The following is a 48,295-nucleotide window of genomic DNA, read 5'->3' on the forward strand; positions in this document are numbered from 1 at the left end:
GTCATGCGACGCGTCGTGTGCGAGGCCGTGGGGGACCTGGGCGGGCTGAAGGTGGTCGACGAGGACCCGCCGGTGCCGCGGGCCGGGCAGGTGCTGGTCGACGTGGCGGCGGCGGGTGTGAACTTCGTCGACGGGCTGTTCGTGCAGGGGCTGTACCAGATCAAGCCGCCGACGCCGTTCACGCCGGGCAGCGAGGTGGCGGGGGTGGTCGCGGCGCTGGGGGAGGGCACCGACGCCGACGCCGCCGGGGTGGCCGTGGGCGACCGGGTGATGGTGCAGCTGGGCCTGGGCGGCTACGCCGAGCAGGTGGTGGCGGGCGTGGCGTCGTTGGTGTCGCTGCCCGACGGCCTGTCGTTCGGGCAGGCGGCGACGCTGGTGCAGTCCTACGCCACGATGCTCTTCGCCTTCACCCGGCGTACGGTCGTCGAGCCCGGTGAGACGGTCCTGGTGCTGGGCGCCGGGGGCGGCATCGGGCTGGCGGCGATCGACGTGGCCCGGGCCCTGGGCCTGCGGGCGATCGCGGCGGCGTCGTCGGCCGACAAGCTCGACCGGGCGCTCGCGGCGGGCGCCGAGGCCGGCATCGACACCCGCAGCGAGGACGTGAAGGTCCGGGCCCGTGAGCTGTCGGGCGGTGGCATCGATCTGGTGGTCGACCCCGTCGGCGGGCCGCTGGCCGAGTCGGCGTTGCGGGCGCTGCGGGTGGGCGGTCGCTACCTGGTGATCGGGTTCGCCAGCGGTGAGATCCCCCGGCTGCCCGCCAACCAGGTGCTGCTCAACAACCGTACGGTCGTCGGCGTCGACTGGGGCGCCTGGACGATGCAGCAGCCCGAGGCCCACGACGAGCTGCTGGCCGACCTGCTCGCGGTGGTCGCCGCCGGCCGCCTCCACCCGGTCGAGCCCACGGCGTACCCCCTCGACCAGGCCGCCCAGGCCCTCACCGACCTTGCCGAACGCCGGGTGTCCGGCAAGGTCGTCCTCGTCCCGTGAGCGACCCCGGCCTGGCGGCGTCGATCGACCGCGTCGCCCGGGAGACCGGCTTCTCGGGCGTCGTGCGGGTCGACCTCCCCGGGCGGCCGCCGCTGGCCGCCGCCCTCGGGTGGGCCCACCGCGGCCACGGCATCGCCAACACCGTCGACACGCGGTTCGGCATCGCCAGCGGCGGCAAGGGCCTCACCGCGCTCACCGTGATGAGCCTCGTCGAGGACAGTCACCTCGGGCTCGACACCACCGCCCGCTCCCTGCTCGGCCCGGACCTGCCGCTGATCGACGACGCCGTCACCGTGGAGCACCTGCTGGCCCACCGGTCCGGGATCGGCGACTACCTCCCCGAGGGCGACGGCGGCGACATCGCCGACCACGTGCTGCCCGTCCCCGTCCACGAGCTGGCCGACACCGAGCAGTACCTGCCCGTGCTCGACGGCCACCCCCAGGTCACGACGCCCGGCGAGCGCTTCGCCTACTGCAACGGGGGCTACGTCGTGCTGGCGCTGCTCGCCGAGCGGGCCACCGGCGTCGGCTTCCACGACCTGGTGCGGCGACGGGTGTGCGAGCCCGCCGGCCTCGGCGACACGGCGTTCCTGCGCTCCGACGAGCCCGACCGGTGCATCGCCCTCGGCTACCTCACCCCCGACGGCCTGCGCACGAACGTCCTCCACCTGCCGGTGCGGGGGAGCGGCGACGGCGGCATCCACTCCACTGCCGCCGACGTCGCCGCCCTGTGGCGGGCCTTGTCCACCGGGGGCGTGGTGGCCCCGGCGACCGCCGCCGAGATGGTGCGCCCCCGCAGCGACGTCCCCGAGGCGAAGATGCGCTACGGCCTGGGCTTCTGGTTGCACCCCCAGGCCGACCGGGTGATGCTCGAGGGCTACGACGCCGGCGTGTCGTTCCGCACGGTGCACGACCCGGCCGACGGCACGACCCACACGGTCGTCGCCAACACCTCCGACGGCGCCTGGCCCCTCACCCGCCACCTCGACGAGGCGCTGTGGGGGTGAGGGCCCAGGGCTGAGGAGCTACTGCTCGGCCTGGTAGATCCGCATCGTCAGCGGGGCGAAGATCAGCACCAGCGCGGCGCTCCAGGCGAGCACCCACACGATCTCCATGCCGTCGACGTTCGCGTGCATCAGGTCGCGGGAGGCGCTGGTGAGGTGGGTGATCGGGTTGGCCTTCACGAACGCCTGCAGCCAGCCCGGCATGGTGGCGGGGTCGACGAAGACGTTGCTCGCGAAGGTCAGCGGGAACAGCACCATCATGCTGGTCTGCATCACGTTCTCCGGGGTCTGCAGCTTCATCCCCATCGACGTCCAGACCCACGACAGGCTGAACGAGAACACCAGGATCAGCCCCACCGCAAGCAGCACGCCCAGCGGCCCGCCGTCGGGGCGGAAGCCCAACGCCACGCCGAGCACGATCACCACCAGCGACGCCATCGCGTAGCGGGCCGCGTCGGCCAGCAGCATCCCCACCAGCACCGCGGGCCGCCAGATCGGCAGCGAGCGGAACCGGTCGAACACGCCCTTCGTGATGTCGGTGTTGATCGCCATGCCGGTGTACACGGTGATCATCGTGACGGTCATCACGAGGATGCCGGGCAGCAGGTCCTGCAGGTACTCCCGCGGCGACCCGGCCAGCGCGCCGCCGAAGAGGTACGTGAACATCAGCGTGAACATGATCGGGAACATCGTCACGTCGAACAGCTGCATGGGGACGTGCTTGATCTTGAGCAGCGCCCGCCAGCCGAAGGTGACGGACGCGGAGAGGGCCGAGGGGCGGGGCGGCCGGGCGCGGGTCGACAGGGCCGCCCGTAGCGTCGTCTCGCTGATCGCCGGCTCGGCGCCGTTGGTCGTGGTGGTGGGGACGGACGTGGTGCTCACGCCACCTTCTCCTCTTCGTTCTTCGTGTCGGCCTCGGACTCGGACTCGGCCTCGGCGGGATGGCCGGTGAGGGCCAGGAACACCTCGTCCAGGCTGGGCTGGCCGAGGGAGAACTCGTTGACGGTGATGCCTGCCCTGGTCAGCTCGGCCAGGCCGGCGGCGATCCGCTCGGTCTCGGCGCCGCGGGCCAGCAGCGCCACCGGGTCGGACGCCAGCTCGATCGGCACGGCCAGCACGCCGGCCAGGAGGCGCTCGGCGGCGGGCCGCTGCTCGGCGTCGTGCAGGCGCACGTGCAGCGCCCCGGCACCCAGCGACGCCTTCAGCTCGCCGCTGGTGCCCTCGGCGATGAGCTTGCCGTGGTCGACGATGGCGATGCGGTCGGCGAGCTGGTCGGCCTCGTCGAGGTACTGGGTGGTCAGCAGCACGGTCGTGCCGGCGGCCACCAGGACCCGGATGATCTCCCACACCTGGTTGCGGCTGCGGGGGTCGAGGCCGGTGGTCGGCTCGTCGAGGAACAGCAGGTCGGGCGTGACGACGATGCTGGCCGCGATGTCGAGTCGCCGGCGCATGCCGCCGGAGTAGTTCTTCACGTCGCGGTCGGCGGCGTCGGTGAGCCCGAAGGCGTCGAGCAGCTCGTCGGCCCGCTCGGCGGCGTGCGCCTTGGTGAAGCCGAGCAGCCGGGCGAGCAGCACCAGGTTCTCGCGGCCGGTCAGCTCGTCGTCGACCGAGGCGAACTGGCCGGTGAGGCTGACGCGGCCGCGCACCGCGTCGGCCTCGGTGACCACGTCGTGGCCCAGCACCCGGGCCCGGCCGGCGGTGGGCCGGAGCAGGGTGGCGAGCATGCGGATGATGGTGGTCTTGCCGGCGCCGTTGGGGCCGAGCACGCCGTAGACGGTGCCGGCGGCGACCTGGAGGTCGATCCCGTCGACCGCCCGGGTGTCGCCGAACGTCTTGACGAGCCCCTCGGTCTCGATGGCGGCGGTCGAAGTGGATGTCGTGGAGCTCATGTCGGGGCCACCTCCAGGCCCTGCAGCCAGGTGACCCAGGCGTCTTGCTCGCGGGCGACGTAGGCGGGCGCCTCGTCGGAGAACAGGTAGCCCGACACCAAGGCGATGGACACGCCGTCGCCCTTGTCGTAGGCACCGAGGGTCAGGTAGCCGGGCACACGGTCGTCGAGGCGCAGCAGCACCTGGCGCTCGCCCAGCGTCTCGACCCGCCCGGCGAGCCCACGGACCTCGACCTCCTGGGCCGGGCGCTCGACGCCGAGCGCGTCGCGGATGGCGGCGGTGACGGCCAGGGCGTCGCCCTTGACGTCGATCTCGGCCCTGAGGGTGGTGGCCGTCTGGCCGGGGAAGAGGGTGAGGTAGAGGCGCAGGTGGTCGAGGAACGGCGTCCAGCCCTCCTCCATCTGGTCGAAGAACTCCTGCTCCCAGTCGGCCCCCGAGCCGAAGGCGCTGCTCACCATCCGCACGACGCAGGTGCCACCGGAGCGGGCTTCCACCAGGAACTCCGTGGCGAGCGGCGTGACCGTCGACGGGTCGTGGCTGGCGAGCAGGGCCCAGTCGGGCTCCTCGTAGGCGAGGCGGGCCGGCGGCTCCCAGCCGGTGATGGTCCCGGGCGAGTCGTCCTCGCCCATGTGGAAGAGGATCGACCCGCCGTCGTGCTCCTCCACGTCGGTGGGGATGAACCACGAGCTGATGCCCGTGGCCGTGGCGATGGCGTCCCACACCTGTTCAGCGGTGCCGGGCAGCTCGAAGGTGAGCTCGAGCCGGAGGGGGACGGCGGGGGTGGTCATGACGGAGGGGACTCCTCGGATCGGGGTTGGGCGGCGATGGCTCGGGGAGGGGTCGCCTCGGGCCGGGGATGAGAGGCGACGACCAGGCGGTGCGGCCGCCCGTCGTCGTGGTGGTAGCGGGCGACGAGGTCGACCACCGAGGCGGTCAGCTCGTCGGCGAAGGCGGCCCGGTCGGCAGCGTTGCGGAAGCGGATCTCGGTGTCGATGGCCAGGGTTGGCAGGCGCTTGCCGGCGGCAGTGGCCCGGCGGGCGAGGCTGCCGACCTCGCGCACGATGCGACCGGCGACGGCCACGAGGTAGCCGGCGGAGAGGTGGTCGGCGTTGCGGGCGGGGTCGGCGCCGGTGTCGCCGAGGGCGGCGGGGGAGACGATGTAGCCGGCGGCGGTGGCTTGCAGCAGGCGTTCGGTGATGCCGCCACGCTTGCGCTCCTCGGTGAGGCGGACCAGGCCGTGGGCCTCGAGCGAGCGGAGGTGGTAGTTGACCTTCTGGCGGGCGATGCCGACGCGGCTGGCGAGCGACGCGGCGGAGCTCGGCTCGGTCAGCTCGGCGAGCAGCCGGGCGCGGACGGGGTCGAGCGCGACGGCCGCAGCCGCTGGGTCTTCGATCACCTCGACGTCGAGCACGGCTACACCATGCCTGCTGACAACATTTGTTGTCAAGGCTTGCACGGTGTGGGAGGCTGTTCGCCTATGGCAGCTACCAAGGACTTCACGGACCTGGAGCCCCGGCTGGCCGAGCACCGCTCCGAGATCCGGGGCTACTGCTACCGGATGCTCGGCTCGTCGTTCGAGGCCGAGGACGCCGTGCAGGAGACGTTCGTGCGGGCGTGGAAGGGCTACGACCGCTTCGAGGGCCGCTCGGCGCTGCGGTCCTGGCTCTACCGGATCGCCACCAACGTGTGCCTCGACATGCTCAACGGCCGCAACCGGCGGGCCCGTCCCGTCGACATGGGGCCGAGGTCGACGGTCGACGACCACGACCTGCGGACGCTGCCCGAGGAGTCGTGGGTCGAGCCGATCCCCGACGGCGCCGTCACCCCCGTGGGCGCCGACCCGGCCGACCTGGCCCTGTCGCGGGAGAGCATCCGGCTGGCGTTCGTCGCCGCCCTGCAGCACCTGCCACCCCGGCAGCGGGCGGTGCTGATCCTGCGCGAGGTCCTGCGCTGGAAGGCCGACGAGGTGGCCGACCTGCTGGGCACGTCGGTGCCCTCGGTCAACAGCGCCCTGCAGCGGGCCCGGGCGACGCTGGCGTCCCGCGACCTGGGGTCGGCGTCGGAGCCGGAGCTGGCGTCGGAGGCGATGGACGACGCCCACGAGGAGCTGCTGGCCCGCTACGTCGAGGCCTTCGAGCGCTACGACATCGAGTCGCTGGTGACGCTGCTCCACGACGACGCGGTGCAGTCGATGCCGCCCTTCGCCCTGTGGCTGCAGGGGTCCGACGAGATCGCCGGGTGGATGCTGGGCCCGGGCAGCGAGTGCCGGGGTTCCCGGCTGGTGTCGACGGCGGCCAACGGCTGCCCGGCGTTCGGCCAGTACCGGCCGGCCGAGTCGGGATCGGGCCACGACGCCTGGGCGCTGCAGGTGCTCGACGTGGTCGACGGGCGCATCGCCGCCATCAACTCCTTCCTCGACACCGCCCGCATGTTCCCGCTCTTCGATCTGCCGTTGCATCTCGACTGATCACTCCTCCGGGTCGCGGCCGTGGCCGTCTTGGTCGCGGCCGTGGCCGTCCAGGCCGACGACGTGGGCCAGGCCCATGAAGGTGAGCAGGCGGCGCAGGTCGTGGGAGGCGTGGCGCAGCTGCACGGGCCGACCGAGGCGGCGGGCGGTGAGTGCGACGCGGGCGATCACGTCGACGGTCATGGCGTCGGCGGCGGCGAGGGCGCTGACGTCGCACACGACCAGGCAGGAGTCGCCGCCTTCCAGCAGGAGGCGCAGCTCGGAGCAGCAGCCGCTGACGTCGTCCGCCGTGGCCCGCCCGATGACGGCGACCACCACCGTCCCGGGCGCGTCGTGAGGCCGGTGCACACGGATCGCTGCCATTGCCGAGGAAGACCGGCCCGAGCCCCGAAACTCATCGTTCTGCGGGGATCACGGCAACGCCGCGACGGCGTCGACCTCCACGAGCTGGTCCGGATACCCGAGGACGCTCACGCCCAGCAGCGTCGACGGCGGCCGCGCCGGTGCGAGCCCCGCCGCCACGACGTCCCACACGGCGACGAGGTCGTCCCGTCCCCCGACCACGTACACGGTCGTCCGCACGATGTCCCCGACGCCGGCCCCGTGCTCCTCCAGCACCGCCAGCAGGTTCTCCACCACCCGCCTCGCCTGCCCGGTGTGATCTCCAGGCGAGACGACCACGCCTTCCTCGTCCAACGGACTGGCCCCCGCCGTGAACACCAGGGCCCCCTCCCGCACAACCCGCGCGTACTCGTACGCCACCCCGGGATACAGCCCCATCCACTCGCTCCTGTTCGTCGCCGTCAGATCGGCAGCCGGCGCACCCGCGCCCGCTCCTGGGTGAGGACGACGATGGCACCGGCGGCGATGTCGGCCTCGAGCTGGTCGAGCGCCGCGACGAGCAGGGCCGCCTGCTCGTCGGGTCGATGAGGCGCCCGCCGGAGCAGGATGACGCTCGGTGCCGGAAGTCGCCCTATTGCGAGGAGCTCGCCGAAGTCGGTGTCGACCGACACGACGCACCGGTCCGCCTCCCGTGCCACCGCCATGATGTCGCTGTCGGCAGCGCCCAGGAGCTTGAGGTCGCCGACGTGGATCGCGTCGTGACCTGCGTCTTCGAGCAGGCGAGCGACCCTCGCCGACAGGGACTCGTCGATGAGGAGCTTCAACCGGCGGGACGCAGGGGGATCTCGCGCTCGTCGACCACGGCGGCGGCGTAGCGGAGCGCGTCTCGGATGTCTTCGAGGGTGAGCTGGGGGAACTCGGCGAGGATCTCGTCGGTCCCCATGCCTTCGGCGACCATCCCCACGACCGTGGCCACCGGGATGCGGGTGCCGCGGATGCAGGGCACCCCACCCATGATCCGGTGATCGACGGAGATCCGCTCGAAGGTCACCTCACCATTTTAGGTGGCCGGTGGGCGGCGACGCGGTCGTAGTTCAGGCGGACGAGGGCGATGCAGGTGTCGGCGTCGGTGTCGGAGGTCAGGTAGAGGGTGGTCCAGCCCGAGTCGGGATGGAGGTGGTGGGGGCCGGTGCGGCCGGCGGCGACGAGCTCGTCGCGGAGCGGGCGGGGGAACGGGATGTCGGCCTGGTGGTCGCCGTGGACATGGCCGAGCATCCGTCCCCGCAGGTAGAACTCCGTCTCACCGAAGCGGCCGATCTTGGTGCTGATGCCCGGCCAGCTGGTCACCGTGTCGACGATCCGGTCGCCTCGTCCGCTCATCGGGTCACGCTACCGGCCCCCGGATGTCAGCGGCCGGGAGCTCGGCTGCGGACCTCCTGGAGGAGCCAGCCGTTGCCGTCGGGGTCGCTGAAGGCGGCGAACGTGCCGTAGTCGCGGTGCTCGGGGTCGACCCCGGGCGTCTGGCCCTCGGGCCCGAAGTGGAACGGCTCGCTCACCTCGATGCCCTCGTCGACCAGCCCCTGGCGGGCCTTCTCGATGTCGGTGACCACCAGGTGCAGACCCTGCGCCGACCCGGGTGCCGACGGGGTCAGCCCCTTGCCGATGCTGATCGAGCACTCCGACCCCGGTGGCGTCAGCTGCACCACACGGAAGTCCTCGCCTGCCTGGTGGTCGACGTCCACCTTGAAGCCGGCGGTCTCGTAGAAGGCCTTGGCGCGGTCGACGTCGGTCACGGGCAGCACGATGAGCTCGAGCTTCAGGTCCATGATCAGGTTCCTTTCATCGGGTGTCTCTGTGTGCAACGTCGGCGCCCGCGACAACTCATCGGTGGATCGATGAGCCGCGGATTGTTGCACCGGCGACAGCGGGGGTAGTCAGAGGGCGATGCCTGACACCGATGCCAAGAAGGTCGCGACCGCCTGCCTGGAGGCCTGGACCAGCGGCGACTTCGCCACCGCCCGATCGCTGATGCACGACGACATCACGTTCACCGGACCGCTCGGCGTCACCACAGGAGCCGACGCCTACATCGAGGGCGTGCAGGGCTTCGCCGCCATGGTCGACCGGGTCGACATCCACGAGGTGATCGCCGAGGGGGACGACGTGTGCGTGCAGTACGACCTGGTCGCCGGGGCGGCCGGGGCGATGCCGACGGTCGGCTGGTACGAGGTGCACGACGGGCTGATCCGGTCGGTCCGGGCCTTCTTCGACCCCCGCCCGATGCTGTCCCCGTAGCCCTCCGGCAGCCCTGCCCACTCCCCGCTCAGGTCGGGTCAGGTCAGGTCGGGTCAGGTCGGGTCGGCGAGGCGGGACAGGACGGTCTTCAGCGGGAGCGAGGCGTCGTCCTTGTCGTCGTGCCAGCGGAACAGGATGGCGGCGGCGGCCAGCGCCAGGTCGCGGGGCAGCTCCTCGGCCTCGAGGGCGTCGGCCACCTCGTGGAGCTCCGGCGTCCAGCGCCAGGCCTGGGCGGCGACCTCCGGCAGCTGCCCCGGCTCGGCCAGCGGCGACCGGGGGCTCAGCCGGGCCTCGGCGATCAGCGGCCGGGTGACGCCGTAGCGGGCCGCGTACGCCAGCGCCACGGCGGCCAGCACCGCGGTGGTCTTCTGGTAGCTGGAGTGCGCCATCTTGAGGGCGCTGGCGCTGCCGATCCCGCCGTCGAGCCGCACCGGCTCCACCGCCGTCCCGTCGAACAGCGACACCACGGTCTCGATGTCGGCATTGCGTCCGGCCAGGTACAGGGCCGTCTTCGCCGGGCTGTCCGACTCGGGCGGCGTGCCGAAGATGGCGGCGTCGAGCACCTCGGTGCCGCCGTGCATCAGCCGCTGGGCGATGCGGATGCAGCGTTGCGGGCTGGTGGCGTTGGCCTCGACGTAGAGGCCCTGGTAGCGCAGCTGGGCCACCTGCGTCGCCACCTGGACCGCGGCCCCCGGGGGGCAGATCGCGAACACCACCTCGGCCCGGTCGAGCAGCTCGCCCAGGTCGGCGACCTGTTCGAGCCCGCCGCGGTCGGCCCGCTGCAGGGTGGCCTGGCTGCGACCGATCGGGCACCACAGGACGCGCGCCCCCTTGCGATGTGCCTGCGCGGCTATGGCCGCGCCCATCGCACCCGGGTGGAGCACTCCGATGGTGGTCCCCATGCTCATCTGCTTTCCTCGCCACCAGACTCGCGCGTCACGCTAACCACCGTCGCGGGCAGGCTGAGCCAATGACCGACGCGCACGGCGGCCCCTTCACCCGCGACGACCTCGACCAGGTGATGGCGGTCGCCGTCGACGCCTGGCGCTCGGGCGCCGACCGCGACTGGTCGGTGCCCGCCGGCACGCTGGAGTGGTCCTGCACCCGCACGGCCGACCACACGGTCGATGCGGTCCTGGCGGTGGCGCTGTTCCTGGCCTCCGGGCGACAGGACGCCTACCCCGACTGGGGCTGGGGCGAGCTGACGATGGGCGCCGCGGCGACGCCGTCCAACCTGGTGGAGGCGCTGGGCGCGGTGGGGCGGGTGCTGTCGGGCGTGGTGGCGGTGGCCGACCCCGCGGTGCGAGCGGTGATCTGGGACGGGCGGGTGACCGGGACCGGCACGCCGCCCGACTTCGCCGCCCGCGGTGCTCTCGAGGCGGTCCTCCACGCCCACGACGTCTGCGCCGGCCTCGGAGTGCCGTTCGAGCCTCCGGCCGACGTCTGCGCCCGCCTCCGTGACCACACCGGCGGCTGGCCCCACTGGTCGGCCCCCGGTTGGAGCCCGCCTCCCGTCACCGGCGACCCCTGGTCCGACCTCCTCACCGGCTCCGGCCGCGCCCGCCCCGTCGCCTGACCTCACCCCGTCCCGTCCCGGGCCGCCCGCTCGGCGTGACCCACCCCGGGCCGTCGTTGCCCGCCCGCCCAGCGTGACCACGGGCGCTTGTTCGTGGACAGGAGATCGCCAGGTCGGCGCCATCTGCCTGCCAAGCGCACAGCAGATCCTCTTAGGCATGAGGACCTACACGCATCCCACCTGGCGGCCGCAGCCTGCTGCGCGCCGCAGCGGTTGGTCGTGCCCAGCCCTCGTGCCCCTCGGCTACGCCGCCACCCGGGGTGTCCTGCACGTGAGCCCTGACGCACGAGTCGCCGCTCTGACCCTGGTCGCGATCCTGCTCGCCGGCATCCACCGCCTGGTTCCCGGGCTCGTCGAGCTGGGGGCCGGAGCCGCCGGCCTCGTGGCGAGCGTCTTCGCCGCCACCGAGGCCACCGGCTGCGGCGACGTGCTCGGCGGCGCCGGCACCGGCGTGGTGCTGGTGTACGGCGGCGTGATGTCGGCGTCGGCCTTCGTGCGGCTGCTCGGCTCCGTCAACGCCCGGGAGATGGCCCGACACCTGCTGGTGGCCGCCGCCGTCCTCGAGCTGGGCCTCCTGCTCGTGAGCCCCGCCGCCCGGGATGTCGTCGGCGCCGAGGACGACCTCACCGTCGCGATGATCCTGGCCGGCGCCCTCCTGGTCGCCACGCTCGTCGGCGTCCGGTCCCGGCGTGGCTTCCCCCTGCTCGGCGCCGGGCTGATCGTGACGCAGGGCGTGCACGCCCTCTCGAGCAACGCCTGCGCCGTCAGCCCGGCGCTGAGCCTGGTCGGCTCCCTCGTGTTCGTCGCCGTCGCCACGGCCATCGTCGCCCGAGGCGGCGGCGGCGACCTCCCCGACGACGACCCCGACGACGTCGTCTTCGAGACCGCCTGACCCGGAGGACCCGCACAACCAGCCCACCCGCCATCCCCACCGCCGCTCGAACCCCCAGCCCAGCCCGCTCCCCGGCCGCGACGTCCCCAACGCGCCGGGGAGCTAGGCGGTGACGCCGGGTAATCTTGGGAGTCGTTGCCAGGGCGGTGCCAAGACTTCGCGACTTGGTAGCCAACTCGATGGCGGAGGCGAGCGGAGCGATGTCGACAAGCCATGCCCTCGACCGCCACACCGACGGCTCGGTCGGCCGGTACTGCGTCCGGTTCCTCCGGGGGAGTCTCGAGCTCGACTTCCCCGGGCACACGATCGATACGCCCACCGCGCCGGCGATGGTCGGGCCGCTGGTCGTCCTGGCGCTGAACCCCCGGCGCCCCCTGGCGCTGGAGACGCTCAAGACCTCGCTGTTCGACTACGACCCGTCCGACGTCACCACGGCCCAGATCCAGACGCCGATCTCGCGGCTGCGGCTGGCGGGCCTGCCCATCCCGTCGCGCCAGTACCTCCTCGACGTGGCCCCGTCCGACGTCGACGTCGTGGACTTCGACTACCGGGCCAAGGGCTTCATCGACCGTTGCGTCCGTCCGGACCGGGTGCCCGAAGCCGACGTCGAGGCGTTGATCGACGAGGGCTACGGGCTGCACCAGCTCTGGCAGGAGGATCCGGCGGTTGCCGTGGGCCACCAGCCGCGGCTGTTCGCCCTGTTCGAGCGGCACCGGCGTCGCAACCGGCGCTTCGGCGAGGTGCTGGTGCGCCTGCTGGTGCGGGCGGGGGAGCGCGACTGGGCTGGTGACATCCTCGACGAGTACGTCGACCGCTACGGCACCGACGAGATCCTCCAGGATCTGGAGCTGGCGGTCCGCCAACTGCCCCGACCGGCCGACCGCGACACGCCTGCACACGGTGTCGTGTTGCTGCCCGGTCCCGCGGCGCAGGGCGCGGCGCTCGCCGAGCTGTGGGACCGCGTCGCCGCGTCGACCCGGCTCGAGTTCGCCGAGCTGGCCATCAGCGCCCACAACCTCGACCGCATCTACGCCGTCGACATCGTCGCCGTCGACCACGAGAGTCGGGTGAGCCGCGTGCCGGTCGAGGCAGCAGGAGGCGCCGGCGCCAACACGGCGTTCGCCCTGGGGCGGCTCGGCCACCGCGTCGCCGTCACCGGGATGATCGCCGACGACCGCTACGGAGCCCTCCTGCGCCAGAGCCTCGACCAGGAGGACGTCGACTGCTCGAACCTCCTCGTCGTCCCCAGCTCGGTCGACCACTACACCGGGCACACGCTGATCTTCAGCGATCCCTACGGCCGGCGACAGGACATGGTCGTCCCGGGCGTCAACGAGCGGCTCGCCCAGACGCTGCGCGACGACAACGACGCCCGTGGCCGTCTCGGCGAGATGGCCGGGCAGAGCCGCCTGTTGAACCTCTCCTCGTTCACGGGTGATGCCGAGCGCCAGCTCCAGGAGGACCTGGTGGGACAGCTCCCCGAGGAGACCGTCGTGGCGTTCGAGCCCGGGCAGTTCTACGCGCACCTCGGCCTCGACCGGCTCGCTGCCTTCATCCTCCGCTGCGACGTGCTCAACGTGTACGAGCCCCGGCTGCGCCAGCTCGTCGACAACTCGTCGGCCGACACGGGCACAGGTCCGTACGTCTTCCGGGCCACGCTCGAGTCGCTGTTCCGCTGGCGGGCAATGCGGGTAAGCCGGCCATTGGTGGTAGTGGTGAAGAGAGAAGGTCACCGGCAACGGGCCGGTGAGGGAGCGTCCGAGGGCTACGAGATGATCACGATCGCAGTGGGCCGTAGCTCGGTGGAGGACCTCGTGTCGGCGCACGCCCGGGCCTCCGCAGAGCCTCTGGTGGCCGAGATCACCGGTCAGAGCGAAGCGATCGCAGCGGGCATCCACCTGGGCCTGCTCAGCGGGGCTCCGCTCGACGAGTGCGCCGATCTCGCCTTCGTGTGCGCCAACGAGGCCAACTCGGAGATCGGCGCCCGGGTCGGGCTGCCGCGGCGTTCGACGGTGGCGAACTCCTGGGACAAGTACTTCCCCGGCATGGACCTGCCCGCGTGGGTGCCGAGGGACTGAGCGTGCCGGCTCCGGCGTGCCGACCGGCGCGGGCCCCCTAGGGCTCTCGGACAACGGCGAGCTGTGGGCGCGGACATGCAGGACTTGGATGTGATCGGGCTGGGGGCCCTCAACGTCGATCTCATCGCGCCCCGGCGCGACTCCGTGGCCGGCCCCGTCGACGACGACGAGACCGTGGCCACGATGCAGGAGGTGCTGGACCGCTGCACGATCGAGAGCGTGGTTCCGGCGATGTTCCTGGGCGGATCGGCCTTCAACGCGATCGTGATGCTGGCCCAGCTGCGGACGGGGCTCCGCCTGGGGATGGTGGGCATCAGCGCCGACGCCGACTACGGCCTGGTGGAGGCGCACGGCGACCGGCTCGGGGGTCTCGGGATCGCCGACCTCACGCGCCGGTCGGACGACCGTCCCGGGCTGTGCCTCTCGCTCCTGGAGGAGCACCGGCGACGGCTCTACACGTCACCGGAGGCCAACGTCGAGATCGCCGACTACCTGCGGGAGGACGACCGGCCCCGGAAGGCGGTGGCCCTCGCCCGGGTGCTGCACCTGACCTCCCTGCTGGAGGACCCGCTGATCCCCGGGTCGAACGACGTGGTCAGGGCGGTCGCCGGGTTCGTCGAAGCGGCCAAGAGCGACAACCCCGACCTGGTGCTGTCGTTCGACCCGGGCAGCACGTGGGTGGCCGGTCTCGGGCGCCTCCCGGACCTCCGCCGCATCTACGCCCTGGCCGACGTGCTGTACGTGAACCCGGTGGAGTACAGGGCCCTCAGCGGCTCGCCGTACCCGGGCGGTGGCCGGGCGGCGTCGCTGTCGGACCTGTGCCCGGCGGGGACGCAGGTGGTGGTGAAGCCTGCTCACCAGATCGTGGTCCACGGCGCCGACGGCCAGGAGCTGGCCCGGGTACCCCGTGTCGACAACGACGCCGCGGTCGATCCGACGGGCGCCGGAGATGCGGTCGCCGCCGGCGTGCTCGCTGCCCTCAGCGAGGACCGCAGCGTGGTCGACGGCTGCCGGCTAGGGCTGCGCATCGCCACGCAGCGCGTGTCCGACCTCGGCGACCGCGGGCACGTCGACCTGCGCCGGGCGCTCGGCGACCTGTGGCCCGACGGAACGTCGGCGTCGCGCTGAGAGGCCGAGTTGGCGGGTTGGCCAGCGGAGGGTCCCTATGCCGCATCGGCGCTGGTCGTAATGTCCGCTGTCAGACCGGCAGCAGGCTCCAGCGCGGGTGGCCGGGATGGTGTTGAATGTGTCTTTTACCCGCCGCGGATGAACAACGGAGTTCTTCTTGCCTGTCCGGCTCATAGTCTTCGACCTCGACGGCACGCTCCTCGGCGGGGACAACCGACTTTCTGAGTACACGATCTCCGTGCTGAACGACGCGAGCCGGATCGAGGGCCTCACCCTGATGGCGGCGTCGGGGCGCAGTCGCTGGGCCGCTGAGCTGGTCCTCGACGGAACCGACGCCATCGACTACGTGATCTGCTCGAACGGGGCGTCGTTGTACCGCCGCTCGACCGGCACCATCGTCAACCGCCGGTCGATCACCCCCGAGCGGGTCTCCGGTCTCTACGCCCGGGTGCGCGAACTGCTGCCGAGCGCCTGCTGGGCGTGGGAGACCCAGCGCGGGATCGTCCCTGACGACGAGTTCCGGGTGCTCGGCACCCAGCCCGGGAAGGAGCTCGACGAGCTGCTGGCGTCGCCGGACCTGGAGCTGCAGGGTGATCCGGGGTTGCCGGTGGAGGAGCGTCTGGCCGCCTACGGGTACATCGTGCGGGGACTGCTGACCCACCCGGAGCTGTCGTGCCAGCAGGTCGTCGAGCGGCTGAAGAAGCACGTGCCGGCGCGGCTGTCGTCGTCGTCGGCGATGTTCATCGAGGTCACGGCGCCGAAGATCCACAAGGGTCTCATGCTCCGGGAGTTCTGCGCCCGCCGCGGGATCGACGCCAGCGAGGTCGTCGCCTTCGGTGATCACCTCAACGACCTCACGATGCTGCAGTGGGCCGGTCGGGGCATCGCCATGAACGGCGCCAACCGCGAGGTGGCCCGCCTCATCCCCGAGCAGACCGAACACCCCCACGACCAGGACGGCGCCGCCTACGCGACCGCCAAGCTCATCGCCGACATGTAGCTCACTCGTGCGCCGGCGGCGCCATGGTCACGTCGGCGGGTGACGGGACGGTCAGTCTGGCGGCTCGAAGTCGGCGCGGACTCCCAGCAGGCGTATCGGGCGGGTGAGGTCGAAGCGGGCGAGGGCCTCGGCGGCGGCTCGCTCGAGGGTGTCGGAGTCGCTCGTGGGGGTCGGGAGGGGCACGCTGCGGGACTGGGTGAAGAACGGGGCGAAGCGCACCTTCACCGCCACCCGGACGACCAGGCGACCCTCGTCATCGACGTCCTTCGCCACCCGCCGGGCCAGCTCCACCAGGTGGTCGTCCAGCTCGGCCCGGTCGACGACGTTGCGCTGGAAGGTGACCTCCCGGCTGCGGGAGCGGGGGAGGTACGGCTCGTCGCTCACCTTGGCATCGCCACCGCCGTAGGCGAGCACCCGGTAGTACGGGCCCATGGTGGGGCCGAAGCGCCGGGCGAGGGCGGCCGGGTCGGCCCGGGCCAGCTCGGCGACGGTGCGGATCCCCATCGCCTCCAGCTTCCGGGCGGTCTTGCCACCGATGCCCCACAGCGCCTCGGTGGGCCGGTCGGCCATCACCTCGACCCAGTTGTGCCGGGTCAGCCGGAAGATGCCGGCCGGCTTGGCGAACCCGGTGGCGATCTTGGCCCGCAGGCGGGTGTCGCCGATGCCCACCGCGCACGACAGCCCGGTCTCCTCCCGCACGGTGTGCCGGACGACGGCCGCGAGCGTCTCGGGGTCGCGGGTGCGGGCGCCGAGGAACGCCTCGTCCCAGCCGAGCACCTCCACGACGAGGTCGGGCAGGGTCCGCAGGGCCTCCATGACCTGGGCCGACACCTCGTCGTAGGCGGGCGGGTCCGAGGGCAGGAACACGGCGTCGGGGCAGAGGCGGGCGGCGGTCCGCAGCGGCATGCCCGAGTGGACGCCGTAGGCCCGGGCCTCGTACGACGCCGTCGCCACCACCGCCCGCTGCGTCGGGTCGCCGGCGCCGCCCACGACCACCGGTTTCCCCTGCAGCTCCGGCCGCCGCGCCACCTCGACCGCCGCCAGGAACTGGTCGAGGTCGACGTGCAGCACCCACCCCGGTTCGGACGCCATCGACACCCCGTCAGTATGCGGGCGTGCGCAGGGACCGGGTCAGGGCTCGCTTGAACTGCTGGTCGTGGTGCTCGTAGGCGTGGCGGAGGGCGGGGCCGGGCCAGTCGTGGGGGAGGAGCTCGTCGGGGAGGAGGGGGTCGGCCTGCAGGTGGCGGACCACGGCGATGGAGAGGCGGAAGCCCGACACCAGGTCGTCGAAGCCGCCCTCCATGGCCTCCCGCAAGCGGGCAGCGGTGGTGGACCAGGCGGCGAGGCCGAAGGAGTCGGCGGCCAGGTGGGTCGGGGTGGTGGCGCCGAAGAAGCGGACGCACTGGCGGTCGACGGTGGCCTGCTGGTGGGGCAGGCGGGCGTGGTCGAGGTTGTCGGGCCGGGCCCACACGCCCTCCCGGAGCGACGCCAGGCGCAGGGCGCTCGTGGCCCAGCGGAGCTCCTGGCGATCGGCCGGCGGGCGGCGCTCGGCCCGCACGACCGCCAGCTCCCAGGTGCCGTCCCAGGGGCGCCGGGGCGCGGCGTAGCTCTCGTCCACCCGCTGCTCCCGGTCCCGCAGCCGCCCGGCCAGGCGGTAGGTGCCGCCGTCCACGGCCAGCTCACTCGCCGCCACCATGCGCGACAGTGCCGTGCGGATGGCGCTCTCGCCGATCCCGAACAGCGACCCGGCATGCACCAGCTGCCCGACGGGGAGCCGCGACGGCCGGGCGGCGCCCAGCAGCGTGGTGGCGATCACCGACCGGGCGGTGAGGGGGACCTCGTCGACCATCTGTCACAGAATACTCGACACGTGTTCTGCAAGATGTGAGGATATCTCCATGCTGAAGGACGACCAGACGCTGGCACAGGCGGTGCTCGACCACATCACCGCCGGGTCGACCGACACGGGCACCGCATCCTGGCGCGAGCCCGTGGCGAACTACCGGGACCGCCACCGGTTCGACGCCGAGCTGCGAGCCTTGCGACACGCACCAGCGGTCCTCTGCCCCACGGCGTCCCTCGCGGAGCCCGGGGCCTACCTCGCCCGGGAAGCGTTGGGCGTCTCCCTGCTGGCGGTGCGCGACCGGGACGGCCGGGTGCGGGCCTTCCGCAACGCCTGCCGGCACCGGGGCATGGAGGTCGCCCGCGGCACCGGGTGCGCCAAGGCTCTGACCTGCCCCTACCACGGCTGGACCTACGGGCTCGACGGCGGCCTGCGCCACGTCCCCCACGCCGCGGGCTTCCCCGACGTCGACCGGGCCACCCGCGGGCTGGTCGAGGTGGCGACCGTCGAGCGCCACGGCCTGGTCTTCGCCAGCCAGGACGGCACCGAGGCCGAGCCGCCCGAGATCGACGAGATCGCCGGCCTGCTCACCGGGCACACCCTGGCGGGGGTGAACGAGCAGACCGAGCCCGCCAACTGGAAGATCGTCACCGAGACGTTCCTCGAGGGCCTGCACATCCGCTTCCTGCACCGCGACACGTTCTTCCCGGTGCAGTACGACAACACGAACGTGGTCGAGCACTTCGGCCCGCACAGCCGGGTCACCTTCCCCTACCGGGCCGTCGCCCGCCTGGCCGACCGGCCACCCGCCGAGCGCCGCGTCGACGGCAAGGTCACCCTCGTCCACCACCTGTTCCCGAACGCCGTCGTCGCCACCTTCCCGGGCCTGCGGCTGCTGTTCGTCCTGGAGCCCATGACCCCCGCCGAGACCCGGATCGTCACCTACTCCTTCACGCCTCCCGCGGCGCTGCCCACGCCACCCACGCCACCCACCTCGACCGACGCCGAGCCGCCGCCGGGGGAGCGCCCGCTGCTCCTCGACGGCGGTGACGAGGACTTCGCCGCCGCCCGGTCCGTCCAGCGAGGCCTCGCCACCGGGGCCAACGAGTACCTCGAGTTCGGCCTCTACGAGTCGGCCATCGCCCACTTCCACCGCCACCTCGACCGGGCCGTCACGGAGGTGTCGGCATGACCGTCCACATCGAAGCCGACGGGCCGGTCACGATCGTCACCATCGACCGGCCCGAGGTCGCCAACGCCGTCGACCGCCCCACGGCCGATGCCCTGGCCGACGCCTTCCGGGCCTTCGACGCCGACGCCCGAGCCCACGTGGCCGTCCTCACCGGCGCCGGGGGCACCTTCTGCGCCGGCGCCGACCTGAAGGCCATGCGGGACGACCGTGAGCGCATCAACCGGGTGGCGCCCGAGGGCGACGGCCCGCTCGGCCCCACCCGCATGCTCCTGGGCAAGCCCGTGATCGCCGCGGTCGAGGGCCACGCCGTGGCCGGCGGGCTGGAGCTCGCCGCCTGGTGCGACCTGCGGGTGGCCGCCGAGGACGCGGTGTTCGGGGTCTACTGCCGGCGCTGGGACGTCCCGCTGGTCGACGGCGGCACCATCCGGCTCACCCGCCTGCTCGGCCACAGCCACGCGCTCGACCTGATCCTCACCGGGCGCGGCGTCTCGGGCGACGAGGCCCAGCGCATGGGCCTGGCGAACCGGCTGGTCCCCAAGGACCGGGCCCGGGACGAGGCGGTGGCGCTGGCCCACGAGCTCGCCGTGCTCCCGCAGGCCGCCCTCCGCGGCGACCGCATGTCGTCCTACGAGCAGTGGTCGCAGGACCTCGACGCCGCCCTGCAGACCGAGCTCCAGCACGGCCTCCACACCCTGCGTACCGGCCAGATGTCCTCCGGCCTCGACCGCTTCGCCTCCGGCACCTGGCGTCGACCACCAGAATGAGGTGATGGGCCCCGATCTCGATCGCCTCGCCCGCGCCTCGTCGCTGGCGATGGGCGCCGACGAGTACGCCGACGTCCCGGCCGATCTCCTCGCTCGGGTGCAGGCTGTCTGCGAGTCGCTGCCGGAGACCACCGAGCGCCAGGCCTGGGCGGGCACGCAGTGGCGGATCCGCAACCGGATGTTCGCCCACGTCGTCACCGTCGACTTCCCCGACGCCCCGGTCACGGCGCTGGTCTTCCGGGCCTCCGGCGACGAGCTCGACGCCCTCCGTCGCACGGGCCACCCGTTCTTCCGCCCCGCCTGGGGCACCGACGCGGTCGGGATGGCGCTCGACGCCGGCTCCGACTGGGGCGACGTCGCCCAGCTCCTCACCGAGAGCTACTGCGTGGTGGCGCCCAAGAAGCTCGTCGCGCAGGTCGACCGCCCCCGCTGACCCGGGTGACGGCGCGAACTACCCGGCGGGGTCAGGGCAGCGGGCCCCGGGTGATCGGGGTGGCGGGCAAGGGGTAGCGGTCGAGGTAGCCGACCACGGCTTCGATGGTCCGCCAGCCGTGGCCCTCGGTGGCCAGGTAGCCCCGGACGTCGAGCGTCCCCGGGGCGGTGTCACGGGCGGCCAGCACCTCGGCCACGACGTCGGCCAGCGTCAGCTCCGGGAAGTCCGCGATGTGCTCGTCGAGCAACCGGGCCTCCCGTTTGCGGCGCTGTCGGGCGAGATCGTCGTCGCCCTCCCGACGCTCCGTCGAGCTGGTCATGGACGCCATCCCCTCGTTCGGCTCAGAAGAGAGTGACGCCCAGGTCGGGCCCTCGCGCCGAGGGCCCGAGTCGACTTCCAAGAGTGAGGTCACGGTATCGGTCGCACCCCCCGAGCGCACCGGCCCCGGCCAGCACACGCAGCGGCGCCGACGAACCGAAACGGTCGCTCGACACGGCAGCGATGGCGACAGCCCGAGCACGGGCTCCGGTTGCGGATCGCCGGTGGTCGCCCACCAGCCTGTCGCCACGCCGGCCGGGTTGAGCACGTGGACCCGCACGCCTGTGCCCTCCAGTTCGTGCCGCAGAGCGAGGGAGAACCCCTGCACGCCCCACTTCGCTGCGCAGTAGGCGGTCCGGTTCGCCTCTGCGGCCTTCCCCGCGATCGAGGACACGTTCACGATGCGGCCGCCGCTTGCCGCCAGCATCGTGGGGAGCACGGCTCGGGTCGTCAGGTAGACGCCGGTGAGGCAGCTGTCGAGCCACACCCATCGAGCCCTGATCGACGGCCCGGGTAGCCTCTTTGTGAAGCTGTTCACGAGGAGGCGAGATGACCGAGCGCAAGCCTCCCGGCGTGAGCTGGGAGACATGGATCGACCGCCAGATCCGCGAAGGCATGGAGCGCGGCGAGTTCGACGGCCTCCCCGGCTACGGCAAGCCCATCCGGGACCTGGATCAGCCGCGTGACGAGCTGTGGTGGGTGCGGGACAAGCTGCGGCGGGAGGACGCCCAGTTCCTGCCGCCCACCCTGGCGCTGCGCAAGGAGGTGGAGGACGCCCGGGAGCGCATCGCCGCCGCCACAGAGGAGAGCGATGTCCGCGCCATCGTGGCCGACATCAACGAGCGCATCGTCGAGGTCAACTCCCGCGCCACCGCCGGTCCCCCGTCGACGGTGGTGAAGCTCGACGAGGAGCACGTGGTCCGCCAGTGGCGGGAAGCCCGCCCGGGGTGACCGTCGCGTCCCGAGTCGTCTGTGGTCACCGATCCACAGTGGAGTCGTTCGTCGTCGGAGACCGACTACAGACGACTCGAGGACAACCGAACGACCACAAACGACTCGCCAACCCCTTGGAACTCCTGATCGACTTCTTCCGGAAGGACTAGGCGCCGTCGTGGCGCAGCGCGGCCAGGAGGTCGGTGAGCCGGACCGTCGCGATGCCGATCGACGCGTCGGCGATGCCGTAGGGGATCACGAGCGTGCCGGCGTGGAGAAGGGCGCCGCAGGAGTAGACGACGTTGGGCACGTAGCCGTCCTGCTCGTCGGCGGCGGGGGAGAGCAGCGGCGCCGCGAGGCGGCCGACCATCCGGGTCGGGTCGTCGAGGTCGAGGAGGACGGCGCCGATGCAGTAGGTGCGCACGGGGCCGACCCCGTGGGTGAGCACGAGCCAGCCCTCGTCGGTCTCGATCGGCGCCCCGCAGTTGCCGAGCTGGATCGTCTCCCAGGGCTGCCGGGGCAGCTGGTACGACACCGCCTCGTCCCAGCGGCGGGGATCGTCCGAGAAGGCGACGGCGTTCGTCTCCTCGTCGTAGCGGGACAGCGCCGCGAAGCGCCCGTCGACGCGCCGGGGGAACAGGGCGAGCCCCTTGTTGGCGGCCGCCGGCCCCACCAGCGGCGACGATGTGAACGAGGTGAGGTCGGGGCTCTCCATCAGGTGCTGGGTGATCCCGACGCCGTCGTAGGCGGTGTAGGTGGCGAGGTAGGTGACGCTGCCGTCGTCGTCGGTGAAGCGGACGAAGCGGGCGTCCTCGATGCCGTGCGACTCGGTGGCGGTCGCGGGCCACAGCACCCGCTCGGACAGGTCGGTCGTGGCCGGGAACGCCGTGGTGTAGCCGCGCTCGGTCGTGTCCGGGCCGTCCGGGCCGTCCGCGGCGACCGGGTCGACCGGGTCGACCGTGCCGACGACGGAGAACGGTCCCGGCTCGTCGAGGCTCACGAGGCCGTCGGCGGTGACGTGACCGGTCCGGAAGCCGACCGACGACCGGTGGCCCTCGCCGATGCCGCGGACGCTCATGACGAACCGGAGGCCGCCCGCCTCGGCGCCGGCCTGGTCGGGGTGGGCGACGAGCGACGGGTTGCACAGCGCCGCCGCCTCGATCGCGGCCTCCTGCGTGAACGTGGCGCCGAGCAGCTGCGACCGGGCGTCGGACCGCCCGACCGGGGCGTCGACGAGCTCGGCGATCCGCTCGGCGTGCCGGGCGAACGTGGCGGGCAGGTCCGGATGGCGGTGGCCGAAGCGGGCCATGACGTCGGCCATGGTCCGTTCCACCTGGTCGTCGTCGAGGGCGAGGATGCGTCCGGCCACCCCCGCGGCCCGCAACGGGCGACCGGCGACGAGCTCCGCACCCGGGACGAACAGCCGTGCGATCACCCGGGAGGGATCGGGCCGGAGTCGGGGCGCGGCGCGGACCACGGCCACGGCCGGGGCCCCCGCCGTGGTCACGGCGCGACCGGTGCGAGGTCGCGTGCGTGCTGGAGCGTCGAGATCAGCGCCAGCGTCGACTCGGTGCCCTGGTTCAGGTTGGGGCCGTCGGCCCGCAGCCCGTCGTAGCCGCCGCCGGTCTCGGCGTCCCACATGACGGCGTGCCCGTCGTTGTCGCCGAGGAACCACGCCACGGCCCGGTCGACCCCGGCCAGGAACGTGCGCGGGTCGATCAGCTCCAGCGGGTCGTCCGTGGGCCACATGTCGCTGCGGGTGAGCCGCGAGGCCCGGACGCAGGCGTCGGCCAGCGCCGCGACCTCGATCGGCTGCTGGTCGAAGGCGGGGCGGGGGTCGCCGGAACCCAGGCCGCCCACCGGCGTGACCGAGAGGTGCCCGTCGGCGGTCTCGTGGTCGAGGAGCCACGTGAGCAGGGTGAGCCCGTCGTCCCGCACGCGCTCGCGGCCCAGGGCGGCGCCGATGGCGATCATGGCGTCGGGCAGGACGGCGTTGGCGTAGGTGAGGCGTGGCTCCGGCCACGGCCACGACGGGTCGGACCCGCACGCGCCGATCACGTCGGCCGCGGCGGCGAGCAGCCCCCGGGCCCGGATGTGGCCGGGACGCGCCGCGGCGACCTCGGCGGCGCCCAGCGCGGCGAAGGCCATCGCCCGCGGCCACGGCGAGCGCTGCTCGGTGCCCCGCTCGAAGTGGGCGAGTGCGGCCTTGCGCACCTCGTGGTCGGGGTTGCGGGCCGCGGCGGTGCCGAAGGCCCACAGGCTGCGTCCCCAGCAGTCGTCGGTGCCGTGGCCGTCCAGCCAGCGTCCCCGCACGTCCATCCGGTTGCGGCTGGCGCCGACACCGTCCTGGGCCTCGGCGAGGAACCGCAGCGCCGTCCGGGCCAGGCCCACGACCAGCGGGTCGGGTTCGGGCTCGCGGCTCGTCACGACCAGCACGCGGGCCATGTCGTCGGTGCAGTAGCCGTGCACCCGGCGCGGGTCGGCGTGGTCGGCGTGCTCGAACGTGCCGCGCTCGTCGCTCATGCGGCCCAGGTGCCGGAACGACGGCGACGGCGGGTGCGGGTGCGGCGGCCCGGTCGTGACCATCATGCGGGCACCGCCTCGTGCTCGTCGAGGATGTGGTCGGCGAGATCGGCGTACTGCCCGGCGACCGCGGGCCAGCCGAGTCCGGGAGCGAGCCGGGCGGCTTCGGCGGCCATGGCCAGGGCCAGGTCGGGGTCGGTCAGCACACGTCGGAGCGCCACGGCCAGGGCGCCGGCATCGCCGTGGGGGACGACGATGCCCGCCCCGCTCGACAGCAGCTCGACGGCGTGGGGGAAGGCGGTCGCCACGATCGGCCGGCCGGCGGCGACGGCGTCGACCAGCACCCCGGAGGTGACCTGGTCGCGGGAGTCGTAGGGCAGCACGACGACCGAGGCGTCCTGGATCAGCTGCGTGAGGGAGCGCACGTCGCGGTAGCTGGCGTCGAACTTCACCGAGGCCGCCAACCGTCGGGCCCAGGTCCGCTCGACGAGCATGTCCCGGTAGACGTCGCCCTCGAACGCCAGCACCTTCGGGTGGGTGCGCCCGGCGACGACGTAGCGGGGCCGCGGCTGCAGGTCCTGCAGGTCGCCCATGGCGTCGATCGCCCACTCGATGCCCTTGCCCCGGCCGATCAGCCCCCAGGTGAGGAGCATCGGGCGGGTCGGCGGCGCGGGGTTCCGGCGGGGTGCCGGCACCACGGCGCCGTGGGGGATCGTCGTGACCTTGGCGGCGTCGACGTCGAAGCGGTCGTACAACCGTTGCCGGGCGGCCTCGGTCATGACGACGACCGAGCTCGCCGCGTCGACCACCGCCTCCAGCACCATGCGCTGGTGGGGGGTCGGCTCCAGGAGCACGGTGTGCAGCACCACGATCGACGGGATCGTCAGCCCACGCAGGATGCCGACCACCTCGTCGCCGTCGGGCCCGCCATAGATGCCGTACTCGTGCTGCACGATCGCCACGTCGCAGCGGTCGAGGCAACCGGTCGCCTCCTCCACCGAGGCGGGGAGGCCGTTCTCGAGCTCGGCCATCACGCGGGGGTCCGGCGACCCGATGCCGTCGGCCACGCGCACGATGCCGACGTTGGCCCCGCTGTCGAGCAGGCTGTCCGTCAGCGCGGCCGTGAACGTCGCCAGCCCGCACGCGGTGGGCGGGAAGGTGCTCAGGACGCCGTACGAGCGGCCTGCCCCCGGGCGCGGGACAGACGGCGGGAACGACAAATGGTCAACGCGCACGCACGAGCTCCTCAGAGTGGGCTCAGTCGAGGCGTCGTACCTGCGTGGCGAGGCGACTCTTCCAAGAAGGTCTGCTGCAGACTACCGGTCCCCATCTCCGAGGAGCCGACAATGAACGCATCCTTCGCCCGCCGACCCGAGCGGTCGAACGGGTGCCTGCGCGTCGCCGTTCTCGCGCCCCTCGCGTGGCGGGTGCCGCCACGGCACTACGGCCCGTGGGAGCTGTTCGCGTCGCTGCTCACCGAGGGACTGGTGGCGGCCGGCCACGACGTCACCCTCTTCGCCAGCGGCGACTCCCGGACCGCGGCGGCGCTGTCGTCGGTCGTGGCCCACGGCTGGTCCGAGGACCCCGACGTCGACCCGAAGGTGGCGGAGTGCCTGCACATCGCGGCGGTGTTCGAGCGGGCGGACGAGTTCGACATCGTCCACAACAGCTTCGACTTCCTGCCGCTGACCTACAGCGGGCTGGTCGACACGCCGGTCGTGACCACGATCCACGGCTTCTCGTCGCCCCGGATCGTCCCCGTGTACGAGCGCTACAACGGTCGCGGGGCGTACGTCGCCATCAGCGACGCCGACCGGCACCCGGCGCTCGACTACGCGGCGACGATCCACCACGGCATCGACACCACGGCGTTCGGCCTCCATCCCGGCCCTGGCGGCTACCTGCTGTTCTTCGGCCGCATCCACCCGGAGAAGGGCACGGCCGAGGCGATCGAGGTGGCGGCGCGCGCCGGGGTGCCGCTGCTGATCGCCGGGATCGTCCAGGACCAGGGCTACTTCGACGCCGCGGTGGCCCCGCACGTCGACGGCGACCGCGTCCGGTTCCTGGGGCCGATCGGCACGGAGCGCCGGGCCGAACTGCTGGGCGGTGCCGACGCGCTGCTCCACCTGATCGACTTCGAGGAGCCGTTCGGCTTCAGCGTGGTCGAGGCGATGGCCTGCGGGACGCCGGTGGTCGCCTTCGACCGGGGCTCGATGCCCGAGCTGGTCGACCACGGGCGCACCGGTTTCGTGGTGGCCGACGTCGACGCAGCGGTGCGATCGGTCGCTGCCGCCGGCTCGCTCGACCGCGTGGCGATCCACGAGCACGCTGTCGCCCGCTTCGGCCGGCAGCGCATGGTCGACGAGTACGTCGCCGTCTACGACCACGTCCTCCGCTGACGGCGGGGCCGGCCCGCTCGAGTCAGCGGCGGCGGAGGTCGATCGTGTCGAACGGGCTCGGGCCCTTGCCCTGCTTCAGCTTCTTGGCTGCCCGCTTCTCCTTCAACGACTTGCCGGCCTTCTTGCCGTTCGACTTGTGGGGGGATTTGTCAGCCATGGTTGATCCTGTCCTTACGGTGCGGTTGGCGGTGGGCGTTGACGCCCACGAGGAGGTCGAGGAGCTCGCCGACGGTCCGTTCCCGGTCGATGGAGTCACCCAGCGGCACGTGCTCCTGGATGTTGTACCGGTTGCGGCGGCCGTCCTTGTCCTTCACGACGTAGCCGGCGTCGGCGAGGTCGGTGACGATGTCGTGGGCGCGGCGCTCGGTGATGCCGACCTGGGCGGCGATGTCTCGCAGCCGCACGCCCGGGTCGTGGGCGATGCAGAGGAGCGCACGAGCGTGGTTGGTGAGCAGGCTCCAACTTCCCATGCCGAAAACTGTACCCTAATTCTTGAACTACGTTGCATGTTTTCTGTTTCAGCTATATCGTTCTCGCTGAGGACTGGGGTGGTGGCCGCGAAGGTCATCGCCCTGGGCCAAAGAAAGGAACGATCATGGAGCTTCTGCTCCTCGTGATTGCCGTCGTCCTGGGCGTAGGCCTCTTCCGCTACCTGCGGACGCGCGCCGCTCACTGACGCCCTCGCTTGCGCCGCCGGGGACCAACCTCCCGGCGCGCAGGCCCGAGCCTTCGAAGGAGCGACGTGGAACGTGCCCAGATCGTCCTCGACCGCAGCCGCGCCCTGGCAGCGGCGACCGCCCGGCCCCCGGACATCACCGAGGCCGCGGTCGATCTCCTCCAGGCGGCAGGCGACGACACGACGCTGCGCCACGCGCTCCGCATCGGTCGCACCCGCCTCCGCCGTGACCCCGCCGACCCGGCGGTCCAGCACGCGGTCCACCTCCTCGAGTCCGTGATCACCTTCCTCGGCCAGAAGCCGAGCCAACACGAGCTCACCACCACCGCCTCGAGCTAGTGGGGGCCGACCGGCTCGCCTGGTGAGGCGGTGAGCCCGGTCCCCGCATGATCCTGCGGTGCCAGACGACCGTTTCGGTCACCACACACCGCAGCGAACGTGCCTGCCCACGGTCACACCGGCTGGTGACTGGCGTACGTCCCGAGTCGACTGTGGGTGTCATCTCTCCAGCCCCCTGCCCCTCCTGGTGGGGGCGCCGTCGCGTCAGCGTCAGGACGTCCCCGGGCCTCCTGTCGTCCGCAGGCGGAGAGCGGAAGGCGGAACATGAGGATCATCTACGTGGCCCTGGTGGCCTTAGTCGTGGCGTGCGGCGGCAGCGACGACGCCGAGCCCCCGATCCAACAGTCGGACGTCGGCCCCGACGACGTGGCAGCGGGGAACTATGACATCGCCTACACGGTGTGCGGCTACGTGTTGGACGGCACCGCCGACAAGGGCGACATCACCGCTGACCCTGAGAGCAACCCGGCGGCGTTCGCACACGAGTACGCCGAGGGCTACGGCGACGTCTACCGGCAGCCTGTCTACGACGGGTGCCTCGACGCCGTGGAGGGCCGGGCGAAGGACCCACCGGGCTGACCTGAGCCCTCGCGCACGTGGCCTCTTAGGCCGGCCGGTCGATGGCCAAACGTGCGGCCCGCGAGGCGATGGGGGCGTCGACGCGGCGTCTGCGGTCTCCCGGAAGGCGCCGCGTCCCCCGCCTTTGGCTCCACCTTCGGTGGGGGACGTGAGCGCCCAAAGCGCAGCGCTCCGACTAGACCCAAGAGACCTGGACGGGCCATCAACCGCCTCGGTGGTGCGTCCGGAGAGGCAGCAGCTCCCCTAGCGAGACCGGGGAGCTGCTGCGCGTCAGGCCTCGAGGTCGACGCCCAGACGGCGCGACAGGGTGGCGAGCACGTGCTCGACCTTCTGGTCGAAGTGCGAGTAGGCCGCCATCTTGCACGTGAAGGGCCGAACGAGTCGATGACGCTGGTGCCGCAGCGCGGGCACGCAGAGACGACGTCGGGCGGAGAGCGATGGAGACCGCTACCGTCGGCTCGTTGCGCACAGTGGGGGAGGGCGGAATGAGGCGGGTCTTTGCCTTTGGGGCGTCGGCATGTGTGATCGTCGGGCTGGCCGGTTGTTGGCCGGCGTCGGGTCAGGGCCCGGATCGTCGGGCGCACAACGAGGTCGAGACCGGGTTCGCGGTCGACACGGTGGATGGCTTCACCGAGCTGTGGACCGGCACGACCGACCAGCTGGGACCTCGGGGGGTCGGCCCTCCGGTCGTGTCCACCGACGGGGGCGTCTACGCGACAACGACGCGCTCGGTCTACGCCTTCGAGGCGACCACCGGTGCTCCCCGCTGGGTCTCCACCCCTCATGCGTCCACGCCGAACGCCGAGGTCGACACCGAGGTCATCGTCCTCGCCAGCCAGCTCTACGCGAGCGTGCGGCTGTCCGACGGCCGGTGGGAGATGGCCATCTGCCAGCTGAGCACCGGGTTCTGCGACACCTTGGCCGGTGAGCTCCAGGCCCGGATGGAGGCCATACGGGAGGGCCCCGACCGGCTGCAGGTGCTGGTGTCGCAGTTCGCATCGGTGGCCGGCGGCGGCACCGTCCAGCGGGGTTGGGCCTACCTCGGTGCACAGAACGTCCTGCTCACCGACCAGCCCAACGCCGCACGTCTGACGCTCGGCGTCACCCAGTTCTTCCATGCTGGCATCGGGGTCGGAACCGCCCCGGCCAACGGTGTCCGCGCGTTCCCCACGGCCGGCGGCTCGGGCTGGGCCACACCCATCGACGGTGCCGACGCGACGTCTCCAGTGCTCAGCGCCGACGGCACGACCGTCTACGTCGGCACCGACGCCGGGACCGTGTACGCGCTGGCCGCTGCCGACGGCGCCGTGCTCTGGTCGGCACCCGTGGGCAGTGCGGTCACGGCGGCGCCGGCCCTCGCCGGCGACACGCTCTACGTCCCGACCGCGTCGGGCTCGCTGGTCGCTCTCTCGGCGACCGGCTGCGGTGCGGCCACCTGCACCCCTTCGTGGTCGACCGCCGCAGGCAGCAAGATCACTGTCCAACCGGCCGTCGCCGCGGGCGTCGTCTTCACGGGCTCCGCCGACGGGGCGGTCCGTGCCTACGACGCCGCCGGTTGCGCGGCCGCCACCTGCACCCCGTCGTGGTCGGACGCCACCGGCAGCCGCATCACCGGCGCACCCGCGATCAGCCTCGGCAAGCTCTTCGTCGGCACCCAGGACGGCCGCCTGATCGCCTACGGCCTCCCACCCACTCCCTGATCCGGCGGACCCTGCGTCCGCTTCCTCCACGAGCGGCGACACCGGGTTGCGGTTGCGGCCGGAGGCGGTCTGGCCGTACATTGGCCGTACGCGAAGGAGGAGCGGTTCGATGCCTGCAACCGAGCCACGACGACGGAGCCGGCGCCTGGAGCTCCGTACGACCCCTGGCGAGCGTGAGTTGATCGATCGTGCGGTCGCTGTGAGCGATACCGACGTCACCGAGTTCGTGATCAGCAATGCTGTCGAGGCGGCTCGGCGGGTGTTGGCCGACCGTGATCGGTTCGATCTGGATGCCAAGGCAGTCGAGGGATGGGATGCCGTCAACTCCCGGCCGGCGCGAGATCTGCCCGGGCTCCGTCGCCTGATGGATCGTCCTTCACCCTTCACTGAATGACCGGGCGCTACCGAGCGCCCGAGCCGCTCGCCGATCACCACGAGCTCGACGGCTTCGAATGCCGGTCGTCGGAGCAGACCGAGTGGCTGCGGCGCTACGCCCGCCAGTCGGCCAGCACGGGAACGACGAAGGTGTTCGTGGTGACCGGGACGGAGAGCCCTGCGGTGGTCGCCTACTACGGCTGGTGCATGGCGCAGCTCTCCACGATCGCAGCACCGGCTCGGCTCCGTCGGGGTACCGGCCGCTATCCCCAGCCCGTGGCGCTGTTGGCCCGTCTCGGGGTCGGCGTCAGCCACGAGGGCCGTGGTCTGGGCGCCGGCCTGCTCCAGGACGTCTTCGCCCGCCTCGTCGAGCTGTCCGACGACATCGGTTGTCGTGGCCTTCTCGTCCATGCCGAGTCCACCGAAGCCAGAGACTTCTACCTCCACCTCGTCCCAGAGTTGGAGGAGAGCCCGACCGACCCGCTCCATCTCGTCTTGCTGATGAAGGACATCCGCCGGACCATCCGGCGATAGCGGGTGGCGGCCTACGGTGCCGGTGGTCGTCGTCGGCGATCGTGAGGTCTGTTCGGTGGAGGTGTGGTGATGGAGGTCGGCCTGGGGCTCGCGGCGTTGGGGCGGCCCGCGTACATCAACCTCGGCCGTGACCGGGCGCTGCCGGTCGACCGGACGGTGGAGGCGCTGCGGGAGGCGAGCTGGCAGGTCCTGGATGCCGCCTACGCCGCCGGCGTTCGCTGGGTGGATGTGGCGCGCTCGTACGGTCGGGCCGAGGAGTTCCTGGCGGGATGGCTGGCCGACCGGGGCGTGAGCGATCTGACCGTCTCCAGCAAGTGGGGCTACGCCTACGTCGGCGGTTGGCGCACCGATGCGGAGGTCCACGAGACCAAGGAGCACTCGCTCGCCCGGTTCTCCCAGCAGTGGGCGGAGAGCCAGGCGCTGCTGGGTGGGCAGATCGCCCACTACCAGGTGCACTCCCTGACCCCCGACAGCCCGGTGTTCGCCGACCGGCCGCTCCTGGAGGCGTTGGCCGGTCTGGCCGCTCAGGGGGTACGGGTGGGGTTCTCCACCTCCGGGCCGGCGCAGGCCGAGGTCGTCGAGCGCGCCTTGACCCTGCAGGTCGCCGGGCAGCCGGTCTTCACTGCCGTCCAGTCGACGTGGAACGTGTCGGAGCCGTCGGTCGGCCCCACGCTCGACCAGGCGCATCGCCACGGGGTTCTCGTCCTGGTCAAGGAGACGTTGGCCAACGGCCGGCTCGCAGAGCGACCGCCGGCCGGGTTGGTCGAGTTGGCGGAGCGGCACGGGGTCACCCCCGACGCCGTCGCGGTCGGAGCGGTGCTGTCCCAGCCCTGGGCCGACACCGTGCTGGTGGGGCCGGTCAGCCCCGGGCAGCTCGCCAGCAACCTGCACGCGTCGGCGCTGCGGCTGACCGATCACGACATGGAGCAGCTGGCGATGCTGGCCGAGCCGAGCGAGGACTACTGGTCACAGCGCAGCGCGCTGCGCTGGCATTGACCGACGGCGAGGGAGGGAGGTTCCTCACGGTGGGGGGATCTCACCGGAGCCGCGGGTCAGGAGACGGGTCTTCAGGACGACGGTGCGCGGGGGTGCGGTGTCGCCCTCGATGCGGGCGAGGAGCATCTGGGCGGCGGTGGCTCCCAGCGCGGCCGGATCCTGCTGCACCACCGTGACGGGGGGTGCGAGGCGGTCGGCGAGCGGGAAGTCGTCGAAGCCGACCAGGGCCGTGGCCCGCGGCCGGTCGTCCTGCGAGAACGCGGCGATCGCCCCGATCGTGATCATGTTGTTGCCGGTGAAGATGGCCGTCGGCGGGTGGCGTGCCGTCATCAGCTCCCGGGCCGCCTCGGTCGCCTGGGCCGCGGTCCTGACGCCTCGGCGCACATGGCTCGGTGTGGGCTCGATCCGGGCGTCGCCGAGCGCGTCGAGGTAGCCGGTGTAGCGCTCCTCGGCGGTCCAGATGTCGTCGCGGTCGCCCAGGAACCCGATGCGCTCGTGACCCTGACCGATCAGGTGGGCGATCGCATCACGTGTGCCGGGGCGATTGTCGACGACCACGGTGTCGACCTCGAGCCCGTCGCCGGGGCGGTCGACGCACACGACCCGGGTCCCCATGGCCATCTGGGTGCGGAGGAAGCGCTGGCTGCCGGCGACGGGCACCACCACCAGCCCGTCGACCCGCCGGGCGCAGAACGCGGCGACGACCTCCTGCTCGCGCCGGCGGTCGTCGTTGGTGCTGCCCACCAGCACGAGGAAGCCCCGGCGCATGGCGACGTCCTCCACCGCCCGGGCCAGCGCCGACCAGAAGGTGTTGGCGACATCGTCGACGACGAGCCCGATCGTCCCAGTGGTCTGGCCCTGACGGCGCAGCTGTCGGGCCATGTCGTTGCGCTGGTACCCCAGCTTGCGGATGGCCCGCTCCACTCGCGACACCTTGTCCGGGAGCACGCCCGTGTCGCCGTTCACGACGCGCGACACCGTCATGTGGCTCACCCCGGCGGCGCGGGCGACGTCCTTCATCGTGGGACGTTTCGGCATCGGTGCTTGGGAACGTTAACGGGCGGAAGAACCTTGACACATAGGGCCTCAGACTTCGACAATCGGCACGGAGGTGTGAACGTTCCCAGAGCGCGCGCACCCCGGATCAGATTGCGACAGCGACAGGGGGGCTCACCGATGAGGTTCGGTCGGAGGGGACGTGCGATCGCCGCCACCGCAGTGGTAGGAGTGCTCCTACTCGGAGCCTGCGGCGACGACGACGATGACAGCGGTGGCAGCGCCGCCATCAGCAACGAGTTCGAGTTCTTCTCCTGGTGGACGGGAGGCGGCGACTCCGAAGGCAAGGAGGCTCTGCTCGCCCTGTTCGCGGACCAGAACCCCGACGTCGAGATCGTCGACTCGGCCATCGCCGGCGGGGCGGGCACCAACGCCCAGGCCGAGCTGGCCAACCGGCTGCTCGCCGACAACCCGCCCGACTCCTACCAGCGCCACGCCGGCAAGGAGCTCGTCGCCGACATCGAGGCCGACGAGGTGGAGGACCTCGACTCCCTCTACGACGACGAGGGCTGGCGGGATGTGTTCCCCGAGCAGCTGCTCGACCTGATCACGTCCGACGGCAAGCTCTACTCGGTGCCGGTCAACATCCACCGGTCCAACGTGCTCTGGTACAACCCGGCCGTCCTCGACGAGGTCGGCATCGCCGCTCCCCCGACGACCTGGGACGAGTTCCTGACCCAGGCCACCACGCTCGAGGCCGCCGGCAAGATCCCGCTCACGGTGGGCCCCACGTGGACGCAGCAGCACCTCCTGGAGAACGTGCTCCTGGGTGAGCTGGGCCCCGACGTCTACAGCGGCCTGTGGGACGTGTCCACCGACTGGGAGTCCGCCGAGGTCGTCGACGCGCTGGACATGTTCACCGAGGTGCTCGGCCACTCCAACCTCGACTCGGCCGCGGCCGACTGGCAGCCCGCCATCGACCCGCTCATCGAGGGCGACGCCGCCTACAACGTGATGGGCGACTGGGCCGACACCTACTTCCGGGTCGAGAAGGAGCTCACCTGGGAGACCGACTACGGCGCCACCACGTCGCCCGGCACCGACGGCGTCTTCAACTTCCTGTCCGACACCTTCACCCTGCCGCAGGACGCCCCGCACCGCGAGACCGCCATCGAATGGCTCAAGCTGGCCGGCTCCAAGGAAGGGCAGGACACCTTCAACCCGGTGAAGGGCTCGATCCCGGCCCGGATCGACGGCGACCCGTCGCTCTACACCGACTACCTGCAGGTGCCGTTCGAGGACTGGACCGACCCGTCCACGACGATCGTCGGCTCGCTGGCCCACGGCGTGGTCGCCGACAACGCCTGGAAGACCGAGATCGACTCGGCGCTGCAGGAGTTCGTCGAGAGCGGTGACGCCGAAGGGTTCGCCGGGGCCGTGAAGCAGGCCTACGAGGACACCCAGAACTAGGGCCAGGGAAGCGAGGGCGAGGGAGGCAGCGCGCCGTGCACCGGATACGTCGATGGGCGCCCGGTCTGTTGCTCGTCTCGCCCTCGCTGATCCTGCTGGGGGTCTTCGTCTACGGGTTCCTGGGATGGAACCTGAGGGTGTCGTTGAGCGACTGGCGGGGCCTGCGCCCCGACTACGCCTACGCCGGCACCGACAACTACCAGCGCCTGCCGGACGACACCCGCTTCACCGACGACGTGGAGAACGTGCTGGTGTTCACCGCGGTGTTCGTGGTCGGCACGCTGCTGCTCGGCTTCCTGCTGGCGCTGCTGATCGAGCGGGGCGTCCGGGGCGAGGGCTTCTTCCGGGGCGTGTTCCTGTTCCCCATGGCGATCTCGTTCATCGCCACCGCGATCATCTGGCGTTGGCTGCTCAACAACGCCGGTGGCGCGCAGGAGACCGGCCTCAACAAGCTCTTCGGCCAGGTGGGCCTGGACTTCCTGGCCAACGACTGGTTCAAGTCCCGCGGGACCTGGGCGCCCGCGGCCATCGCCCTGCCGGCGGGCTGGGCACTGTCGGGCTACGTGATGGCCCTGTTCCTGGCCGGCCTCCGGGGCGTGTCGGACGACCTGCGCGAGGCCGCCCGGGTCGACGGGGCCAACGAGCCTCGGGTCTTCTGGCACGTGGTGCGGCCGATGCTGCTGCCGGTCGTGATGAGCGCGGTGGTGATCCTGGCGCACATCTCGCTGAAGACGTTCGACCTGATGTTCGCCATGGACGTCGAGAGCCGCAAGATCGAGACGCCGGCCCTGTACATGTGGTTCACCACGTTCGACGGGCTCAACTTCTCGCGGGGCGCCGCGATCGCCACGCTGCTCGTGGCGGGGATCTCCGTCGTGGTCGTCCCGTACATCTGGTACTCGATCCGGATGGAGCGGCGCCGATGACGGTGGCCGAGGTGGCCGTCGACGACGGGGCCGACGCGGCCGACGGGGCCGACGTCGCTCCGACCGACGGGCGGATCCGCTCGCGCTGGGCGCCGTGGTTCACCACCTTGCGCTACGGGGCGCTGGTGGCGCTGGTCGGGATGTTCCTCGTCCCCGTGTACGTGCTGGTCGTGACGGCCTTCAAGGACCCGACGGAGGTGAGCCCGTCGCAGATGTGGGCGCTGCCGGACTCGCTGTCGCTCGACACGTTCCGCACGGTCTGGCCGGAGATGGAGGACGGGTTCCGCAACAGCGTGATGATGGCGGTCCCGGCCAGCATCATCGCGTCGTTCCTGGGCGCGGCCAACGGCTTCGTGCTCGCCAAGTGGCGCTTCCCCGGCGCCGACGTCGTCTTCCCGCTGATCCTCTTCGGCATGTTCATCCCGTACCAGGCGGTGCTGATCCCGCTGAACCAGCTGATGAGCGACCTCGACATGCACGACCTCGGCGGCCTGACCCTGGTGCACGTCGTCTACGGCCTGCCGATCACCACGCTGATCTTCCGCAGCTACTTCAGCGGGATCTCCGACGAGCTGATCGACGCCGCGCAGGTCGACGGGGCGGGGATGCTGCGCACCTTCGTCTTCGTCGCCCTGCCGGTGGCGCTCCCCGCGTTCGCGGTGTCGATGATCTGGGAGTTCACCTCGTCGTGGAACGACTTCATCTTCGGCCTGGTGCTGACGTCGCGCCAGGACTGGCCGGTGACGATCGCGCTCAACAACATCGCGGGGAGCCAGGTCGTGCCGTTCCACGAGGCGGTCGCCGCCGCGCTGCTGGCGAGCCTCCCCACCCTGGCGGTCTACGTGGTGATGGGCCGGTTCTTCATGCGCGGGCTGATGGCAGGAGCGTTGAAGGGATGAGCGAGACCGAAGCCGAGACCGAGAGCGACGCCGAGCCCCGGGCCGCGGGGGTGCGGCTGGAGAGCGTCGGCAAGCGCTTCAAGGGCGGGGTCGACGCCATCCGCGACGTGACGCTGCAGGTCGAGGCGGGTGAGTTCATGGTGCTCGTCGGCCCCTCGGGCTGCGGGAAGTCGACGCTGCTGCGCCTGGTGGCCGGGCTCGAGGAGGTGTCGTCCGGGCGCATACACATCGGCGACGACGACGTCACCAACCGGCTCCCGCAGCACCGGGACGTGGCCATGGTGTTCCAGAGCTACGCCCTGTACCCGCGGATGTCGGTGCGGCGGAACCTGGCGTTCGGGCTGCGCATGCGACGGATGCCCAAGGAGCAGCGCAACCGGCGCGTCGCCGAGGTCGCCGAGGTCCTCGGGCTCGAGCACCTCCTGGACCGCCGGCCGGCGGCGCTGTCGGGCGGGCAGCGCCAGCGGGTGGCGATGGGCCGGGCCATCGTGCGCGAGCCCCGGGTGTTCCTGATGGACGAACCGCTGTCCAACCTCGACGCCAAGCTCCGGGTGGCGCTGCGAGCCGAGCTGTCGCTGCTGCACAAGCGCCTCGGCGTCACGACGGTCTACGTCACGCACGACCAGATCGAGGCGATGACGCTGGGCCAGCGCGTGGCCGTGCTGCGCGACGGCGTGCTGCAGCAGTGCGACCGGCCCCAGGAGGTCTACCTGCATCCCACCAACCTGTTCGTGGCGGCCTTCATCGGCTCCCCGGCGATGAACTTCGTCGACGCCGCCGTCGAGCGCGGGGTCGTCTCGTTCGCCGGGGTGACCGTCCCCCTGCCCGCCGGCTCACCCCTGGCCGAGGCCGACCGCAAGGTGATCCTCGGGATCCGACCGACGGGGTTCACCCCCGCGGCCGACCGGGGCTGGCCCACCCTGCAGGCCACGCCCGAGGTGGTCGAGGAGCTCGGTGACGAGCGCTTCGTCGTCTTCGACGTGGCCGCGCCCCGCGTCGACACCGATGCCACCCGCGCGGCCGTGGAGGCCAGCACCGCCGACGATGCGCTCCTCCTGCCGGAGGATCGGGCCCGCTTCACCGTGCGGCTGCCGACCGACGTCCCGGTCCCGGTCGGCGAACCCCTCACCCTGTCGATCGATCCGGGCCGCCTCTACTTCTTCGACCCCGACACCGGCGACGCCGTCCCGAGCTGATCGCCGGGGCGCGGGGCGGTCAGAAGAGGGTGGGTGGGGGAGCGGCGACCGTGGGCTCCGGGAGCGGGACGACCTCGACGGTGGCTGCGGCCCGGACGTCGTCGTGGAACCGTCGGGCCAGGCCGAGGGCCTCGTCGTTGTCGGGCGTGTGGACGAACACCGTCGGGCTGCGGCCCTCGGCCAGCCAGCCGGCGACCACCGGCACCCATGGCTGCCAGCCCGCCACGGTGGCGTCCATGTCGTCGCGCCCCAGGAAGCGGACCACCGGCCGGTCCCCGATCGCCACCGTCCGGCGCGGCAACCGGGGCTTGGTGGCCCAGGCCTCCCGCTCGGCGTCGCTGGTGGGCGGGCGGGCGAACAGGGTGGTGGTGTCGAACGTGGTCCACTCGGCGCCCCGGTCGGCCAGCAGCCCGGCCAGTGCCCGATCGGCGGGCCCGCCGTCGAAGAAGGCCGGGTGCCGCACCTCGACGGCGTAGCGGTGGGCCGTCGGTGCCCGGGCCAGGAACGCGGCCAGCGCTCCCAGGTCGCCGGGCCCGAAGCCGGCGGGGAGCTGGACGGCCAGCACCTCGGCCCGCCCGCCCAGCGGTGCCAGCAGGTCGACCACCTCCCGCAGGTCGGCTTCGGCGTTGCGGAGCCGGCGCTGGTGGGTGATCAGCTGCGGCAGCTTGAAGAGGAACCGGAAGCCCGCCGGGGTCTCGGCTGCCCAGGCTGCCACCGTGGCCGGCGCCGGCAGGCCGTAGGCGGTGGTGTTGCCCTCGACCGCCGTGCACCACGTGGCGTAGGCGGGGAGCTGGGCGGCGCGGCGGAGGCCGTCGGGCAGGAAGCGCCCCTGCCACCCCTTGTGCGCCCACATCGCACAGCCGACCTGCAACTCCGCAGCCACACCCCGATAGTGCCACCGGCGGCCGCTGGGTGCCCGGCTCCGGCATGCCAGAATGCCCGCTGGTACAGCGCCGGCGCCGGCCCCAGCGCTCTGCAGGTGGGGCGGTCGTAGAGAAGGAGACGGGGGCGGGACGCCCGCCCTGACACATCGTGAAGACCACGCACGTCAACCCTTCGATCGACCGTCGCCTGGCCGACGAGCTCGACGTCCGCAGCGGCCAGGTGGAAGCGGCCGTGGCCCTGCTCGACGGGGGCGCCACCGTGCCGTTCGTCGCCCGCTACCGCAAGGAAGCCACCGGCGGGCTCGACGACACCCAGCTCCGCAACCTGGAAGAGCGCCTGGGCTACCTGCGCGAGCTCGAGGACCGCCGCGCGACGATCCTCGAGTCGATCCGGGAGCAGGGCAAGCTCGACGCCGAGCTGGAAGCCAAGGTCCTGGCTGCCGAGACCAAGGCCCGGCTGGAGGACATCTACCTCCCGTACAAGCCCAAGCGCCGGACCAAGGCGCAGATCGCCCGCGAGGCCGGCCTGGCGCCGCTGGCCGACCTGCTGCTCACCGAACCGGGCACGGAACCCCAGGCCGCCGCGGCCGGCTACGTCGACGAGGGCAAGGGCGTCGCCGACGCCGATGCTGCCCTGCAAGGCGCCCGGGCCATCCTCACCGAGCGCTTCGCCGAGGACGCCGACCTCCTCGGCGAGCTGCGGGAGCGCATGTGGACGAAGGGCCGGCTGGTGGCGCGGGCCCGCGACGGCGAGGAGGAGCGCGGCGCCAAGTACTCCGACTACTTCTCCTTCGGCGAGGCCTTCACGGAACTGCCATCCCACCGGACGCTGGCGCTGCTGCGCGGGGAGGGGGAGAAGGTCCTCGACCTCAGCCTGGTCCCGGACCCCGACCACGACGACGGGGCCGGCCACGGGTCGGGGGCCGCCGGCCTGTCACCCTCGGAGCAGGCCATCGCCCACCGCTTCGGGGTCGCCGATCGGGGTCGGGCCGCCGACGGGTGGCTCGTCGAGACGGTGCGGTGGGCCTGGCGGACGCGGGTGCTGGTCCACCTGCAGATCGACCTGCGGTCCCGCTTGCGGGCCGCTGCCGAGGACGGTGCCGTCGGGGTCTTCGCGTCCAACCTGCGGGACCTCCTGCTGGCGGCGCCGGCCGGGACCCGGACCACCATGGGCCTCGACCCCGGCCTCCGGACCGGGGTGAAGGTGGCCGTGGTCGACGCGACCGGCAAGGTGGTGGCCACCGACACCATCTACCCGCACGCTCCCCGGCGCCAGTGGGATCAGGCCCTCGCCTCCCTGGCCAAGTTGGTGGAGGCCCACGACGTGGAGCTGGTGGCCATCGGCAACGGCACCGCGTCCCGGGAGACCGACAAGCTGGCCGGTGACCTCGTGGCCCGACTGCCGGGCCGCACGGTGGTCAAGACCATCGTCTCCGAAGCCGGTGCCTCGGTCTACTCCGCCTCGGCCTTCGCCTCGCAGGAGCTCCCCGACATGGACGTCTCGTTGCGCGGCGCCGTCTCCATCGCCCGCCGCCTGCAGGACCCGCTGGCCGAGCTGGTCAAGATCGACCCCCGGTCGATCGGGGTGGGCCAGTACCAGCACGACATCGCCGAGCACAAGCTCTCACGCTCCCTGGAAGCGGTCGTCGAGGACTGCGTGAACGCGGTCGGCGTCGACGTCAACACCGCCTCGGCGCCGCTGCTCGCCCGGGTCTCGGGCATCAGCTCGTCGGTGGCCGAGAACATCGTCACCCACCGCGACAGCACCGGGCCCTTCCGGAGCCGCGCCCAGCTGAAGAAGGTGCCCCGCATCGGTCCCGCCGCCTTCGAGCAGTGCGCCGGCTTCCTGCGCATCCGGGATGGCGACGACCCGTTGGACGCGTCGGCCGTCCACCCGGAGTCCTACCCGGTGGTCCGGCGGATGGCGGAGCGCAGCGACAGCGACGTCACCGCACTGATCGGCAACACGGCCCTGCTGCGCAGCCTGAAGCCCGGCGACTTCACGGACGAGACGTTCGGCCTGCCGACGGTCACCGACATCCTCACCGAGCTGGAGAAGCCGGGGCGCGACCCGCGCCCGGCCTTCCAGACCGCCGAGTTCAAGGAGGGTGTCGAGACCCTCCAGGACCTCCGCGACGGCATGATCCTGGAGGGCGTGGTCTCCAACGTGGCGGCCTTCGGCGCCTTCGTCGACGTCGGCGTCCACCAGGACGGGCTGGTCCACATCTCCGCCATGTCGAACCGCTATGTGGCCGACCCGCGTGACGTGGTCAAACCGGGGGACATCGTCAGGGTCAAGGTGCTGGCCGTGGACCTGCCCCGCAAGCGCATCGCCCTGACCCTCCGGCTGGACGACGATCCTGCCCAGGGCGGACGATCGGGCCGGGACGAGCGTCGCAGCCCGCGTGACCAGGATCGTCAGGGCGGCCAGGGCAGTGGCGACCGCGCCCGTGACCAGGGTCAGGGTCGACGTCGGGGCGGGGGCAAGAGCCGGGACGGCGGGTCGGGACCCGACACCGCCATGGCGGACGCGCTCCGCCGCGCCGGCCTGGCCTGACACTCCGGGGCGTCGGGTGCGTGGCGGCGAGGTGACTGTCCGCGGGGCGGCGGCTGCGCGTCGTTAGCCTCTGACGGGTGCTTGGCCTTCCTTCCCAGGTCAGGGCATGCCTCTTCGATCTCGACGGCGTGCTCACCAAGACGGCCGTCGTGCACGCGGCGGCGTGGAAGGAGATGTTCGACGACTTCCTCCGCGCCTGGTCCGAGCGCACCGGTGCGCCGTTCGTGCCCTTCGACGCCCACGACGACTACGGCCGCTACGTCGACGGGCGCCCACGGCTCGACGGCACCCGGGCGTTCCTGAGGTCGCGCGGCATCGAGCTGCCCGAGGGTGGCCCCGACGACCCGCCCGACACCTGGACGATCCACGGCCTGGGAAACCGCAAGCAGGCGCTCGTCCTCGCTCGCCTGGCGCAGGGCAGGATCGAGATCTACGAGGGCTCCGTGCGCTATGTCCGGGCGGCGCGGGCTGCCGGCCTGTCGACGGCCGTGGTGTCGTCGAGCGCCAACACCCGGCAGGTCCTGGAGGCGGTGGGCATCACCGACCTGTTCGACACCCGCATCGACGGCCTCGTCGCCGAGGAACGGGGCCTGGCGGGCAAGCCGGCACCGGATACCTTCCTCGCCGGCGCGGAAGCCCTGGGTGCCGAGCCGGCGTCCGCCGCGGTGTTCGAGGACGCGCTGGCCGGCGTCGAGGCCGGGCGGGCCGGAGGCTTCGCCGTCGTCGTGGGGGTCGACCGGGTCGGTCAGGCCGACGAGCTGCGACGGCACGGCGCCGACGTCGTCGTGCGGGACCTGAGCGAACTGCTGGACGAGGGCCAGATCGAGGGCGAGGGCCAGGGCACATGAGCGAGGCGGCCGGCTACTCCGTCGAGCCCTGGGCCGTCACCGAGCGCGGCCTCGATCTCGACGGCCTGGCCCGCAGCGAGTCGGTGTTCGCCCTGTCCAACGGCCACATCGGCCTGCGTGGCAACCTCGACGAGGGCGATCCCCACGGCCTACCGGGCACGTACCTCAACTCCTTCTACGAGCTGCGGCCGCTGCCGTACGCCGAGGCCGGCTACGGCTACCCGGCATCCGGCCAGACGGTGATCAACGTGACCAACGGCAAGCTGATCCGCCTCCTGGTCGACGACGAGCCCTTCGACGTCCGCTACGGCACCGTGAGCTCGCACGAGCGCCGGCTGGACCTCCGAGCGGGGACGCTGTCCCGGCAGGTGGAATGGACGTCGCCCGCCGGTGACTCGGTGCGCATCTCGTCGACGCGCCTCGTGTCACTGACCCACCGGGCCGTGGCCGCCATCAGCTACGTGGTCGAACCGGTCGACAAGGCGCTGCGCATCGTGCTCCAGTCCGAGCTGGTGGCCAACGAGGAGCTGCCACCGCAGAGCAAGGATCCCCGGGCCGCGGCGGCGCTCTCGCACCCGCTGGTCAGCGAGGAGCACACCGCGCATGGCACCCGGGCCGTGATGATCCATCAGACCCGCCAGAGCGGTCTGCGGGTCGCCGCGGGCATGCGGCACCTCGTCGAGTGCGACAGCCAGGACGTCGATCAGGAGATGACCACCGAGCCCGACGTCTGCCGGCTCACGCTGGCGACCCGCCTCGAGCCCGGTCAACGGCTGCGACTGGTCAAGTTCGTCGCCTACGGCTGGTCGAGCCAACGCACCCGGCCGGCGCTGCTCGACCAGGTGGTGGCCGCCTTGGCCGGCGCCCACGTCGCGGGCTGGGACGGCCTGGTCGCCGAGCAGCGGGCCTATCTCGACGAGTACTGGGCCGGCGCCGACGTCGAGCTCGACGGCGACCCCGAGGTGCAGCAGGCGGTGCGGTTCGGCCTGTTCCACATCCTCCAGTCCGCGGCGCGGGCCGAGCAGAGGCCGATCCCGGCCAAGGGCCTCACCGGGCCCGGCTACGACGGCCACACCTTCTGGGACACCGAGACCTTCGTCCTCCCGGTGCTGACCTACACCCAGCCCGCCGCGGCCGCCGACGCGCTGCGCTGGCGGCTGCTCACGCTGCCGCTGGCCCTGGACCGGGCCCGCGAGCTGGGCCTCGACGGCGCGACGTTTCCGTGGCGGACACTGCGGGGCTGGGAGTCGTCGGCCTACTGGCCCGCAGGCACCGCCGCCTTCCACATCAACGGCGACATCGCCGACGCCATCGTTCGCTACCTCGACGCCACCGACGACGCCGACTTCGAGCGGGACGTGGCCGCCGAGATCCTGATCCAGACCGCACGCTTGTGGCGGAGCCTCGGCCACCACGACGCCGACGGGTGGTTCCGCATCGACGGCGTCACCGGGCCCGACGAGTACAGCGCCATCGCCGACAACAACGTGTACACCAACCTGGTGGCCCAGCAGAACCTGGCGGTCGCGGCGGACGTCGCGGCCCGGCAGTCGGCGGCGGCCGAGCGCCTCGGGGTCACCGAGGAGGAGATGGCCTCGTGGCGCGACGCCGCCGCCGCCATGCTCATCCCCTACGACGAGCGGCTCGGCGTCCATCCGCAGAGCGAGGCCTTCACCGACCACGCCCGCTGGGACTTCGCCCACACGCGGTCCGACGACTACCCGCTGCTGCTGCACCATCCCTACTTCGACCTGTACCGCAAGCAGGTGGTGAAGCAGGCCGACCTGGTCCTCGCGCTGCACCTGCACGGCCACGCCTTCACGCGCGAGCAGAAGGACCGCGACTTCACCTACTACGAGGCACTGACCGTGCGCGACTCGTCGCTGTCGGCGCCGACGCAGGCGATCATGGCCGCCGAGCTGGGACACATGGAGCTGGCCCACGACTACCTGGGCGAGGCCGCCCTGGTCGACCTGGCCGACGTGTGGCTCAACACCAGCGACGGCCTGCACATGGCCTCGCTCGCCGGTGGGTGGGCCGCGTTGGTGGCGGGCTTCGGTGGGATGCGGGCCCGCAACCACCAGCTGACCTTCGCCCCGCGGCTGCCGGCCGGGATCACCCGCCTGGCGTTCCGGATCCGGTACCGGGGACGGCGCATCGCCGTCACCGCCCGCCGCGACGAAGCCACGTACGAGCTGCTCGAAGGCCCCCCGATCGCCATCACCTCCCACGGCGCCCCGCTCGACCTCGGCAACCAGGCCGTACGGCAGCCCATCCCACCGATCGACCGCAAGGACCGCCCGACCCAGCCCCCCGGCCGCGCACCGCGCCCCCGCGGCCCCCACCCGGCCCACCACGACGACCGCTGATCCGCCCACTGACGCCACTTTCTGGCCCTTGAAGTGGCTACAATCGGGTGCCATGGATGTGGGGATACGGGACCTGCGTGACAATCTGAGCCGCTACATCGAACGGGTGCGTGGTGGGGACGAGTTGGTGATCACCGACCGGGGATCGGCGGTGGCGAGGATCGTGCCGGTGGAGGGCGGGCGGAGGCTGGATCGTCTGGTCGCGGAGGGCCTGGTCACACCCGCTGCGAGACGGCAGAGGACACGTCCTGCCAGGCGGGTCAAGGCGCGGGGAACTGTGAGTGACCTCGTGGCCGAGCAGCGTCGTTGATCTGCTACTTCGACACGTCGGCTCTGATCCCGTTGGTGGTCGAGGAGGCGGGAAGCGGTGTCGCCGGTCGTCTGTGGGACGAGGCCGATCATGTCGTGTCCTCACGGCTGGCCTACGCGGAGGCGCGTGCCGCGTTGGCGCAGGCGCACCGGACCGACCGGATCGATGCCGTCGGCCTGCGTCGGGCGGTTGCCGATCTCGAGGTCCTGGTCGGAGACCTGGACCTGGTCGAGGTCGGGGCGGACGTGGTGCACCGTGCAGGTGAGCTGGCGGAGCGGTTGGCACTGAGGGGCTACGACGCGGTCCACCTCGGCTCAGCGGAGTCAGTCGCCGATCCCGATCTCGTGCTGGTGGCCGGTGACCGCCAGCTGCTGCGTGCCGCGGGCGAACTGCAGATCGCCATCGCCGACGTCAACCACTGACAGGGAGTCGGGTGGCGTCGCTGTCACCGGCGACACCCAACGCGACGTAGGCCGGTCGCAGCAGCTCGATCAATGCTCGCCCGCGGATGGTTCCGGTGGGTGGGGGCTGGTCGAGCAGCGAGGTGCTGGGGGTGGTCGCCGGGCTGCTGGCCGGGAGGGCGCCCTGCAGGGTGAAGAACGAGTCCAGGCTGGCCTCCAGAGGTGGGGCCGCCTCGGCAGCGGGGGTTCGGCGGTCCGGGCGGCCCCGACGTTGGCGAGCAGGTCGTCGCGCTCGCGTCCTCGCCACGCCAGGATGGTGAACAGGTCGTCGTCGAACGCTTCGTCCAGGAGGTAGACACGGCTGCGATGTGCTTGCAGGGCACCTCGTGGTCCGGGCACGGAGCAGTCCATCGACAGCTCGGCGGCCGACCGGGGGGAACAGCGACAAGCCTTCATCGGTGAACACCGCTTCGATGTCCTCGAGCATCTCGCCGGCCAGCAGTCGGGCCGTGTACCAGGCGTCGTCGGCGAGGGCGCGCTCCCGCCGGGACGACGAGCGCCGGGCGAACGGTCTGCCGGCGACCGGCTGTCCCGGCTTCGGTCACCAGCGGGCATGTGGCTGCAAGGCCAAGCAGCCGCGGTGCACCTCACCGGAGCACGACCACTGGGTCGTCCCGCCATGATTTGCTATTACTGCGCGGTCACTTATTGATGACCGTCTTACGTAGTAAGTTGCACCGATGGCGGAATCACGGACGGATCTACCCGTCCTCAACGCGGCCCACTTGGCGCCGTACATTTCATTGCAGATCGTGAAGTGCAACGGCGGTGACCGAGCCAGGGCACTACCTGTCATCAAGTCAAGGCTCATGGGCCTCGCCTCGAAGGCACGAGGAAATCACAGCCGTTCCGTCGTCGCCGACGGCGTCGACATCGTCACCTTGGAAGAGGGAAATCCCCCCGACGAGGTCGAGGCCTTCTCGTACGTCCACCGCAGACCTGCCTCCTGGTGGCACGGACCCGAAGACGACGACACAGCACCACCAGAGCAGTCCACGGAGCTGATCGTTCTCATTCGGCGAGGCGACTATGTCGCCATCTCGGGGACCGAGTTCCGCAGGCAGATCGAGGCCTGGATACGGAAGGACCTGGCACCGTTCCGGCTCCTGCCAGAGTGGGTCCTTCAGCAAGCATTTCTGGCTGGCCGGACCAAGGGTCTCTGGCTTGAGGGAGTCCACCATCGCTCATCGGTGAAGCCGGACACGAAGACAACGACCGGCATCGACCTGCGCGACACGTTGTCGCAGCAGGACAGCACCTACGCCTTGAACGCGGGACTCGCCGAGCTGGCTGACAGTCCCGACCGCGTGGCGCTGACAGGTAGCGCAGGCACGACGCCAAGGAAGTCAGTCGTCTGGAACAAGCAGGCCGGCTCCTTCACCGCGTTTCTTCAAGCATGCGTCGAGGTACTCGACCTCATAGTCGAGACCGAAGAGACCGGCCGGGACGAGGCAGTGTTCGGCCAGCTGGCGGAGAGCGTCGATGATCTCAGTGGCGTTCGCGGCGCCTACGAGGTGATAGTGCCCGTCGCCGGTCTCCTGCTGGATCCGTCGACGGCGGAGGACCAACAGCTGGTGACGCTCGCTTCGAGCATCACCAGCGTCACCGGGTCCGACAGCCCGAACTGCACAGTGGGCTTGGGTCTCAACGGCAACGAAGCAGGCCGAGCCAGGATCAACGTGCAGGAGTATGACGGACGGATCAAGCTCGATGTCCGGACGGAATCGACCAGCGACCCTTCCACGTTCCCGGATCTCCGGGACCACTTGGACGATCTCGGAACTTTGCGGATCTACTACGAGTCAGGCCACGTGATCAACGGCGACCGGATCTACCAGCCTCGGATCGACGCAGTGCCTTTCAGAGGTTGGCAGTTCCGGACAATCGAACCCTTCGATATAGGCCGGGAGAAGCCGGCGACGAATGAGCCAGAAATTCACGCCCTCTGCGGCACCGACAGCGACGACTCGTTGTTCGGGTGGGTCACGAAGGCGTTCTCATCCGGAGTACTCATTTGTGACGACGGATCGGGAGAGATGGCCGACTTCCTCCACATCGATGAGGAGCGCGTCCTCAGCCTGATCCATGTCAAGGCGGCCCACTCGAGATCCGATCGCCGCGGGATCTCGGCTTCTGCCTACGAGCTGGTCGCAGGCCAGGCTACGAAGAACCTTCTCTATCTGGACCATCAGCGGCTACTCACAAGAATTGACTCCACGCTGACCACCGCGAGGGCAGCGTGGGCCGATGGCGAACGCTGTTCCGGCCGACAGTCGTTCCGAGATGCCCTGCTTAAGCGCCGGCCAAGCGATCCGAGCCAGGTCGTGATCGTGCAGCCGCACGTTCGGGAGTCGGTCTACACAGCGGCACTCAACTCGTTTCCTCCGACACCGGATCTGTTGCGACTCAAGCTGCTCGACACGATTCTGAACACTGCAGCATCCTCGATCGCCGAGAACGGCGGCGCTCGGCTGCTCGTCGTCGGCAGTAACTGACGATTGACGGAGTCGTCGAGTCGAGATCGATCGTGCAGTTGCGGCGAGCGACACCGACGTCACCGAGTTCGTGGTCAGCAATGCCGTCGAGGCCGCGCGACGGTGTTGGCGGACCGAGATCGCTTCGATCTGGAAGCAAGGCAGTCGACGCATGGGATGCCATCAACGCGCGGCCGGCGCGAGAGCTGTCGGGGCTTCATCGTTTGATGGATCGTCCTTCACCTTTCGTTGAATGACCGGGCGCTACAGCGCGCCCGAACTGCTCGCCGGTCACCACGAGCTCGATGGCTTCGAATGCCAGTCCTCGGAGCAGACCGATTGGCTGCGGCGCCATGCCCGTCAGTCGGCGAGTACAGGAACGACGAGGGTATTCGTCGTCGCCCAGGCCGAGAGCCCTGTCGTGGTGGCGTACTACGGCTGGTGCATGGCGCAGCTCTCCACGATCGCGGCTCCCGCTCGGCTCCCTCGAGGTGCCGGTCGCTATCCCCAGCCTGTGGCGCTGCTGGCCCGTCTCGGTGTCGACGTCCGTCACGAGGGCCAGGGTCTGGGTGTCGGCCTGCTTCAAGTCGTGTTCGCCCGCCTCGTTGGGCTGTCAGAGGACATCGGCTGTCGGGGCCTGCTCGTCCACGCGGAGTCTCCTGAGGCCAGGGAGTTCTACCTCCACCTGCTTCCCGAGTTCGAGGAGAGCCCGACCGATCCGCTCCATCTCGTTCTGCTGATGAAGGACATCCGCCGGACGGTGGGCCGACAACCGTTGTGGAGCTACTCGGCGCCTTTCATCATCCGATGCCAGTAGTCGTGGCAGTCGGGGCACAGCCATGCGGTGGGCCACATCTCAGCTTCGTCGCCGCCGAAGATGGCTCGAGGTGCGAAGTGATGCAGCTCGGTCCCGAAGGCTCCGCAGCGAGCGCAAGGCGGCCGGCTGGTTCGTTCGTCCAGCACGATCGGAAGTCCGTCGGCGGAACGTTCGCCGAGCCACTGGCCCGGGCTCGACGGCGTAGCCGCATTCGGCGCAGCCTCGATACAGATGCCGAGAGCCGTTCGCGAAGACTTGGACAATCTCGACTGGGGCTCGGGTGTGCTGGCAGCTCGTCTGGGACTCGCGGATCGCCTGCATCTCTGCAGCCCGGGCGCGAAGGCGTGCGAGACGCTCGGGTAGTCGAGACGAACCTGTGCCGCGCGGTGTAGCCATCGTTCCGCCTCCGCTCGCTCACCTCCATCGCACCAGACCAGCGGTTCTTTAGGAAGAGGCGCGTCATTCCGAGGCGGGAGAACTCGGGCGAGCTGGCGTTCGAAAAATAGCGAGAAACGCAGAACTTACGGAAAATTTCCTAAGAGGTCTGAAAAGCGGTGAGTTTGGCGTACTGGCAATGCTGGCGCCCGGTAAGGTCGGCGCATGCCCAAGACCGGAGACAAAGCCCCCGATTTCACCCTGCTCGACCAGGACGGCAACCCCTTCACCCTGTCCGCCGCCGGCGCCACCACGCTCGTCTACTTCTATCCCAAGGCCGACACGCCGGGGTGTACCGCGCAGGCGTGCGGGTTGCGGGACATCCTCGGCGACATCGGTGACACCAAGGTGGTGGGCATCAGCCCCGACAAGCCCGCGAAGCAGAAGAAGT

General features: G+C 71.5%; 55 protein-coding genes. 32 read left to right on the forward strand and 23 right to left on the reverse strand.

What is annotated here, in order from left to right:
• Together VK611_23590 and VK611_23595 are read left to right on the forward strand one after the other, a co-directional pair.
• Positions 1 to 987, forward strand: a 987-nt coding sequence (locus tag VK611_23590; protein HMG44336.1) for an NADPH:quinone oxidoreductase family protein, incomplete at its 5' end; no start/stop codon positions are given.
• Positions 984 to 1,994, forward strand: coding sequence for a serine hydrolase domain-containing protein (locus VK611_23595; GenBank protein HMG44337.1), 1,011 nt, complete (start codon positions 984 to 986; stop codon positions 1,992 to 1,994). The genes VK611_23590 and VK611_23595, both read left to right, overlap by 4 nt.
• Before the next feature lie 18 nt (positions 1,995 to 2,012).
• On the opposite strand, the gene VK611_23600 is transcribed toward VK611_23595, so the two are convergent.
• From VK611_23600 to VK611_23615, 4 genes are read right to left on the reverse strand one after another with little or no spacing between them, the layout of a single operon-like run.
• Positions 2,013 to 2,873, reverse strand: a complete 861-nt coding sequence (locus tag VK611_23600) for an ABC transporter permease (protein HMG44338.1) — start codon at positions 2,871 to 2,873, stop codon at positions 2,013 to 2,015.
• Positions 2,870 to 3,880: an ATP-binding cassette domain-containing protein gene (locus tag VK611_23605; protein ID HMG44339.1), complete on the reverse strand. Its 1,011-nt coding sequence runs from the start codon at positions 3,878 to 3,880 to the stop codon at positions 2,870 to 2,872. Before VK611_23605 ends, VK611_23600 begins: the two co-directional genes overlap by 4 nt.
• Entirely contained in the window at positions 3,877 to 4,668 is a 792-nt protein-coding gene (locus tag VK611_23610; protein HMG44340.1) for an SRPBCC domain-containing protein, read from the reverse strand. The genes VK611_23605 and VK611_23610 overlap by 4 nt, the downstream gene beginning before the upstream one ends.
• Positions 4,665 to 5,291, reverse strand: a complete 627-nt coding sequence (locus tag VK611_23615; protein ID HMG44341.1) for a helix-turn-helix domain-containing protein — start codon at positions 5,289 to 5,291, stop codon at positions 4,665 to 4,667. The genes VK611_23610 and VK611_23615 overlap by 4 nt, the downstream gene beginning before the upstream one ends.
• Before the next feature lie 66 nt (positions 5,292 to 5,357).
• Between VK611_23615 and VK611_23620 the strand changes: the two genes are divergently transcribed.
• Positions 5,358 to 6,347, forward strand: a complete 990-nt coding sequence (locus tag VK611_23620) for a sigma-70 family RNA polymerase sigma factor (GenBank protein ID HMG44342.1) — start codon at positions 5,358 to 5,360, stop codon at positions 6,345 to 6,347.
• On the opposite strand, the gene VK611_23625 is transcribed toward VK611_23620, so the two are convergent.
• The 6 genes from VK611_23625 to VK611_23650 are packed head-to-tail and all read right to left on the reverse strand — an operon-like array spanning position 6,348 to position 8,515.
• On the reverse strand, positions 6,348 to 6,710 hold the full coding sequence (locus VK611_23625; GenBank protein ID HMG44343.1) for an STAS domain-containing protein: 363 nt from the start codon (positions 6,708 to 6,710) through the stop codon (positions 6,348 to 6,350).
• A gap of 48 nt (positions 6,711 to 6,758) precedes the next feature.
• Positions 6,759 to 7,127, reverse strand: coding sequence for a RidA family protein (locus tag VK611_23630; protein HMG44344.1), 369 nt, complete (start codon positions 7,125 to 7,127; stop codon positions 6,759 to 6,761).
• A gap of 23 nt (positions 7,128 to 7,150) precedes the next feature.
• The gene (locus tag VK611_23635) at positions 7,151 to 7,513 is read right to left on the reverse strand and encodes a DUF5615 family PIN-like protein (GenBank protein HMG44345.1); all 363 of its coding nucleotides are present in this window, start codon (positions 7,511 to 7,513) and stop codon (positions 7,151 to 7,153) included.
• Entirely contained in the window at positions 7,510 to 7,740 is a 231-nt protein-coding gene (locus VK611_23640) for a DUF433 domain-containing protein (protein HMG44346.1), read from the reverse strand. Before VK611_23640 ends, VK611_23635 begins: the two co-directional genes overlap by 4 nt.
• The gene (locus VK611_23645; protein HMG44347.1) at positions 7,737 to 8,069 is read right to left on the reverse strand and encodes a luciferase family protein; all 333 of its coding nucleotides are present in this window, start codon (positions 8,067 to 8,069) and stop codon (positions 7,737 to 7,739) included. The genes VK611_23640 and VK611_23645 overlap by 4 nt, the downstream gene beginning before the upstream one ends.
• 26 nt (positions 8,070 to 8,095) lie before the next feature.
• A complete protein-coding gene (locus VK611_23650; protein HMG44348.1) occupies positions 8,096 to 8,515 on the reverse strand; it encodes a VOC family protein in 420 nt (139 codons plus the stop codon).
• A 118-nt stretch (positions 8,516 to 8,633) separates the two neighbouring features.
• On the opposite strand from VK611_23650, the gene VK611_23655 reads away from it, so the two are divergent.
• Positions 8,634 to 8,984: a nuclear transport factor 2 family protein gene (locus tag VK611_23655; GenBank protein HMG44349.1), complete on the forward strand. Its 351-nt coding sequence runs from the start codon at positions 8,634 to 8,636 to the stop codon at positions 8,982 to 8,984.
• A gap of 53 nt (positions 8,985 to 9,037) precedes the next feature.
• On the opposite strand, the gene VK611_23660 is transcribed toward VK611_23655, so the two are convergent.
• Positions 9,038 to 9,886 (reverse strand): DUF1932 domain-containing protein, encoded by an 849-nt coding sequence (locus VK611_23660; GenBank protein HMG44350.1) that lies wholly within the window; start codon positions 9,884 to 9,886, stop codon positions 9,038 to 9,040.
• A 68-nt stretch (positions 9,887 to 9,954) separates the two neighbouring features.
• On the opposite strand from VK611_23660, the gene VK611_23665 reads away from it, so the two are divergent.
• The 5 genes from VK611_23665 to VK611_23685 all read left to right on the forward strand — a co-directional run bounded on the left by VK611_23665 (position 9,955) and on the right by VK611_23685 (position 15,658).
• Positions 9,955 to 10,560: a hypothetical protein gene (locus VK611_23665; GenBank protein HMG44351.1), complete on the forward strand. Its 606-nt coding sequence runs from the start codon at positions 9,955 to 9,957 to the stop codon at positions 10,558 to 10,560.
• A 157-nt stretch (positions 10,561 to 10,717) separates the two neighbouring features.
• Positions 10,718 to 11,452, forward strand: a complete 735-nt coding sequence (locus VK611_23670; GenBank protein HMG44352.1) for a hypothetical protein — start codon at positions 10,718 to 10,720, stop codon at positions 11,450 to 11,452.
• Positions 11,453 to 11,652: 200 nt separating this feature from the next.
• Positions 11,653 to 13,530, forward strand: a complete 1,878-nt coding sequence (locus tag VK611_23675; protein HMG44353.1) for a PfkB family carbohydrate kinase — start codon at positions 11,653 to 11,655, stop codon at positions 13,528 to 13,530.
• Positions 13,531 to 13,605: 75 nt separating this feature from the next.
• Positions 13,606 to 14,658, forward strand: coding sequence for a carbohydrate kinase family protein (locus VK611_23680; GenBank protein ID HMG44354.1), 1,053 nt, complete (start codon positions 13,606 to 13,608; stop codon positions 14,656 to 14,658).
• A gap of 157 nt (positions 14,659 to 14,815) precedes the next feature.
• The gene (locus VK611_23685; protein HMG44355.1) at positions 14,816 to 15,658 is read left to right on the forward strand and encodes an HAD-IIB family hydrolase; all 843 of its coding nucleotides are present in this window, start codon (positions 14,816 to 14,818) and stop codon (positions 15,656 to 15,658) included.
• Between the two features lie 51 nt (positions 15,659 to 15,709).
• On the opposite strand, the gene VK611_23690 is transcribed toward VK611_23685, so the two are convergent.
• Both VK611_23690 and VK611_23695 read right to left on the reverse strand, forming a co-directional pair.
• Positions 15,710 to 16,750, reverse strand: a complete 1,041-nt coding sequence (locus VK611_23690) for a DNA polymerase IV (GenBank protein HMG44356.1) — start codon at positions 16,748 to 16,750, stop codon at positions 15,710 to 15,712.
• 10 nt (positions 16,751 to 16,760) lie between these two features.
• Positions 16,761 to 17,507: a PaaX family transcriptional regulator C-terminal domain-containing protein gene (locus VK611_23695; GenBank protein HMG44357.1), complete on the reverse strand. Its 747-nt coding sequence runs from the start codon at positions 17,505 to 17,507 to the stop codon at positions 16,761 to 16,763.
• Positions 17,508 to 17,556: 49 nt separating this feature from the next.
• On the opposite strand from VK611_23695, the gene VK611_23700 reads away from it, so the two are divergent.
• From VK611_23700 to VK611_23710, 3 genes are read left to right on the forward strand one after another with little or no spacing between them, the layout of a single operon-like run.
• A complete protein-coding gene (locus VK611_23700) occupies positions 17,557 to 18,693 on the forward strand; it encodes an aromatic ring-hydroxylating dioxygenase subunit alpha (protein HMG44358.1) in 1,137 nt (378 codons plus the stop codon).
• A complete protein-coding gene (locus tag VK611_23705; protein HMG44359.1) occupies positions 18,690 to 19,457 on the forward strand; it encodes a crotonase/enoyl-CoA hydratase family protein in 768 nt (255 codons plus the stop codon). The genes VK611_23700 and VK611_23705 overlap by 4 nt, the downstream gene beginning before the upstream one ends.
• Positions 19,458 to 19,461: 4 nt before the next feature.
• A complete protein-coding gene (locus VK611_23710) occupies positions 19,462 to 19,890 on the forward strand; it encodes an MmcQ/YjbR family DNA-binding protein (protein HMG44360.1) in 429 nt (142 codons plus the stop codon).
• Positions 19,891 to 19,921: 31 nt separating this feature from the next.
• On the opposite strand, the gene VK611_23715 is transcribed toward VK611_23710, so the two are convergent.
• A complete protein-coding gene (locus tag VK611_23715) occupies positions 19,922 to 20,209 on the reverse strand; it encodes a hypothetical protein (GenBank protein ID HMG44361.1) in 288 nt (95 codons plus the stop codon).
• Between the two features lie 548 nt (positions 20,210 to 20,757).
• On the opposite strand from VK611_23715, the gene VK611_23720 reads away from it, so the two are divergent.
• A complete protein-coding gene (locus tag VK611_23720; protein ID HMG44362.1) occupies positions 20,758 to 21,159 on the forward strand; it encodes a DUF1992 domain-containing protein in 402 nt (133 codons plus the stop codon).
• A 148-nt stretch (positions 21,160 to 21,307) separates the two neighbouring features.
• Here VK611_23720 and VK611_23725 read toward each other — a convergent pair whose 3' ends face one another.
• The 3 genes from VK611_23725 to VK611_23735 are packed head-to-tail and all read right to left on the reverse strand — an operon-like array spanning position 21,308 to position 24,899.
• Positions 21,308 to 22,648 carry a glycoside hydrolase family 130 protein gene (locus VK611_23725; protein ID HMG44363.1) on the reverse strand — a complete coding sequence of 447 codons (1,341 nt, stop codon included), beginning with the start codon at positions 22,646 to 22,648 and terminating at the stop codon, positions 21,308 to 21,310.
• Positions 22,645 to 23,730, reverse strand: coding sequence for a hypothetical protein (locus VK611_23730; protein ID HMG44364.1), 1,086 nt, complete (start codon positions 23,728 to 23,730; stop codon positions 22,645 to 22,647). Before VK611_23730 ends, VK611_23725 begins: the two co-directional genes overlap by 4 nt.
• Positions 23,727 to 24,899, reverse strand: coding sequence for a glycosyltransferase (locus tag VK611_23735; protein ID HMG44365.1), 1,173 nt, complete (start codon positions 24,897 to 24,899; stop codon positions 23,727 to 23,729). The genes VK611_23730 and VK611_23735 overlap by 4 nt, the downstream gene beginning before the upstream one ends.
• A 111-nt stretch (positions 24,900 to 25,010) precedes the next feature.
• On the opposite strand from VK611_23735, the gene VK611_23740 reads away from it, so the two are divergent.
• Positions 25,011 to 26,063, forward strand: coding sequence for a glycosyltransferase family 4 protein (locus VK611_23740; protein ID HMG44366.1), 1,053 nt, complete (start codon positions 25,011 to 25,013; stop codon positions 26,061 to 26,063).
• 22 nt (positions 26,064 to 26,085) lie between these two features.
• On the opposite strand, the gene VK611_23745 is transcribed toward VK611_23740, so the two are convergent.
• Positions 26,086 to 26,220: a hypothetical protein gene (locus VK611_23745; protein ID HMG44367.1), complete on the reverse strand. Its 135-nt coding sequence runs from the start codon at positions 26,218 to 26,220 to the stop codon at positions 26,086 to 26,088.
• On the reverse strand, positions 26,213 to 26,533 hold the full coding sequence (locus tag VK611_23750) for a helix-turn-helix domain-containing protein (protein HMG44368.1): 321 nt from the start codon (positions 26,531 to 26,533) through the stop codon (positions 26,213 to 26,215). Before VK611_23750 ends, VK611_23745 begins: the two co-directional genes overlap by 8 nt.
• Positions 26,534 to 26,805: 272 nt before the next feature.
• On the opposite strand from VK611_23750, the gene VK611_23755 reads away from it, so the two are divergent.
• Together VK611_23755 and VK611_23760 are read left to right on the forward strand one after the other, a co-directional pair.
• On the forward strand, positions 26,806 to 27,078 hold the full coding sequence (locus VK611_23755) for a hypothetical protein (GenBank protein ID HMG44369.1): 273 nt from the start codon (positions 26,806 to 26,808) through the stop codon (positions 27,076 to 27,078).
• A 264-nt stretch (positions 27,079 to 27,342) separates the two neighbouring features.
• Positions 27,343 to 27,657: a hypothetical protein gene (locus VK611_23760; GenBank protein ID HMG44370.1), complete on the forward strand. Its 315-nt coding sequence runs from the start codon at positions 27,343 to 27,345 to the stop codon at positions 27,655 to 27,657.
• Between the two features lie 270 nt (positions 27,658 to 27,927).
• Here the strand turns inward: VK611_23760 and VK611_23765 are convergent, their stop codons facing one another.
• Positions 27,928 to 28,068, reverse strand: coding sequence for a hypothetical protein (locus VK611_23765; GenBank protein ID HMG44371.1), 141 nt, complete (start codon positions 28,066 to 28,068; stop codon positions 27,928 to 27,930).
• Positions 28,069 to 28,178: 110 nt separating this feature from the next.
• Here VK611_23765 and VK611_23770 point away from each other — a divergent pair, with 110 nt between their 5' ends.
• From VK611_23770 to VK611_23785, 4 genes are all read left to right on the forward strand, one after another.
• Positions 28,179 to 29,357, forward strand: coding sequence for a PQQ-binding-like beta-propeller repeat protein (locus VK611_23770; GenBank protein ID HMG44372.1), 1,179 nt, complete (start codon positions 28,179 to 28,181; stop codon positions 29,355 to 29,357).
• Positions 29,358 to 29,466: 109 nt separating this feature from the next.
• Complete coding sequence (locus VK611_23775) at positions 29,467 to 29,751, forward strand: DUF1778 domain-containing protein (GenBank protein ID HMG44373.1); 285 nt, start codon at positions 29,467 to 29,469, stop codon at positions 29,749 to 29,751.
• Positions 29,748 to 30,266, forward strand: coding sequence for a hypothetical protein (locus VK611_23780; protein HMG44374.1), 519 nt, complete (start codon positions 29,748 to 29,750; stop codon positions 30,264 to 30,266). Before VK611_23775 ends, VK611_23780 begins: the two co-directional genes overlap by 4 nt.
• Positions 30,267 to 30,335: 69 nt before the next feature.
• Positions 30,336 to 31,262, forward strand: a complete 927-nt coding sequence (locus tag VK611_23785) for an aldo/keto reductase (protein HMG44375.1) — start codon at positions 30,336 to 30,338, stop codon at positions 31,260 to 31,262.
• A gap of 24 nt (positions 31,263 to 31,286) precedes the next feature.
• Here VK611_23785 and VK611_23790 read toward each other — a convergent pair whose 3' ends face one another.
• The gene (locus VK611_23790) at positions 31,287 to 32,300 is read right to left on the reverse strand and encodes a LacI family DNA-binding transcriptional regulator (protein ID HMG44376.1); all 1,014 of its coding nucleotides are present in this window, start codon (positions 32,298 to 32,300) and stop codon (positions 31,287 to 31,289) included.
• Positions 32,301 to 32,489: 189 nt separating this feature from the next.
• Here VK611_23790 and VK611_23795 point away from each other — a divergent pair, with 189 nt between their 5' ends.
• The 4 genes from VK611_23795 (at position 32,490) to VK611_23810 (ending at position 36,749) form a co-directional block, all read left to right on the forward strand.
• Positions 32,490 to 33,728, forward strand: a complete 1,239-nt coding sequence (locus tag VK611_23795) for an extracellular solute-binding protein (protein ID HMG44377.1) — start codon at positions 32,490 to 32,492, stop codon at positions 33,726 to 33,728.
• 68 nt (positions 33,729 to 33,796) lie between these two features.
• Positions 33,797 to 34,654, forward strand: coding sequence for a sugar ABC transporter permease (locus VK611_23800; protein ID HMG44378.1), 858 nt, complete (start codon positions 33,797 to 33,799; stop codon positions 34,652 to 34,654).
• The gene (locus tag VK611_23805; GenBank protein HMG44379.1) at positions 34,651 to 35,553 is read left to right on the forward strand and encodes a carbohydrate ABC transporter permease; all 903 of its coding nucleotides are present in this window, start codon (positions 34,651 to 34,653) and stop codon (positions 35,551 to 35,553) included. Before VK611_23800 ends, VK611_23805 begins: the two co-directional genes overlap by 4 nt.
• Positions 35,550 to 36,749, forward strand: coding sequence for an ABC transporter ATP-binding protein (locus VK611_23810; protein ID HMG44380.1), 1,200 nt, complete (start codon positions 35,550 to 35,552; stop codon positions 36,747 to 36,749). The genes VK611_23805 and VK611_23810 overlap by 4 nt, the downstream gene beginning before the upstream one ends.
• Positions 36,750 to 36,768: 19 nt before the next feature.
• Here VK611_23810 and VK611_23815 read toward each other — a convergent pair whose 3' ends face one another.
• On the reverse strand, positions 36,769 to 37,632 hold the full coding sequence (locus tag VK611_23815; protein ID HMG44381.1) for a DUF72 domain-containing protein: 864 nt from the start codon (positions 37,630 to 37,632) through the stop codon (positions 36,769 to 36,771).
• Between the two features lie 149 nt (positions 37,633 to 37,781).
• Here VK611_23815 and VK611_23820 point away from each other — a divergent pair, with 149 nt between their 5' ends.
• The 5 genes from VK611_23820 (at position 37,782) to VK611_23840 (ending at position 44,139) form a co-directional block, all read left to right on the forward strand.
• Positions 37,782 to 40,190, forward strand: coding sequence for a Tex family protein (locus tag VK611_23820; GenBank protein HMG44382.1), 2,409 nt, complete (start codon positions 37,782 to 37,784; stop codon positions 40,188 to 40,190).
• Positions 40,191 to 40,267: 77 nt separating this feature from the next.
• Positions 40,268 to 41,038: a beta-phosphoglucomutase family hydrolase gene (locus VK611_23825; GenBank protein HMG44383.1), complete on the forward strand. Its 771-nt coding sequence runs from the start codon at positions 40,268 to 40,270 to the stop codon at positions 41,036 to 41,038.
• A complete protein-coding gene (locus tag VK611_23830) occupies positions 41,035 to 43,407 on the forward strand; it encodes a glycosyl hydrolase family 65 protein (protein ID HMG44384.1) in 2,373 nt (790 codons plus the stop codon). The genes VK611_23825 and VK611_23830 overlap by 4 nt, the downstream gene beginning before the upstream one ends.
• Before the next feature lie 52 nt (positions 43,408 to 43,459).
• The gene (locus tag VK611_23835) at positions 43,460 to 43,717 is read left to right on the forward strand and encodes a type II toxin-antitoxin system prevent-host-death family antitoxin (GenBank protein ID HMG44385.1); all 258 of its coding nucleotides are present in this window, start codon (positions 43,460 to 43,462) and stop codon (positions 43,715 to 43,717) included.
• Positions 43,714 to 44,139: a type II toxin-antitoxin system VapC family toxin gene (locus VK611_23840; protein ID HMG44386.1), complete on the forward strand. Its 426-nt coding sequence runs from the start codon at positions 43,714 to 43,716 to the stop codon at positions 44,137 to 44,139. Before VK611_23835 ends, VK611_23840 begins: the two co-directional genes overlap by 4 nt.
• On the opposite strand, the gene VK611_23845 is transcribed toward VK611_23840, so the two are convergent.
• Complete coding sequence (locus VK611_23845; protein ID HMG44387.1) at positions 44,129 to 44,425, reverse strand: hypothetical protein; 297 nt, start codon at positions 44,423 to 44,425, stop codon at positions 44,129 to 44,131. The genes VK611_23840 and VK611_23845 overlap by 11 nt on opposite strands.
• Positions 44,426 to 44,858: 433 nt before the next feature.
• Between VK611_23845 and VK611_23850 the strand changes: the two genes are divergently transcribed.
• The 3 genes from VK611_23850 to VK611_23860 all read left to right on the forward strand — a co-directional run.
• Positions 44,859 to 46,673 (forward strand): hypothetical protein, encoded by a 1,815-nt coding sequence (locus tag VK611_23850; GenBank protein ID HMG44388.1) that lies wholly within the window; start codon positions 44,859 to 44,861, stop codon positions 46,671 to 46,673.
• A 232-nt stretch (positions 46,674 to 46,905) separates the two neighbouring features.
• Complete coding sequence (locus tag VK611_23855; protein HMG44389.1) at positions 46,906 to 47,469, forward strand: hypothetical protein; 564 nt, start codon at positions 46,906 to 46,908, stop codon at positions 47,467 to 47,469.
• A gap of 600 nt (positions 47,470 to 48,069) precedes the next feature.
• Positions 48,070 to 48,295 (forward strand): redoxin domain-containing protein (locus VK611_23860; GenBank protein HMG44390.1); only part of this gene is annotated, 226 nt, incomplete at its 3' end.

The organism is Acidimicrobiales bacterium (assembly GCA_035316325.1).
Classification (GTDB): Bacteria; Actinomycetota; Acidimicrobiia; order Acidimicrobiales; family VFJN01; genus DASXTK01.

Bases quoted from the DNA above. Each gene is read 5' to 3' on its own strand.
- VK611_23605 (HMG44339.1), bottom strand. From the start codon at position 3,880: ATGAGCTCCACGACATCCACTTCGACCGCCGCCATCGAGACCGAGGGG.
- VK611_23610 (HMG44340.1), bottom strand. From the start codon at position 4,668: ATGACCACCCCCGCCGTCCCCCTCCGGCTCGAGCTCACCTTCGAGCTG.
- VK611_23620 (HMG44342.1), top strand. From the start codon at position 5,358: ATGGCAGCTACCAAGGACTTCACGGACCTGGAGCCCCGGCTGGCCGAG.
- VK611_23625 (HMG44343.1), bottom strand. From the start codon at position 6,710: ATGGCAGCGATCCGTGTGCACCGGCCTCACGACGCGCCCGGGACGGTG.
- VK611_23630 (HMG44344.1), bottom strand. From the start codon at position 7,127: ATGGGGCTGTATCCCGGGGTGGCGTACGAGTACGCGCGGGTTGTGCGG.
- VK611_23645 (HMG44347.1), bottom strand. From the start codon at position 8,069: ATGAGCGGACGAGGCGACCGGATCGTCGACACGGTGACCAGCTGGCCG.
- VK611_23650 (HMG44348.1), bottom strand. From the start codon at position 8,515: ATGGACCTGAAGCTCGAGCTCATCGTGCTGCCCGTGACCGACGTCGAC.
- VK611_23655 (HMG44349.1), top strand. From the start codon at position 8,634: ATGCCTGACACCGATGCCAAGAAGGTCGCGACCGCCTGCCTGGAGGCC.
- VK611_23660 (HMG44350.1), bottom strand. From the start codon at position 9,886: ATGGGGACCACCATCGGAGTGCTCCACCCGGGTGCGATGGGCGCGGCC.
- VK611_23665 (HMG44351.1), top strand. From the start codon at position 9,955: ATGACCGACGCGCACGGCGGCCCCTTCACCCGCGACGACCTCGACCAG.
- VK611_23670 (HMG44352.1), top strand. From the start codon at position 10,718: ATGAGGACCTACACGCATCCCACCTGGCGGCCGCAGCCTGCTGCGCGC.
- VK611_23675 (HMG44353.1), top strand. From the start codon at position 11,653: ATGTCGACAAGCCATGCCCTCGACCGCCACACCGACGGCTCGGTCGGC.
- VK611_23680 (HMG44354.1), top strand. From the start codon at position 13,606: ATGCAGGACTTGGATGTGATCGGGCTGGGGGCCCTCAACGTCGATCTC.
- VK611_23690 (HMG44356.1), bottom strand. From the start codon at position 16,750: ATGGCGTCCGAACCGGGGTGGGTGCTGCACGTCGACCTCGACCAGTTC.
- VK611_23695 (HMG44357.1), bottom strand. From the start codon at position 17,507: ATGGTCGACGAGGTCCCCCTCACCGCCCGGTCGGTGATCGCCACCACG.
- VK611_23700 (HMG44358.1), top strand. From the start codon at position 17,557: ATGCTGAAGGACGACCAGACGCTGGCACAGGCGGTGCTCGACCACATC.
- VK611_23705 (HMG44359.1), top strand. From the start codon at position 18,690: ATGACCGTCCACATCGAAGCCGACGGGCCGGTCACGATCGTCACCATC.
- VK611_23710 (HMG44360.1), top strand. From the start codon at position 19,462: ATGGGCCCCGATCTCGATCGCCTCGCCCGCGCCTCGTCGCTGGCGATG.
- VK611_23715 (HMG44361.1), bottom strand. From the start codon at position 20,209: ATGACCAGCTCGACGGAGCGTCGGGAGGGCGACGACGATCTCGCCCGA.
- VK611_23720 (HMG44362.1), top strand. From the start codon at position 20,758: ATGACCGAGCGCAAGCCTCCCGGCGTGAGCTGGGAGACATGGATCGAC.
- VK611_23730 (HMG44364.1), bottom strand. From the start codon at position 23,730: ATGATGGTCACGACCGGGCCGCCGCACCCGCACCCGCCGTCGCCGTCG.
- VK611_23740 (HMG44366.1), top strand. From the start codon at position 25,011: ATGAACGCATCCTTCGCCCGCCGACCCGAGCGGTCGAACGGGTGCCTG.
- VK611_23745 (HMG44367.1), bottom strand. From the start codon at position 26,220: ATGGCTGACAAATCCCCCCACAAGTCGAACGGCAAGAAGGCCGGCAAG.
- VK611_23750 (HMG44368.1), bottom strand. From the start codon at position 26,533: ATGGGAAGTTGGAGCCTGCTCACCAACCACGCTCGTGCGCTCCTCTGC.
- VK611_23760 (HMG44370.1), top strand. From the start codon at position 27,343: ATGAGGATCATCTACGTGGCCCTGGTGGCCTTAGTCGTGGCGTGCGGC.
- VK611_23775 (HMG44373.1), top strand. From the start codon at position 29,467: ATGCCTGCAACCGAGCCACGACGACGGAGCCGGCGCCTGGAGCTCCGT.
- VK611_23780 (HMG44374.1), top strand. From the start codon at position 29,748: ATGACCGGGCGCTACCGAGCGCCCGAGCCGCTCGCCGATCACCACGAG.
- VK611_23785 (HMG44375.1), top strand. From the start codon at position 30,336: ATGGAGGTCGGCCTGGGGCTCGCGGCGTTGGGGCGGCCCGCGTACATC.
- VK611_23790 (HMG44376.1), bottom strand. From the start codon at position 32,300: ATGCCGAAACGTCCCACGATGAAGGACGTCGCCCGCGCCGCCGGGGTG.
- VK611_23805 (HMG44379.1), top strand. From the start codon at position 34,651: ATGACGGTGGCCGAGGTGGCCGTCGACGACGGGGCCGACGCGGCCGAC.
- VK611_23810 (HMG44380.1), top strand. From the start codon at position 35,550: ATGAGCGAGACCGAAGCCGAGACCGAGAGCGACGCCGAGCCCCGGGCC.
- VK611_23830 (HMG44384.1), top strand. From the start codon at position 41,035: ATGAGCGAGGCGGCCGGCTACTCCGTCGAGCCCTGGGCCGTCACCGAG.
- VK611_23835 (HMG44385.1), top strand. From the start codon at position 43,460: ATGGATGTGGGGATACGGGACCTGCGTGACAATCTGAGCCGCTACATC.
- VK611_23850 (HMG44388.1), top strand. From the start codon at position 44,859: ATGGCGGAATCACGGACGGATCTACCCGTCCTCAACGCGGCCCACTTG.
- VK611_23855 (HMG44389.1), top strand. From the start codon at position 46,906: ATGACCGGGCGCTACAGCGCGCCCGAACTGCTCGCCGGTCACCACGAG.